53 protein-coding genes (2 of these 53 only partly in view) are annotated in these 56272 nt (G+C 70.3%); 21 read left to right on the top strand and 32 right to left on the bottom strand.

The genetic code is table 11. The annotated features are described in order from the left end of the window. From SLW56_RS07885 to SLW56_RS07875, 3 genes are all read right to left on the bottom strand, one after another. On the bottom strand, window positions 1-60 hold the beginning of the coding sequence (locus SLW56_RS07885) for an SDR family oxidoreductase (RefSeq protein WP_320694617.1). The gene continues 1929 nt to the left of window position 1, outside the view; only the first 60 of its 1989 coding nucleotides appear in the window; it begins with the start codon at window positions 58-60; its stop codon lies beyond the left edge, outside the window. Between the two features lie 276 nt (window positions 61-336). Beyond that, window positions 337-1068 (bottom strand): histidine utilization repressor, encoded by a 732-nt coding sequence (gene hutC, locus SLW56_RS07880; protein ID WP_267098490.1) that lies wholly within the window; start codon window positions 1066-1068, stop codon window positions 337-339. A gap of 49 nt (window positions 1069-1117) precedes the next feature. After that, window positions 1118-2515: a formimidoylglutamate deiminase gene (locus SLW56_RS07875; RefSeq protein ID WP_320694616.1), complete on the bottom strand. Its 1398-nt coding sequence runs from the start codon at window positions 2513-2515 to the stop codon at window positions 1118-1120. Between the two features lie 63 nt (window positions 2516-2578). Here SLW56_RS07875 and hutI point away from each other — a divergent pair, with 63 nt between their 5' ends. The 7 genes from hutI to SLW56_RS07840 all read left to right on the top strand — a co-directional run bounded on the left by hutI (window position 2579) and on the right by SLW56_RS07840 (window position 9964). Further along, complete coding sequence (hutI, locus tag SLW56_RS07870) at window positions 2579-3781, top strand: imidazolonepropionase (protein ID WP_320694720.1); 1203 nt, start codon at window positions 2579-2581, stop codon at window positions 3779-3781. Then, window positions 3778-5316 (top strand): histidine ammonia-lyase, encoded by a 1539-nt coding sequence (hutH, locus tag SLW56_RS07865; RefSeq protein WP_295941072.1) that lies wholly within the window; start codon window positions 3778-3780, stop codon window positions 5314-5316. Before hutI ends, hutH begins: the two co-directional genes overlap by 4 nt. A 124-nt stretch (window positions 5317-5440) precedes the next feature. Continuing rightward, the gene (hutG, locus tag SLW56_RS07860) at window positions 5441-6304 is read left to right on the top strand and encodes an N-formylglutamate deformylase (protein WP_320694615.1); all 864 of its coding nucleotides are present in this window, start codon (window positions 5441-5443) and stop codon (window positions 6302-6304) included. 50 nt (window positions 6305-6354) lie between these two features. Next, window positions 6355-8022, top strand: coding sequence for a urocanate hydratase (gene hutU, locus SLW56_RS07855; RefSeq protein ID WP_320694614.1), 1668 nt, complete (start codon window positions 6355-6357; stop codon window positions 8020-8022). 140 nt (window positions 8023-8162) lie between these two features. Beyond that, on the top strand, window positions 8163-8987 hold the full coding sequence (locus SLW56_RS07850) for a hypothetical protein (protein ID WP_320694613.1): 825 nt from the start codon (window positions 8163-8165) through the stop codon (window positions 8985-8987). 93 nt (window positions 8988-9080) lie between these two features. Further along, window positions 9081-9338: an acyl-CoA-binding protein gene (locus tag SLW56_RS07845; protein ID WP_017909407.1), complete on the top strand. Its 258-nt coding sequence runs from the start codon at window positions 9081-9083 to the stop codon at window positions 9336-9338. Beyond that, the gene (locus SLW56_RS07840) at window positions 9338-9964 is read left to right on the top strand and encodes a TetR/AcrR family transcriptional regulator (protein ID WP_267085804.1); all 627 of its coding nucleotides are present in this window, start codon (window positions 9338-9340) and stop codon (window positions 9962-9964) included. Before SLW56_RS07845 ends, SLW56_RS07840 begins: the two co-directional genes overlap by 1 nt. Window positions 9965-10006: 42 nt before the next feature. On the opposite strand, the gene SLW56_RS07835 is transcribed toward SLW56_RS07840, so the two are convergent. Together SLW56_RS07835 and SLW56_RS07830 are read right to left on the bottom strand one after the other, a co-directional pair. Continuing rightward, a complete protein-coding gene (locus SLW56_RS07835) occupies window positions 10007-10495 on the bottom strand; it encodes a GNAT family N-acetyltransferase (RefSeq protein WP_284467316.1) in 489 nt (162 codons plus the stop codon). A 77-nt stretch (window positions 10496-10572) separates the two neighbouring features. Further along, window positions 10573-10977, bottom strand: coding sequence for a hypothetical protein (locus SLW56_RS07830; RefSeq protein WP_043092140.1), 405 nt, complete (start codon window positions 10975-10977; stop codon window positions 10573-10575). Window positions 10978-11139: 162 nt separating this feature from the next. Between SLW56_RS07830 and SLW56_RS07825 the strand changes: the two genes are divergently transcribed. Then, on the top strand, window positions 11140-11994 hold the full coding sequence (locus tag SLW56_RS07825; RefSeq protein WP_320694612.1) for a hypothetical protein: 855 nt from the start codon (window positions 11140-11142) through the stop codon (window positions 11992-11994). 241 nt (window positions 11995-12235) lie between these two features. On the opposite strand, the gene SLW56_RS07820 is transcribed toward SLW56_RS07825, so the two are convergent. From SLW56_RS07820 to ligA, 7 genes are all read right to left on the bottom strand, one after another. Next, entirely contained in the window at window positions 12236-14665 is a 2430-nt protein-coding gene (locus tag SLW56_RS07820) for a membrane-bound PQQ-dependent dehydrogenase, glucose/quinate/shikimate family (RefSeq protein WP_320694611.1), read from the bottom strand. A gap of 359 nt (window positions 14666-15024) precedes the next feature. After that, a complete protein-coding gene (gene gyrA, locus SLW56_RS07815; RefSeq protein WP_320694610.1) occupies window positions 15025-17841 on the bottom strand; it encodes a DNA gyrase subunit A in 2817 nt (938 codons plus the stop codon). A 211-nt stretch (window positions 17842-18052) separates the two neighbouring features. Continuing rightward, window positions 18053-19117: an S-methyl-5-thioribose-1-phosphate isomerase gene (gene mtnA, locus SLW56_RS07810; RefSeq protein ID WP_295963045.1), complete on the bottom strand. Its 1065-nt coding sequence runs from the start codon at window positions 19115-19117 to the stop codon at window positions 18053-18055. A 69-nt stretch (window positions 19118-19186) separates the two neighbouring features. Continuing rightward, a complete protein-coding gene (locus SLW56_RS07805) occupies window positions 19187-19831 on the bottom strand; it encodes a DUF3011 domain-containing protein (protein WP_267094186.1) in 645 nt (214 codons plus the stop codon). Window positions 19832-20030: 199 nt separating this feature from the next. After that, entirely contained in the window at window positions 20031-20981 is a 951-nt protein-coding gene (gene epmA, locus SLW56_RS07800; RefSeq protein ID WP_320694609.1) for an EF-P lysine aminoacylase EpmA, read from the bottom strand. After that, the gene (locus SLW56_RS07795) at window positions 20981-21466 is read right to left on the bottom strand and encodes a GNAT family N-acetyltransferase (protein ID WP_295941059.1); all 486 of its coding nucleotides are present in this window, start codon (window positions 21464-21466) and stop codon (window positions 20981-20983) included. The genes epmA and SLW56_RS07795 overlap by 1 nt, the downstream gene beginning before the upstream one ends. Further along, window positions 21463-23979: an NAD-dependent DNA ligase LigA gene (ligA, locus tag SLW56_RS07790; RefSeq protein ID WP_320694608.1), complete on the bottom strand. Its 2517-nt coding sequence runs from the start codon at window positions 23977-23979 to the stop codon at window positions 21463-21465. The genes SLW56_RS07795 and ligA overlap by 4 nt, the downstream gene beginning before the upstream one ends. A 425-nt stretch (window positions 23980-24404) precedes the next feature. Here ligA and SLW56_RS07785 point away from each other — a divergent pair, with 425 nt between their 5' ends. Next, entirely contained in the window at window positions 24405-25535 is a 1131-nt protein-coding gene (locus SLW56_RS07785; RefSeq protein WP_320694607.1) for a pyridoxal phosphate-dependent aminotransferase, read from the top strand. A gap of 349 nt (window positions 25536-25884) precedes the next feature. On the opposite strand, the gene zipA is transcribed toward SLW56_RS07785, so the two are convergent. From zipA to SLW56_RS07755, 6 genes are all read right to left on the bottom strand, one after another. After that, on the bottom strand, window positions 25885-26622 hold the full coding sequence (zipA, locus tag SLW56_RS07780; RefSeq protein WP_148828584.1) for a cell division protein ZipA: 738 nt from the start codon (window positions 26620-26622) through the stop codon (window positions 25885-25887). 114 nt (window positions 26623-26736) lie between these two features. Next, on the bottom strand, window positions 26737-30240 hold the full coding sequence (smc, locus tag SLW56_RS07775; RefSeq protein WP_320694606.1) for a chromosome segregation protein SMC: 3504 nt from the start codon (window positions 30238-30240) through the stop codon (window positions 26737-26739). A gap of 331 nt (window positions 30241-30571) precedes the next feature. Beyond that, on the bottom strand, window positions 30572-31021 hold the full coding sequence (rplI, locus tag SLW56_RS07770; protein ID WP_010342531.1) for a 50S ribosomal protein L9: 450 nt from the start codon (window positions 31019-31021) through the stop codon (window positions 30572-30574). Between the two features lie 191 nt (window positions 31022-31212). After that, complete coding sequence (gene rpsR / locus SLW56_RS07765) at window positions 31213-31443, bottom strand: 30S ribosomal protein S18 (RefSeq protein WP_002804494.1); 231 nt, start codon at window positions 31441-31443, stop codon at window positions 31213-31215. A gap of 11 nt (window positions 31444-31454) precedes the next feature. Beyond that, window positions 31455-31889 (bottom strand): 30S ribosomal protein S6, encoded by a 435-nt coding sequence (gene rpsF / locus SLW56_RS07760; RefSeq protein WP_010342529.1) that lies wholly within the window; start codon window positions 31887-31889, stop codon window positions 31455-31457. A gap of 493 nt (window positions 31890-32382) precedes the next feature. Then, window positions 32383-32730, bottom strand: a complete 348-nt coding sequence (locus SLW56_RS07755; RefSeq protein ID WP_017907178.1) for an iron-sulfur cluster assembly accessory protein — start codon at window positions 32728-32730, stop codon at window positions 32383-32385. A gap of 137 nt (window positions 32731-32867) precedes the next feature. Here SLW56_RS07755 and asnS point away from each other — a divergent pair, with 137 nt between their 5' ends. The 4 genes from asnS to SLW56_RS07735 are packed head-to-tail and all read left to right on the top strand — an operon-like array spanning window position 32868 to window position 35529. Then, the gene (asnS, locus tag SLW56_RS07750) at window positions 32868-34262 is read left to right on the top strand and encodes an asparagine--tRNA ligase (protein WP_017907179.1); all 1395 of its coding nucleotides are present in this window, start codon (window positions 32868-32870) and stop codon (window positions 34260-34262) included. Between the two features lie 22 nt (window positions 34263-34284). Further along, window positions 34285-34590: a hypothetical protein gene (locus tag SLW56_RS07745; protein WP_017907180.1), complete on the top strand. Its 306-nt coding sequence runs from the start codon at window positions 34285-34287 to the stop codon at window positions 34588-34590. Further along, the gene (locus SLW56_RS07740) at window positions 34587-34901 is read left to right on the top strand and encodes a hypothetical protein (protein WP_019800125.1); all 315 of its coding nucleotides are present in this window, start codon (window positions 34587-34589) and stop codon (window positions 34899-34901) included. The genes SLW56_RS07745 and SLW56_RS07740 overlap by 4 nt, the downstream gene beginning before the upstream one ends. Window positions 34902-34908: 7 nt before the next feature. Next, window positions 34909-35529: an FMN-binding negative transcriptional regulator gene (locus tag SLW56_RS07735; RefSeq protein ID WP_017907182.1), complete on the top strand. Its 621-nt coding sequence runs from the start codon at window positions 34909-34911 to the stop codon at window positions 35527-35529. A 75-nt stretch (window positions 35530-35604) separates the two neighbouring features. Here the strand turns inward: SLW56_RS07735 and SLW56_RS07730 are convergent, their stop codons facing one another. From SLW56_RS07730 to SLW56_RS07690, 9 genes are all read right to left on the bottom strand, one after another. Next, complete coding sequence (locus tag SLW56_RS07730) at window positions 35605-36315, bottom strand: response regulator transcription factor (RefSeq protein ID WP_017912470.1); 711 nt, start codon at window positions 36313-36315, stop codon at window positions 35605-35607. A 335-nt stretch (window positions 36316-36650) separates the two neighbouring features. Continuing rightward, a complete protein-coding gene (locus SLW56_RS07725; protein WP_150409256.1) occupies window positions 36651-37697 on the bottom strand; it encodes a hypothetical protein in 1047 nt (348 codons plus the stop codon). 48 nt (window positions 37698-37745) lie between these two features. Next, a complete protein-coding gene (locus SLW56_RS07720; RefSeq protein WP_295963034.1) occupies window positions 37746-38528 on the bottom strand; it encodes a hypothetical protein in 783 nt (260 codons plus the stop codon). 41 nt (window positions 38529-38569) lie between these two features. Then, window positions 38570-38758 carry a hypothetical protein gene (locus SLW56_RS07715; RefSeq protein ID WP_017910929.1) on the bottom strand — a complete coding sequence of 63 codons (189 nt, stop codon included), beginning with the start codon at window positions 38756-38758 and terminating at the stop codon, window positions 38570-38572. Then, window positions 38751-39209, bottom strand: a complete 459-nt coding sequence (locus SLW56_RS07710; protein WP_148828591.1) for a hypothetical protein — start codon at window positions 39207-39209, stop codon at window positions 38751-38753. The genes SLW56_RS07715 and SLW56_RS07710 overlap by 8 nt, the downstream gene beginning before the upstream one ends. Then, on the bottom strand, window positions 39209-39469 hold the full coding sequence (locus SLW56_RS07705; protein WP_017910927.1) for a hypothetical protein: 261 nt from the start codon (window positions 39467-39469) through the stop codon (window positions 39209-39211). Before SLW56_RS07705 ends, SLW56_RS07710 begins: the two co-directional genes overlap by 1 nt. 46 nt (window positions 39470-39515) lie before the next feature. Beyond that, window positions 39516-40148: a DUF2589 domain-containing protein gene (locus tag SLW56_RS07700; RefSeq protein WP_026143450.1), complete on the bottom strand. Its 633-nt coding sequence runs from the start codon at window positions 40146-40148 to the stop codon at window positions 39516-39518. Between the two features lie 13 nt (window positions 40149-40161). Further along, window positions 40162-40740 (bottom strand): DUF2589 domain-containing protein, encoded by a 579-nt coding sequence (locus SLW56_RS07695; RefSeq protein ID WP_173003349.1) that lies wholly within the window; start codon window positions 40738-40740, stop codon window positions 40162-40164. 70 nt (window positions 40741-40810) lie between these two features. Continuing rightward, window positions 40811-41350, bottom strand: a complete 540-nt coding sequence (locus SLW56_RS07690) for a glycosyl hydrolase 108 family protein (RefSeq protein ID WP_295963032.1) — start codon at window positions 41348-41350, stop codon at window positions 40811-40813. Between the two features lie 194 nt (window positions 41351-41544). On the opposite strand from SLW56_RS07690, the gene can reads away from it, so the two are divergent. From can to SLW56_RS07650, 8 genes are all read left to right on the top strand, one after another. Continuing rightward, entirely contained in the window at window positions 41545-42207 is a 663-nt protein-coding gene (can, locus tag SLW56_RS07685) for a carbonate dehydratase (protein WP_017910923.1), read from the top strand. A gap of 37 nt (window positions 42208-42244) precedes the next feature. After that, on the top strand, window positions 42245-42766 hold the full coding sequence (locus SLW56_RS07680; protein WP_152236454.1) for a 3-hydroxyanthranilate 3,4-dioxygenase: 522 nt from the start codon (window positions 42245-42247) through the stop codon (window positions 42764-42766). 31 nt (window positions 42767-42797) lie between these two features. Continuing rightward, window positions 42798-44942: an FUSC family protein gene (locus tag SLW56_RS07675; protein ID WP_152182601.1), complete on the top strand. Its 2145-nt coding sequence runs from the start codon at window positions 42798-42800 to the stop codon at window positions 44940-44942. A 139-nt stretch (window positions 44943-45081) separates the two neighbouring features. After that, window positions 45082-46353 carry a kynureninase gene (kynU, locus tag SLW56_RS07670; RefSeq protein ID WP_267103687.1) on the top strand — a complete coding sequence of 424 codons (1272 nt, stop codon included), beginning with the start codon at window positions 45082-45084 and terminating at the stop codon, window positions 46351-46353. A 46-nt stretch (window positions 46354-46399) separates the two neighbouring features. Continuing rightward, window positions 46400-47764: an NAD(P)/FAD-dependent oxidoreductase gene (locus SLW56_RS07665; RefSeq protein ID WP_320694605.1), complete on the top strand. Its 1365-nt coding sequence runs from the start codon at window positions 46400-46402 to the stop codon at window positions 47762-47764. A gap of 83 nt (window positions 47765-47847) precedes the next feature. Then, window positions 47848-49287, top strand: a complete 1440-nt coding sequence (gene sbcB / locus SLW56_RS07660; protein WP_267111941.1) for an exodeoxyribonuclease I — start codon at window positions 47848-47850, stop codon at window positions 49285-49287. Beyond that, a complete protein-coding gene (locus SLW56_RS07655; RefSeq protein WP_017908451.1) occupies window positions 49284-49970 on the top strand; it encodes a DUF2461 domain-containing protein in 687 nt (228 codons plus the stop codon). Before sbcB ends, SLW56_RS07655 begins: the two co-directional genes overlap by 4 nt. A 108-nt stretch (window positions 49971-50078) precedes the next feature. Continuing rightward, window positions 50079-50615 carry a DUF2939 domain-containing protein gene (locus tag SLW56_RS07650; RefSeq protein WP_267100414.1) on the top strand — a complete coding sequence of 179 codons (537 nt, stop codon included), beginning with the start codon at window positions 50079-50081 and terminating at the stop codon, window positions 50613-50615. 141 nt (window positions 50616-50756) lie between these two features. On the opposite strand, the gene SLW56_RS07645 is transcribed toward SLW56_RS07650, so the two are convergent. The 5 genes from SLW56_RS07645 to SLW56_RS07625 all read right to left on the bottom strand — a co-directional run. Further along, window positions 50757-51569, bottom strand: coding sequence for a fused MFS/spermidine synthase (locus SLW56_RS07645; protein WP_320694604.1), 813 nt, complete (start codon window positions 51567-51569; stop codon window positions 50757-50759). Beyond that, entirely contained in the window at window positions 51566-52531 is a 966-nt protein-coding gene (locus SLW56_RS07640) for a 5'-nucleotidase (protein WP_017907609.1), read from the bottom strand. The genes SLW56_RS07645 and SLW56_RS07640 overlap by 4 nt, the downstream gene beginning before the upstream one ends. Window positions 52532-52666: 135 nt before the next feature. Next, window positions 52667-53437, bottom strand: coding sequence for an NAD kinase (locus SLW56_RS07635; protein ID WP_026143327.1), 771 nt, complete (start codon window positions 53435-53437; stop codon window positions 52667-52669). A 201-nt stretch (window positions 53438-53638) separates the two neighbouring features. Then, window positions 53639-54265: a hypothetical protein gene (locus SLW56_RS07630; protein ID WP_267100416.1), complete on the bottom strand. Its 627-nt coding sequence runs from the start codon at window positions 54263-54265 to the stop codon at window positions 53639-53641. A gap of 278 nt (window positions 54266-54543) precedes the next feature. Continuing rightward, on the bottom strand, window positions 54544-56272 hold the 3' portion of the coding sequence (locus tag SLW56_RS07625) for an NAD-glutamate dehydrogenase domain-containing protein (protein WP_320694603.1). 3389 nt of this gene lie beyond the right edge of the window; only the last 1729 of its 5118 coding nucleotides appear in the window; its start codon lies beyond the right edge, outside the window; it ends in the stop codon at window positions 54544-54546.

Here is a 56272-nt window from a genome sequence, read left to right as displayed (position 1 = left end):
CAGCTTGGCCATCAGGTAGCGGCCGATGAAACCGGTGGCGCCTGTCACGAAATACGTCATGCCGAACCATCCCTCGTTCCGCGGCCACGGCCCCTCGCCCGGCCCCGGCGCTAACTTGCCAGAGTGCGGCGGGCAGGACAAACGCACGCCGGCGTATGGCGAACGTGCGGCATCGCAGCATCGCGCACCGGAGAGGCGACTGCGCGTGCCTCATCATCCGTGCTCGTCGCGCGTCGTGTCGCGTCCTGGAAGAGCGGCGTCAGCCGCGACGGCCTTCCACGGACACCTTCGTCGCGCCGGCGTACGTGAGTTGCCTGCAGTCGCCGCGCGCCAAGCTCAGCGCGCGCCGGGCGAGAACCGCGCGACCAGGTCGTAGGTGTCGCCGAGGAACACCTGGCGCACGAAGGTCACCGCCTGCTCGCCGCGCCAGGTGCGTCGGTCGATCAGTAGACACGCGGTGCCGGCCGGCACCTGCAAGCGCGCCGCCTGCGCGGCGCTGGCGCCGACCGCGCTGATGCGGTGTTCGGCGCGGGTCCAGGGCACGTGCTGCAGCAGCCAGCTGCCGGGCACGGTCACCGCGAAGTCCATCTGCAAGGCCTCCGGCACCGCCACCGGATTGATCACCCGCTCTTCCAGCGCGAACGGACGGCCGTCGGCGTAGTGCAGGCATTGCAGCGCCAGCAGGCTGCCGCCCGCGGCGACCTCGGCCTCCTGCGGCAACGCCGCGCGCGGCGCGCGCTGCTGCCGCTCCAGCAGTTCGAAACGGTAGGCATGGCCACGCGCGGCGACCTCGACCGGGATATCCGGGATCTCCAGCGCCACCTGCTCCATGTGCGGATGCGGCCGCGCCACGAACGAACCGGCGCGGCGTCGGCGCTCGATCATGCCGGCGTCGGCGAGCAGCGCCAGCACCTTGTTGACGGTCATCCGCGAGCAGCCGTACTGCGCCATCAGTTCGTGTTCGAACGGAATGCGATGGCCGGGCGGCCACGCGCCGCTGCGGATGTGCGCCTCGATGTCGCGGCGGATGCGCTGGCTGAGCGGCAGCGTCGGCGCGGCCTGCGTCATCGGCAGTTCGTACCGCTGCAGGCAGCGCACAGCGCGCGCGGGTCGCGGCTCATGCGTCCAGCAACCGGGTCAGCGCACGCGCGTAGCGGGCGGCCACGCCCTCGCGCTGCAGGTGGCGGCCCTCGCGGACCAGCGCACGCCCGTGGCGCCAGACCGAACGCACCGCACCGCCGCGCGCGGCGAACAGCCAACTGTCGAGCCAGGCGTCGCCGTCGCGCGCCTGCAAGGCCGGATGCGTAGCGTCCAGTTCGACCAGATCGGCCGGGGCGCCCTCGCACAGGCCCTGGGCGACGCCGAGCGCCTGCGCCGCGCCCTGTGCGGCGGACTGGAACAGCAGGCGGCCGCTGGACAGCGCGGTGTCGCCGGTGAGCACATTGCGCCCGCGCAGGCTCAGGCGCTGGCCGTACTCGAGCAGGCGCAGTTCCTCGGCCGCATCGATCAGCACATTGGAGTCGGAGCCCACGCCGAAGCGGCCGCCGGCGCGCAGGAAGTCCTGCATCGGGAACAGGCCGTCGCCGAGGTTGGCCTCGGTGATCGGGCACAGCCCGACCACCGCGCCACTGGCGGCGATGCCCTGCACTTCCGCGGCGTCGACATGGGTGGCGTGCACCAGGCACCAGCGCGCATCCACCGGCGCGTGCGCCAGCAGCCATTGCACCGGGCGCTGCCCGCTCCAGGCCAGGCAGGCGTCGACTTCGCGGGTCTGCTCGGCGATATGGATGTGCACCGGGCCGTCGCACAACGGCAGCAGCGCCGCCAGTTCGTCCGGGGTGACCGCGCGCAGGCTGTGCGGGGCCAGGCCCAGCACCGCGTCGTCCAGTCCCTGCAGGGCGCGGCGGCTGCCGTCCAGCAGCGCGGCGAAGCCGTCGACGTCGTGCAGCAGGCGCTGTTGCGCCGGGTTCGGCGCGGCGCCGCCGAAATCGGCATGCGCATAGAACACCGGCAGCAAGGTCATGCCGATACCGCTGATCTGCGCCGCGGCAGCCAGGCGCTGCGCCATCTCGGCGCGGTCGGCGTAGGGCCGGCCGTCGGCGGCGTGATGCACGTAATGGAACTCGCCGACCCGGGTGAAGCCGGCCTCGAGCATCTCCACGTAGGCCTGCTCGGCGATGGCCTGCAGATCGTCGGGGCTCAGCCGCTGCAGGAAGCGGTACATCAGTTCGCGCCAGCTCCAGAAGCTGTCGCCGCTGCGCCCGCCGATCTCGGTCAGGCCGGCCATGCCGCGCTGGAAGGCGTGGCTGTGCAGATTGCCCAACCCGGGCACCACGATGTCCAGGCGCTGATCGCCAAGGGCTGCGGCCACGTCGCGCTCCACCGTGGCGATGCGGCCGCCGCGCACGCCGATACGCACGTCGCGCGCCCAGCCCTGTGGCAGCAGCGCGTGCGCGCACCAGAATTCGCCCGATCCCGCGTTGCCGTTGGCCTGCTGCTGCGCCTGGGTCTGCACTGGACACCCTCCATCGACCACAATATTGTATATACAAAATAACCGACGAGCCTGCCCGTGACCATGCCCTGCGACACGCTCTGGCACAACGCGCACCTGATGACGCTCGACGCCGAGGACGGCGGCCTGGGGCTGGTCCACGACGGCGTGGTGGCCTGCCGCGACGGCCGCATCGTCTATGCCGGCGCCGCCGCGCAGTTGCCTGGTCCGCTGTCGGCGCAACGCAGCATCGACTGCGGCGGACGCTGGATCGGCCCCGGCCTGATCGATTGCCACACCCACCTGGTCTATGCCGGCAACCGCGCCGGCGAGTTCGAGCAGCGCCTGCTCGGCGCCAGCTACGCCGACATCGCCCGCGCCGGCGGCGGCATCGTCTCCACGGTGCGCGCCACCCGCGCCGCCGACGAGGACGCCCTGCTCGCCGCCAGCCTGCCGCGGCTGGACGCGCTGCTGGCCGAGGGCGTGACCACGGTGGAGATCAAGTCCGGCTACGGCCTGACCCTGGACGACGAACTGCGCCTGCTGCGCGTGGCGCGGCGCCTGGGCGAGCTGCGCCCGGTGGACGTGTCGCCGACCTTCCTCGGCGCGCACGCGGTGCCGCCCGGCGCCGAGGCCCAGGCCTATATCGACGAGGTCTGCGAGCGCATGATCCCGGCGGTCGCCGCGCAGGGCCTGGCCGAGGCGGTGGACGTGTTCTGCGAGCACCTCGCGTTCACCCCGGCGCAGACCGAGCAGGTGTTCCAGGCCGCGCAACGCCATGGCCTGGCGCTGAAGATCCACGCCGAACAGCTGTCCCACCAGGGCGGCGCGGCGCTGGCCGCGCGTTACGGCGCGCGCTCGGCCGACCATGTCGAATACCTGGACGACGCCGGCGTCGCCGCCATGGCCGCGGCCGGCACCGTCGCGGTGCTGCTGCCGGGCGCGTTCTATTTCACCCGCGACACCCAGCTGCCGCCGATCGCCGCAATGCGCGCCGCCGGCGTGCCGCGTGCGCTGGCCACCGACTGCAACCCCGGCACCTCGCCGCTGACCAGCCCGCTGCTGGCGATGAACCTGGCGGCGACGCTGTTCCGGCTGACCGTGGCCGAATGCATCGCCGGCTTCACCCGCGAGGCGGCGCACGCGCTCGGGCGCCAGGACCAGGTCGGCCGGCTGCGCGCCGGGCTGGCCTGCGACCTGGCGATCTGGGACATCGCCGAACCGGCCGAATTGGTCTATCGCATGGGCTTCAACCCGCTGCATGCGCGTATCTGGAGAGGACAATGAGCGACGATGAGATCCTGCTGCGCCCCGGCGCGGTGAGCCTGGCGCAGTGGCGCGCCGTGTACCGCGGCGCCAGCGTGCGCCTGGACCCGGCCTGCTCCGACGCGGTGCTGCGCAGCGCGCGCACCGTGGAGGCGATCGTCGCCACCGGCGCGCCGGTGTACGGCATCAACACCGGCTTCGGCAAGCTGGCCAGCGTGCGCATCGAGCGCGAGGACCTGGAGGCCCTGCAGCGCAACATCGTGCTGTCGCACGCGGCCGGGGTCGGCGCGCCGATGCCGGTGCCGGTGGTGCGACTGATGATGGCGTTGAAGCTGGCCAGCCTGGCCCAGGGCGCCTCCGGCGTGCAGCCGCAGACGCTGGCGCTGCTGGAAGCGCTGCTGCGCCACGAGGTGATCCCGGTGGTGCCGTGCCAGGGCTCGGTCGGTGCCTCCGGCGATCTGGCGCCGCTGGCGCACCTGGCCACGGCGATGCTCGGCGTCGGCGAGGCCTTCGTCGGCGACGCACGCCTGCCGGCGGCGCAGGCGCTGGCGCAGGCCGGGCTGCAGCCGCTGACGCTGGGCGCCAAGGAGGGCCTGGCCCTGCTCAACGGCACCCAGTTCTCCACCGCCTACGCGCTGGCCGGTCTGTTCGAGATCGAGCGCGTGTTCCATGCCGCGCTGGTCGCCGGCGCACTGTCCACCGAGGCCGCGAAAGGCTCGGACACCCCGTTCGATCCGCGCATCCACGCGCTGCGCGGCCAGCCCGGGCAGATCGCCACCGCCGCGGCGCTGCGCGATTTGATGCACGCCTCGGCGATCCGCGATTCGCACCGCGACAACGACGTGCGCGTGCAGGACCCGTACTGCCTGCGCTGCCAGCCGCAGGTGATGGGCGCGGCGCTGGACGTGATGCGCCAGGCCGCCACCACCCTGGCCACCGAAGCCAACGGCGTGTCGGACAACCCGCTGGTGTTCAGCGACACCGGCGAGGCACTGTCCGGCGGCAACTTCCACGCCGAGCCAGTGGCCTTCGCCGCCGACATGCTGGCGCTGGCGGTATGCGAGATCGGCTCGATCAGCGAGCGCCGCGTCGCCATGCTGGTGGATCCGGCGCTGTCCGGATTGCCGGCGTTCCTGACCCCCAAGCCCGGCCTCAACTCCGGCTTCATGATCCCGCAGGTCACCGCCGCGGCGCTGGTGTCGGAGAACAAACAGCGCGCCTACCCGGCCAGCGTCGATTCGATCCCGACCTCGGCCAACCAGGAAGACCACGTGTCGATGGCCGCGCACGGCGCGCGCCGCCTGCTGGCGATGGCCGAGAACGCGGCCAACGTGGTCGGCATCGAACTGCTGGCGGCCGCGCAGGGCTGCGACTTCCACGCGCCGCTGCGCTCCAGCGCCGCCCTGGAAGCGGCGCGCGCGCTGCTGCGCGTCCGCGTCCCGGCGCTGCAGGACGATCGCTATTTCCATCCGGACATGCTGGCCGCCACCGCGCTGGTGCGCGACGGCGCGCTGGCCGCGGCGGTGGGGATGCGGCTGCCCGAGGTTAGCGTCTGATCTGAAGACCCCGCCGTAGGAGCAGCTCTGCCCCTTTTTGGGATCAGCCGCAACCGGGCTTTACCGGGTAATGCCCCGTTCGCGGCTGAAGCCGCTTCCACAGAACAGCACAACGCGAGGCCGTATGACATCCCTGCCCGAGTGGCTCACTGTGCACCGCGGCGATGCGCCGCTGATCCTCAGCTTCCCGCACACCGGCACCGACCTGCCGGAAGCGCTGGCCGACCGTTTCGTCTCGCCATGGCTGGCGCAGCGCGATGCCGACTGGTGGGTGCACCTGCTGTACGACGTCGCCAACGCGCTGGGCGCGACCACCGTGCGCACCACGATCTCGCGCTCGGTGATCGACGTCAACCGCGACCCGGCCGGGGTGTCGCTGTATCCCGGGCAGAACACCACAGGGCTGTGCCCACTGACCACATTCGACGCGCAGCCGCTGTACCGACCCGGGGCCGAGCCGGATGCGGCCGAGATCGACGCGCGCCGCGCGCAGTGGTTCGCGCCCTACCACGCCGCACTGGACGCGGAGATCGCGCGCCTGCGCGCCCTGCACCCGGCCATCGTGGTGTACGACGCGCATTCGATCCGCTCGCGCATTCCGCACCTGTTCGACGGCGAGCTGCCGCAGTTCAACATCGGCAGCGCCGGCGCCTCCGGCGCGGTGGACAGCAGTTGCGCTGCGGCACTGACCGATGCGGTGGAGCGCGTCTGCGCCGGCAGCGGCTTCAGCCACGTGCGCAACGGCCGCTTCAAGGGCGGCTGGAGCACCCGCCACCACGGCGCGCCGGCCGACGGCGTGCACGCGATCCAGATGGAACTGGCCTGCCGCGGCTACATGCACGAGCCGGACACGGTCGACCCCAGCAACTGGCCCTCGCCGTGGCAACCCGAATACGCCGCGCCATTGCGCGCGGTGCTGCAGCAGGTGCTGCAGGCCTGCCTCGACTTCGCCCGCAGCCCCGCCGCATCCGCCCGCGCCGCCAACTGACGCGCGCGCAGCGCGTTCCGCCTTCCGCGCATCCACCTGAGGATTCCCGCATGACCCGCCTCGACGCCACCCGCACCATCCAAGCGCCCACCGGCAGCACCCTCACCTGCAAGAGCTGGCTGACCGAAGCGCCGCTGCGCATGCTGATGAACAACCTGCACCCGGACGTGGCCGAGCGGCCGCAGGAACTGGTGGTGTACGGCGGCATCGGCCGCGCCGCGCGCGATTGGGAGAGCTTCGACGCCATCGTCGAGACGCTCAAGCGCCTGGACGACGACCAGACCCTGCTGGTGCAGTCGGGCAAGCCGGTCGGCGTGTTCCGCACCCATGCCGACGCGCCGCGGGTGCTGATCGCCAATTCCAACCTGGTGCCGCGCTGGGCCAACTGGGACCACTTCAACGAACTCGATAAGAAAGGCCTGGCCATGTACGGCCAGATGACCGCCGGCAGCTGGATCTACATCGGCGCGCAGGGCATCGTCCAGGGCACCTACGAGACCTTCGTCGAAATGGGCCGGCAGCACTACGGCGGAGACCTGTCCGGCAAGTGGCTGTTCACCGGCGGCCTCGGCGGCATGGGCGGCGCGCAGCCGCTGGCCGCGGTGATGGCCGGCGCCTCGTGCCTGGCGGTGGAGTGCCGCAAGAGCAGCATCGACATGCGCCTGCGCACCGGCTACCTGGATACCTGGACCGACTCGCTGGACGAGGCGCTGCGCCTGATCGCCGAGGCCTGCGCGGCGAAGACGCCGCGCTCGGTCGGCCTGCTCGGCAACGTCGCCGACGTGCTGTCCGAGCTACTGGCGCGCGGGATCAAGCCGGACCTGCTGACCGACCAGACCTCCGCGCACGACCCGGTCAACGGCTACCTGCCGCAGGGCTGGACGGTCGAGCAGTGGGACGCCAAGCGCGTCTCCGCGCCGAAGGAGGTGGAACAGGCCGCGCGCGCCTCGATGGCCAACCACATCCGCGCCATGCTCGGTTTCCACGCCCTGGGCGTGCCGACCGTGGACTACGGCAACAACCTGCGGCAGATGGCGCTGGAGGAAGGCGTGGCCAATGCCTTCGACTTCCCGGGCTTCGTCCCCGCCTACATCCGCCCGCTGTTCTGCCGCGGCGTCGGCCCGTTTCGCTGGGCGGCGCTGAGCGGCGACCCGGAGGACATCGCCAGGACCGATGCCAAGGTCAAGGAACTGATTCCCGACAACCCGCACCTGCACCGCTGGCTGGACATGGCCGCCGAGAAGATCCGGTTCCAGGGCCTGCCCGCGCGCATCTGCTGGGTCGGCCTGGGCGACCGCGACCGCCTGGGGCTGGCGTTCAACGAAATGGTGGCCAAGGGCGAACTGAAGGCGCCGGTGGTGATCGGCCGCGACCACCTGGACAGCGGCAGCGTCGCCTCGCCGAACCGCGAGACCGAGGCCATGGCCGACGGCTCCGACGCCGTCTCCGACTGGCCGCTGCTCAATGCCCTGCTCAACACCGCCAGCGGTGCCACCTGGGTCTCGCTGCATCACGGCGGCGGCGTCGGCATGGGCTTCTCGCAACACGCCGGCATGGTCATCGTCTGCGACGGCACCGAGGCGGCGGCCAAGCGCATCGCCCGGGTGCTGTGGAACGACCCCGCGACCGGCGTCATGCGTCATGCCGATGCGGGGTATGCCATCGCCCTCGACTGCGCCCGCGACAAGCACCTGGACCTGCCCGGCATCCTGCGCTGAGGCCGGCGCCCGTCCGCCGCCTGCGCGCGGCGGGCGGGCGCACGACGCGGCAAAGCGGAACTGCGTCACCCCTCGCACGATGCAGCCTCAAGTTCGGCCGAGCTGCGCCGACAAGGGATGCATCGTTTCAAGGAGCCTGCATGGGCATCCTGATCTACCTCACTCCTGCCGTGGCGCTGTGGGCTGCCGTTGCCACAGCGTTCGCGCATGGCTTGTTCCAGCGTCTGGGGCATGCCTATCGGCGCGACGCGACTGCGAAGGAGACGATCGCGCGGTATCAGGCGGCGCTGAGCCAACTGAAGGCGCAGGCCGCCGCCAGCGCGCAGGAACTGGAAACGCTGCGCCAGGACCACGAGCGCCTGCGCGCGACCTACGAATACGAGGCAGCGCCCGCAGCGGCGGCGTCCGCCAACGCCGCACCGGCCGCGGCGCCTTCGCCCGCCCCCCCGAAGCCGGGGCCGGCACCGGCGGTTCCCCCGGCCGCGCCGCCATCGACCATAGCCCTGGCGCAGATCGACATCGCCGACGAAGTCGGCACCCTGCTCGCCCACGTCGCCCGCGTGGCGCGCAGCATTCGCCGCTACAGCGCCTACAGCCGCGGCCACAACGGCCCGGAGCCGGCCAGCGCGCGCTACGACCTGCACTGGCTCTCCGACTGCCTGCACAACCTGGACCAGGTCGGCCATGCGCTGGCGCGCAACAACATGGAAACCCTCACCGCCGCCTGCACCGAACTGCTGACCATGTACGAGCAGTACCTGCGCGACGGTTCCGGCTACAACAGCCGCGACACCTTCCAGCGGCTCAGCACGCAGGTGCCGCTGGCCGAAGTCACCGATGCAATCCGTTCCATCGCGGCCAAGGCCTCGCTGGCGCGACAGGCGCAGGCCGCCCACGAAGAGGCCGCGCATGCGCACGAACGCGTCGCCGACAGCCGCCAGGCCGACGCCCTGTCGATACTGTAACCGCGGCGTCCTCGCCGGCCACCGGCCGCGGCCCGCGTTGACCCGGCCTCCCGCCCGTGCTGTGATGCCTGCCGGTCAGGGCGGAGCGGGATCATGGCAGACAGCAAGGCGGCCTTCGAGAAAGCGGTCCAGGACATCAAGCAGCGGGCCGAGCGCCCCGACAACGACACCCTGTTGCGGCTGTACGCGCTGTACAAGCAAGGCTCGGAGGGCGACGTCAGCGGCGCCAAGCCGGGCTTCTTCGACTTCGTAGGCACCGCCAAGTACGAGGCCTGGGCCAAGCTCAAGGGCGTGCCGCAGGCGGAAGCGCAGAAGAAATACGTGGACCTGGTGAAGAAGCTGCTGGCCTGATGGCCCGCGACACCCGGCGGCGCATCCTCGAGACCGCCCTGGCGATGTTCAACGCGCAGGGCGAGCCGCACGTCACCACCAACCACATCGCCGACGAGCTGGAGATCAGCCCCGGCAACCTGTACTACCACTTCCGCAACAAGGACGACATCATCGAGCACCTGTTCGCGCGCTACGAGGAGCGCATGGACACGGCGCTGGCGCTGCCGAGCGCGCGCCTGCCGGGGCTGGAGGATATCTGGCTGCAGTTGCACCTGGTGTTCGAGTGCATCTGGGACTACCGCTTCCTGTACCGCGACCTGGTCGAGATCCTCAGCCGCAGCCGGCGCCTGCGCCTGCGCTTCGCGCGCATCCTGCGCCGTGCCGACGCCAGCGTGCAGGCGGTGTTCGAGGGACTGGCGCAGACCGGCGCGATGCGCGCCAGCGCCCAGGAACGCGGCGGCGTGGCCACCAACGTGCTGGTGGTGGCCACGTTCTGGCTCAACTATGCGGCCGCGCGCGGCGAAAAGGACGAGCGAGTGGCGATCCGCCACGGCATCGTGCAGGTGATGCAACTGATCGCGCCGTTCCTGCGCGACGCCGAACGCGCGCACCTGACCGCGTTGATGGACGCCTATCTGGATTGAAGCGCCCTGCCCTGCGCGCAAGCGCAGGCGGGGCGGTGCCGCTCAGTCGGCGGCAGCCTGCGCGGCTGGCCCGTCGAGCCGGTAGACCTTGCAGACCAGGCCCGGCGGAGTGCGGTAGGTGCGAAAGCCGATGGCCTCGTAGTACGCCTGCCCCAGCGCATTGTCGGCGGCGATGCTGGCGTCGATCTGCGCCAGCCCGGCGCTGCGCGCGGCCGCACAGGTGGCCCGGAACAGCGCGCTGCCGACCCCACGGCGCGCCGCGCGCGGGTCGACGTGGGTGCCGATGATGCCCCAGCCCTCGGCCACGTCGTAGGCATTGCCGGGACGCGCGATGCGCAGCGACTGGAAGCCGAGGACACGCCCATCGGCGTCCTCGGCCAGCACGCACTGGAGACGATCGGGATGCTGCAGGTAGGTCGCGCGCACCGTCGCCAGATCGGTCGGCGCCTTGCGCAGGCCGGCCGCGAAGATCGCGTCCTGCACCGCGAGCATCGCCTCGGCATCGTCAAGCGTGGCGGGCCGGATCTGCATGGTGCCGTCTCTCGTCAGGTCGTGGCCGGCGAGTATGCCCGAGCGTGGCCGGCCGCCATGCGTACGGAGGCGCCGGGTCAGGCGCCAGCGCGACGACGGCCAGTCACGCGCTTGGCCGGGCTGCGCTTGGCAGCCGCCGGCTTGGCGCCGCGCTTGCCCGTCGCGGCGCGCTTGCGCGACTGCGGACGCGCCTGCAACCCCAGCTTGACCAGCACCGGCTGCAGGCGCGCCTCGACCTCGGCGCTCAACGGCTGCACCTGACCACGCAGCGCCGCCGCGCCCTCGCGCACGCTGCTCTCGGCCTCGTCGGCCAGTTGCGTGGCCAGCGCCTTGAGCGTGGCAGCGCCCTGCGCGGCATCGGCGGCGGCGGCCAGCGCGCGCTTGCGGGTCAGCGCGACCACGCCCAGCCCGGCCAGCCACAGGTGCCGCGGGTTCAGCCGGTCCGGCCGCAGCGCGGAGGGGGAACGCTTCTTGGTCGCCATCGCAGGATCTCCAGAGGGGGCCGGCAGTGGCCCCGATGCGCACCATGCTGGCGCCGGCGGCTTGAGCAAACACACTATCGGCGCCCCACCCTTGCCACGTGCCGGCAGCGGCGCCATGCTCGGCGCGGACGCCGTGGCCCGGCGCCGCACAGGGAGATCCACATGGCAGCAAAATCGGGCGCGTGGGCGCCGTTTCCGTACGACGCCAAGGCCTACGCCTACGCCGGCGAGGCGCTGAAGAAAGCGTGGCCCAAGCTGCACGCTGGCGACCGCGAGCCCTATCCGGACCCGGCACGCGCGCAGGCGCTGCTCGACGCAGCCGGCAAGGCCGGCAAGGGCCACGACGCGCAGACCCTGTCGGCCGCGCTGATCGAGGCCTGGCGGGCGTTCCACCATGGGCAGTTCCAGCAGGCCTACGAGGCCGGCAAGGCGCTGGGCGTGTTCGGCGCCTCCGTCGCGGTCAAGGCGATCGGCATCCACGCCGGCTATCTGGTCGAGGACGAAAAAGAGCAGTTGCAGCGGCTGCAGCAGGCCGCGACGCTGGCCGAGGCGGCGATCGCCGCGCTGCCGGACGAGGCCAACAGCCACTACCGCCACGCCTTCGCGCTTGGCCGCTACAGCCAGGGATTGAGCATCGTCAAGGCGCTCAAGCAGGGCATCGCCAGCAAGGTGCGCGCCTCGCTGGAAGCGGCCCTGGAGCTGGAGCCCAAGCATGCCGAGGCGCACATGGCGCTGGCCCTGTACCACGCCGAGATCATCGGCAAGGTCGGCGCGATGATCGGCGGCCTGACCTACGGGGCCAAGGCCGCCACCGCCGAACAGCATATCCAGCAGGCGCTGAAGCTGGTGCCGGACGCGCCGATCGCCCACGTCGAACACGCCAACGTGCTGCTGTTGCTGCATGGGGACAAGCGCGAGGACGCCGCCGCCGCGGCGTTCGAGAAGGCCGCCAAGCTCAAGCCGCGCGATGCGATGGAAGCGCTGGACGCGGCGTTTGCCCGCGACCAGTTGGAGTAGACGCCGGCACAAGTTGAGCGTATCGCGATGTTTTCTCGTAGGGGCGGCTTCAGCCGCGACAGGCCTTCCGGTGAACGCCTGTCGCGGCTGAAGCCGCTCCGTCGACAAATCACACATGCGTAAACGCACGCACCGCGACGGGATCGGCGTGTTCGCGGCACAAGGCCAATCACACCCTTCCCGCATCCACCCCGTCCCGTCGCCGCGACGCCGCATCGCGACCTCGCAGCGACGGCCCGCATCAGCCTGCCGGCGGTAGCGCATAGGCGATCACGTAGTCGCCGCGCTTGGTCTCCATGAAGTGATGGCCGGCGGCGACGATGACCAGGTACTCGCGCCCGTCGACCGCGTACACCATCGGCGTGGCCTGGCCGCCGGCCGGCAGCTTGGCCTGCCACAGGGTCTTGCCGGTGGCCAGGTCGATCGCGCGGATCAGGTCGTCGGTGGCCGCGGCGATGAAGATCAGGCCGCTGGCGCTGACCACGGCGCCGCCGTTGTTGGGCGTGCCGATCTCGATCGGCAAGCCGGAGTGGATGCCGAACGGGCCATTGCCGCGCGCGCTGCCGAACGGACGGTCCCACAGGGTCTTGCCGCTGGCCAGGTCGATCGCACGGATGCCGCCGTAGGGCGGCTGCTTGCACAGCAGCCCGGTGAACGGCAGGCGCCAGCCGGCGTTGACGTTGATCGCGTACGGCGTGCCGGCCTGCGGATCGCCGGCGCCCTCGGCGCCGCCGCTGTCGCCGCGCACCTGGTCGCGCGGCGCCCAGCCCATCTTGTCGGCCTTGGCCCGCGGCACCAGCAGGTTGTAGTTGGGCATGTCGTTGTAGTTGGCGACGATCACACCCCGCCGCGGATCCACCGCCACGCTGCCCCAGTCCGAGCCGCCGTTGTAGCCGGGGTACTCGATCGAATGGCGGTCGGCTTCCGGCGGCGTGTAGATGCCCTTGTAGCTGGCGCTGCGGAACTGGATGCGGCACACCAGTTGGTCGATCGGGGTCATGCCCCACATGTCGCGCTCGGTCAGGTCGCGCTTGCGCAGCGAGTGGTACAGCGAGAACGGCTGGGTCTTGGCGCGGCGCTGCGGCTCCACACCGCCGCCCGGCACCGCGCGTTCCTCGACCCCGACCAGCGGCTTGCCGGTGCGCCGGTCGAGCACGTACAGCTCGCCCTGCTTGCTCGGCAGCAGCACCGCCGGCACGGTGGTGCCGTCGTGCGGGAAATCCAGCAACGTCGGTTGCGAACCCAGGTCGTAGTCCCACACGTCGATATGGGTGGTCTGGAAATTCCACACCGGCTTGCCGGTGGTGACGTCCAGCGCGACCAGCGAGGTCGCATAGCGGTCTTCCTGCGGGGTGCGCGAACTGCTCCAGTAGTCGGCCGAGGAATTGCCCATCGGCAGGTACACGTAGCCGAGCTGTTCGTCGCCGGCGGCGCTGGTCCACATGTTGGGCGTACCACGGGTCCAGGTCTGCCCCGGCGGCGGCGCGCCGGTCCAGTCCGGATGGGTCATGTCCCAGGCCCAGCGCAGCGCGCCGGTCACCGCATCGAAGCCCTGGATCACGCCGGACGGCTCGTAGCGCTTCTGTCCGTCCAGCACTTGGTGGCCGGTGACGACGACCCCGCGCACGATGGTCGGCGGCGAATTGATCGACACATAGCCGGGCGGCGTGGAACCCATGCCGACGGTGATGTCGACCTGGCCGTGCTGGCCGAAGTCCTCGCAGGGCTTGCCGTCGGCCGCATCGACCGCGATCAGGCGTCCGTCCAGGGTGCCTTCGATGATGCGCTGGCGGCAGGCCGTGGATGCCGTGGCTTGGGCGTCGGGCACCGCGTAGTAGCTGACGCCGCGGCAGGCGGCGGTATACGGGATCGCTTTGTCCGCCACCTTGGGGTCGTAGCGCCAGCGTTCGCGGCCGCTGCGCGCATCCAGCGCGATCAGCTGATTGCGTGCGCTGCACAGGTACACGCTGTCGCCGATCTTCAGCGGCGTGGTTTCCGCGCCCCAGCGCTTGTCCGGCAGGTCGCCGGTGCGGAAGGTCCAGGCGGTACGCAACTGCGCCACGTTGTCCGGGGCGATCTGCCGCAGCGGCGTGTAGCGGCTGCCGGCGTTGTCGCGGCCGTAGGAGGCCCAGTCGGCATCGGCGGGCGCGTCGGCCGGCTGCGCGCCGGTGCGCGGGGTCGCCAGCGCCGCGGCCATGCCGGCCGCATGCGCCAGCGTGCCGTCGGCCTCGGTCACGCCGTACGGCAGGAACGCCAGCGCGAACGCACCGACGAACACCAGCGCCAGCACCGCGGCGAGCGAGCGCGACAACCTGCGCGAGAACGGCCGGTCCAGCCGCGGCAGCAGCAACGCCAGCAGCAGCGCCAGGAACACCATCAGGCCCATGCGCGGCACCCAGCGCCAGTAATCGGTGCCCGACTCCCATGCCGCCCACAGCAGCGACAGCAGGAAGGTCGCCGCAAACCACAGCGCACCATTGCGCCGCGCGCGCCACAGTTGCACGCCGGAGATCGTCAGGCCGAGGCCGGCGACCAGGTAGTACCAGGAGCCGCCTATCGCCAGCAGCCAGGCGCCACCGATCGCCAGCACCACGCCGATCAGCGCGCAGGCGCCGCCGAGCAGGCGCAGCGGCCAGCCGCCGCGACGCTGCGTTCGTTCGAATTCGTTCATTGCCACTCCTTGCAGGACACGGCCACGCGGAACATCCGCCGTGGCAGCGGCGCATGCGCGCCGCGCATCCTTATCCCAGGCAGCCGGTGAATGCCGCGCGTTTCCTGCTGACACACGCTGACACGCAACCTTGTCGTCCTCGTGATCCAGCATCGACCTGGGCATCACGCGGCCTGGGTCGTCGAGAGCGACGACGACCCGACGATATGTGCAGTCGGTGTGGCGCAGCGGCCGTACAAATGGCTGCCTTGGCGCCGCGTGCATACGCTCGCAGCAGATCATCCGCCTCGCCGCGGTGGCCAGCCCCGAAAACGACGACGCCGGCACGAGGCCGGCGTCGTCGTTCGCTCAGCAGCGGATCACGCCTGGGGCGGTGCAGCCTCGCCAGTGCCTTCGGCGGCGCCCTCCTCGCCCGGCAGCACGTCCTCCTCGACCAGCGAGCCGTCCAGGCGTTCCACCGCCTGCAGCTTCTCGCCCTTGGACAGGCGGATCAGGGTCACGCCCTGGGTGTTGCGGCCGACGCGGGAGATTTCCGAGGCGCGGGTCCGCACCAGGGTGCCGCCGTCGGAGATCAGCAGCACTTCGTCGCGGGTGCTCAGCAGCACCGCACCGACCAGCTTGCCGTTGCGCTCGCTGGTCTGGATGCCGATGACGCCCTGGGTGCCGCGGCCCTTGCGCGGATACTCGCCCAGCGGGGTGCGCTTGCCGTAGCCGTTCTCGGTCGCGGTGAGGATGTAGGCATCGGCCTCGTCGCCGTTGCGCGCCTCGGCATCGGCCTCGGTGTCCGCCGCGGCGTCGACGTCCTCGGCATCCTCGTCCTGGCCCACGGCCGGCTCGGCCACGATCAGGCTGACCACGTACTCGCTCTTGGCCAGGCGGATACCGCGTACGCCGCGGCTGCTGCGCCCGGTCGGCTTGACCCCGCCGCGGCTCTTGCGCCGCGCGCCGCGGGCGTCGTCGCCCTCCTCGCCCGCGGCCTCGTCGTCGGCCACGGCGCCGTCGTCGGCACCGGCCTCGTCGATGGCCGCATCATCGGCCTCGTCGTCCTTGGGCCGCTCGGAGAAGCGCACGGTCTTGCCGTTGGAGGCGAACAGCAGCACGTCGCGCTCGCCGTCGGTGAGCGCCACGCCGACCAGGGCGTCGCCCTCGTCGAGGTTGATCGCGATCTTGCCGATCTTGCGCTGGAACGCGAACTCGCTCAGCGGGGTCTTCTTGACCATGCCGTTGCGGGTGGCGAAGAACACGTAGCGGCCCTCGGCGTACTCACGCACCGGCAGCACCGCCTGCACGCGCTCGCCGTTCTCCAGCGGAATCCAGTTGACGATCGGGCGGCCGCGCGCGTTCGGCCCTGCCTCGGGCAACTGGTGCACGGGCAGCCAGAACACCTTGCCGCTGCTGGTGAAGGTCAGCAGGGTGTCGTGGGTGTTGACCAGCCACAGCTGGTCGATGAAATCCTCTTCCTTGGTCGCCGCCGCGCTGCGGCCACGGCCGCCGCGACGCTGCGCGCGGTAGGCACTGACCGGCTGGCGCTTGGCGTAGCCGGCATGCGACAGGGTCACCACCACGTCTTCCGGCGCGATCAGGTCGAGGATGTCCAGATCCTCTTCGCTGTGGCGGATTTCGGTGCGGCGCGCATCGCCGTATTCCTCGCGGATGTTGACCAGCTCTTCGCGGATCACCTGCAGCAGCACGTCCGGGTTTTCCAGGATGCGGATCAGTCCGGCGATCGCCTCCAGCAGCTGCTTGTATTCCTCGGTCAGACGCTCCTGCTCCAGGCCGGTCAGGCGGTGCAGGCGCATTTCCAGGATCTGCGTGGCCTGCACCTCGGTCAGCTGGTAGCCGCCGCCGACCAGGCCGACGCCGCTGGGCAGGTCTTCCGGGCGCGAGGCCTCGGCGCCGGCCGCGTTGAGCAGCGCGCCGACCAGGCCCGGTTGCCAGGTCTTGGCCAGCATGCGCTCGCGCGCTTCGTTCGGGTTCGCCGAGGTCTTGATCAGCTCGATCATCTCGTCGATGTTGGCGAGCGCGACGGTCAGGCCTTCGAGGATATGCGCGCGGGCGCGCGCCTTGCGCAGTTCGAAGATGGTGCGGCGGGTGACCACTTCGCGGCGGTGGCGGACGAACGCCTCCAGCATCTGCTTGAGGTTCATCAGCTGCGGGCGGCCGTCGACCAGCGCCACCATGTTGATGCCGAACACCGACTCCATCTGGGTCTGCTGGTACAGGTTGTTCAGCACCACGTCGGCGGCTTCGCCGCGCTTGACCTCGATGTAGATGCGCATGCCGTCCTTGTCGGACTCGTCGCGCAGCTCGCTGATGCCTTCGAGCTTCTTTTCCTTGACCAGCTCGGCGATCTTCTCGATCAGCCGCGCCTTGTTGACCTGGTACGGGATCTCGGTGACCACGATCGCTTCGCGGCCGTTGTCCTGGATCTCGATCTCGGCCTTGGCGCGCATGCGCACGCGGCCGCGGCCGGTGCGATAGCCGGCGACGATGCCGGTGGTGCCGTTGATGATGCCGGCAGTCGGGAAATCCGGGCCGGGGATGTGCTCCATCAACCCGTCGACGTCGATCTGCGGATTGTCGATCAGCGCCAGGCAGGCGTTGATCGACTCGGTCAGGTTGTGCGGCGGGATGTTGGTGGCCATGCCCACCGCGATGCCGGCCGAGCCGTTGACCAGCAGGCTCGGGAAGCGCGTCGGCATCACCGACGGTTCCTGTTCCTTTTCGTCGTAGTTGGGCTGGAAATCGACGGTTTCCTTGTCGATGTCGGCCATCATCTCGTGCGCGAGCCGCGACATGCGCGCCTCGGTGTAACGCATCGCCGCCGCGGAATCGCCGTCGACCGAACCGAAGTTACCCTGCCCGTCCACCATCAGGTAACGCAGCGAGAACGGCTGCGCCATGCGCACCAGGGTGTCGTACACCGACTGGTCGCCGTGCGGATGGTACTTACCGATGACGTCGCCGACGATACGCGCCGACTTGTAGTAGGGCTTGTTGCTGTGCGCGCCCAACTCGTTCATCGCGAACAACACGCGGCGATGCACCGGCTTGAGGCCGTCGCGCGCATCCGGGAGGGCACGCCCCACGATCACGCTCATGGCGTAATCGAGGTAGCTCTTGCGCATCTCGTCTTCCAGGTTGACCTGGATGATTTCCTTGGCGGATTCTGCCATTCGGGTTCCGTAAGTCTGGTGGCGGATCGACCACCACGCCGGCCCGCGACAGGCGGGCCCGCCGCGGCCGCACGCCTAGGGCGCACGGCGGTCGATCGAACCGCCGGATTCTATCATGACGGGCGCCCGATTGCCCGGTTTTTGCCGGCGCGAACAAGCACTTGCGCGCCATCGGCCGCCTCTGCCGGGCGCGGCAGCGCTCCCCTGGAACTCAGCCGCCGAAGGCGGCGCGCATGCGCGCCGGGTCCGGGCGCTCGATGACCCCGCGCTCGGTGACGATGGCATCGATCAGGTCCGCAGGGGTCACGTCGAACACCGGGTTCCAGGCGGCGATGCCGTCGGCCACGGTGCGCGTGCCGCCGACGCCGAACAGCTCGCCCGGATCGCGTTGCTCGATCTCGATCTGCGCGCCGTCGACGGTGTCCATGTCCACCGTGGACGACGGCGCCACCACCATGAATTTGACGCCATGGTGGCGCGCGGCGATCGCCAGCTGGTAGGTGCCGATCTTGTTGGCGGTGTCGCCGTTGGCGCAGATGCGGTCGGCGCCGACGATCACCCACTGCACCGCACCGGTCTTCATCAGGTGCGAGGCGGCCGAATCGGCGATCAGGGTGGCGTCGATGCCGTCCTGCTGCAGTTCCCACACGGTCAGCCGCGCGCCCTGCAGCCACGGCCGGGTCTCGCCGGCGAACACCTTGGCGATGCGCTGCTTGGCGACGCCGGCGCGGATCACGCCCAGCGCGGTACCGAAGCCGGCGGTGGCCAGCGAGCCGGTGTTGCAATGGGTCAGCACGCCGCTGCCCGGCACGATCAGGCCGGCACCGAGCGCGCCCATGTGCCGGTTGGCGGCCAGATCCTCTTCGGCGATCGCCTGCGCCTCGCGCTCCAGCACGGACGGCCAGTCGCTGCCTGCCGCGCCCAGCGCGCCGCGCATGCGCGCCAGCGCCCAGGCCAGGTTGACCGCGGTCGGGCGCGCGGCATTGAGCCGTTGCAGGGCCGGCTCCAGCTTCAGCAACGCCTCGGCGCCGTTCTCGGCCTGCACCTGGCGCGCGGCCAGCACCGTGCCCCAGCCTGCAGCGATGCCGATCGCCGGCGCGCCGCGCACGGCCAGGGCGTGGATCGCCGCGGCGACCTGGTCGCTGTCGGTGCAGCGCACGTGTTCGACCGCGAAGGGCAGCTTGCGCTGGTCCAGCAGTTCCAGCGCGTCGCCGGTCCACAGGATCGGGCGGATATGGTCGTAGCGGGCGTAATCGATATCGAGGGCGGCGTTCATCGCGCCATTGTAAACGCCGGCGATTGCGGATTGAGGACGCCGCGCGGTGTCGCGACGCCGCGCCAGCGATCAGTTGACGCTGAACTCGGCGCGGCAGCCCTTGTCCACCCAGATACCGTCGCGGTCCCAGCCCCAGCTGTCGTCCTGCACGCAGGGCGCGCCGGACAATTGCCGGCGCAGTTCGACACGATCCTGCACGCTGACGCCGCAGCGGCGCCGCGCCTTGCCCTTGGATTCGCACAGCACCGGCCGCGGGCCGGCGGGGAAGCCGGAGCCGTCGGCGGCGCCGATCTCGAACTCGCCGCGGCAGCCGCGCGCGACCCAGATCTCGTTGCGGCGCACGCCCCAGCTGCGCTCCTCGCGGCACGGCACCGACGACAACTGCCGCATCAGCCGCACCGGCGCCCCGCGCAGCATCACCGGGCAGCTTTCCAAGCGCCCGTCGGACTCGCAGCGCAACACGCGGCGCATCGCGCTGCGCGGCGCTTCCACCGGATTGGGACGGAATTCGGCGCGACAACCGAGGGTGACCCACACGCCGGTGGCGTCAGACCCCCACTCGCTGCCGCGGATGCAGTCGTTGTCGGAGAGTTGCCGCACCAGTTGCACCCCCTGGTCGGTGGGCATCGGGCAATGCACCCAGGTCATGTCGCGCGACTCGCAGCGGACCACCGCGGCATCGTACGCATCGGCGTCCTGCGCCGGCGACGGCATCGGCCACACGCTTGCCGCCAACCCCAGCCAACACCAGCCACCGAGCCCGTACGCCCACTTCATGCTTGGCTCTGCCCCTATGCCTAGAACCTGAACAACGAAGACCTGCTGGCGCGCGGCGTGCGCATGCCGTGCCCGATCAAACCATCATCGGTGTGGACAACGCAACAACGCGCCGCGAAAACACGTGACGGCCGGTTCAGGCATGCGCGAAATCGTAGGCGAGCACCTCGCCGATCTGCGCGGTGCCGCGCATCGCCATCAGCAGCCGGTCCACGCCGACCGCGACGCCGGCGCAGTCGGGCAAGGCCGGCAGCGCCTGCAGCAGTCGCTCGTCCAGCGGCGGCAGCACCGCGCCGCGCGCCTGGCGCAGCGCATGGTCGCGCAGGAAGCGCCGGCGCTGCTCGGCGGCATCGTTGAGCTCGTGGTAGCCGTTGGCCAGTTCGTAGCCGCCCAGGTACAGCTCGAAGCGCTCGGCCACCGGCGGGTCGCCGTCGCGCACGCGCGCCAGCGCGCACTGGCTGGCCGGCCAGTCGTGGACCACGGTGAGGCGGTCGGCCGGGAACGCCGGCTGCAGGCGGTGGGTCATCAGCAGGTCCAGCCAGTCGTCGCGGCCCAGGCCGTCGGCATCGATGCGGATCTCGCGTAGCGGCTGCTGCAGCGCCTCCAACGGCGCAGCGAATGGATCCAGGCCCAGCCCCTGCAGGAACAACTCGCGATAGCTGAGCACCTGCAGCGTGGCGCTGCGCCCGACCAGGGCCAGCGCCGTGCGGACCAGCTCCACGGTTTCCTCGATCAGTTGCCGGTGATCCCAGCCGACCCGGTACCACTCGAGCATGGTGAACTCGGGATTGTGGCGGCCGCCGGCCTCGCCGTTGCGGAACACCCGCCCCAGTTCGTAGCAATCGCCGATGCCGGCGGCGAGCAGCCGCTTCAGCGGGTACTCGGGCGAGGTGCGCAGCCAGCGCAGCGCCGGACCGGCGTCGACGTGGCCGCTGAAGCGGGTCTGGAAGCTGTCGATGTTCGGCTCGGTGTTGCCGGCCGCCGACAGCATCGGGGTTTCCACTTCCAGCACGCCGCGCGCGGCGAAGAAGCCGCGGATGGCGGCATTGAGCCGGGCGCGCAATTGCAGGACAGATAGCAGCTCCATCACGGCGCCGTGTCGAGCCGGCGGCTCAGTTGGTCGCGGGCGTCGTCGCGATAGCCCAGGCCCAGGTACAGGCGCTTGGCGGCGGCGTTGTGGTGATTGACCTCCATCCGCAGCACGTCCACGCCCAGCGCGCGGGCGCGCGCCTCGACCAGCGCCACCGCCCGCCGCCCCCAGCCGCGGCCGCGTGCGGCCGGGCCCAGGTACAACTCGTCGAGCAGCAGATAGCGCCCGCCCAGTTCGACGCTGAAGCAGGCGGTGATCAGCGCATAGCCGACCACCGCGCCGTCCGGCGCCAGCCACAACAGCGCCTCGCCCAGCGCCGGCTGCGCCAGCAGCGCCTGCAGGCCGCGCGTCACCCGCTCGGCGTCGAACGCGATGCCGTCCTCGGCGTAGAACGCCTGCAGCATCGCCAGCAGGGCCGGCTGATCGGCCGCGCCGGCAGTACGCCAGCGCAACTCTTCCTGCTTCATGCCGAGCGCGCTCATGCGCCCTGCCGCTGCGACTGCAGGAACGCCAGCAACTGCGCCTCGTCCCACACCGCCACGCCCAGCTCCTGCGCCTTGTCGAGCTTGGAACCGGCAGCCTCGCCGGCGACCACGAACGCGGTCTTCTTCGACACGCTGCCGGCGACCTTGGCACCAAGCGCCTCAAGTTGCGCCTTGGCCTCGTCGCGGGTCAGCGCGGTCAGGGTGCCGGTCAGCACCACGGTCTGCCCATCCAGCGGGCCGGCGCGGCGCTGCGTCTGCGCAGGGGCGGCATCGAGCAGGCGTTGCATTGCCGCCTCGGCATCCAGGAGCGCCTGCTTCTGTGCCGGATCGGCCAGGTATGCGGCCAGGTTGGCGGCGCCGGCCGTGGACAGCCCCGCCCCGGTCCAGCCACTTTCGTTGGCGCGCAGCAAGGCGTCCAACGTGCCGTAGGTGGCGGCCAGGCGCTGCGCGCTCTTCCCGCCGAGCTTGTCCACCGGCAGCGTGCCCAGCAGGTGCGCCAGGTCCAGGCGCTCGCGCAATTCCGCCGGCGGCGTGCCCTCGTCGGAAAAGCAAATGCCGGCGGCGATCAGCGCATCGACCACCGCGGCGTTGCCGGGTTGCTCGAAGAACGTGGCGATCGAGCGCGCCACCTCGCCGCCGATGTCCGGCAAGGCCTGCAGCAGCACCGCCGGGGTGCTACGCACGAACGCCAGCGAGCCCAGCCAGTAGGCCAGCGCCTTGGCCGTGGTCTCGCCCAGGTGCGGAATGCCCAGCGCGAACAGGAAACGCGGCAGCGTGGTGGCGCGGCTGGCGTCGATGCCGGCGACCAGATTCTCGGCCCACTTGGTCGCGAGCTTGCCGCCCAGGTCCACTGTCAGGTGCGCGCGCAGGAAGTCGGCGTGCCGCCACTGGGCGGCCTCGTCCTCCAACGCGGCGCGGCCGCCCGCGTCCAGCGCAAGCGCTCCCTTGCTGTCCTCCACCGCCTGCAGCAGGTCGGCGGCGGTGGCCGCGTCCAGCGCGGCCTTCATCCGTACCAGGTCCTCCACGCTCAAGGCGTACAGGTCGGCCAGCGACTGCACGAAGCCGAACTCGACCAGGGCATCGGCCTGGCGCTCGCCCAGGCCTTCGATGTCCATGGCGCGGCGCGAGGCGAAGTGCCGCACCGCCTCCTTGCGCTGCGCGGCGCAGGCCAGGCCGCCGCTGCAACGCCAGGCCACCGCGTCTTCTTCCTTGACCAGCTCGGAGCCACACACCGGGCAGGTCGCCGGCATCGTCCACGGCGCGGTGCCCGGCGGACGCCGTTCCTCGATCACCCGCACCACTTCCGGGATCACGTCGCCGGCGCGGCGCACGATCACGGTGTCGCCTTCGCGCACGTCCAGCCGCGCGATTTGGTCGGCATTGTGCAAGGTGGCGTTGGTGACGGTGACGCCGGCGACCTGCACCGGCTCAAGCCGCGCCACCGGGGTGACCGCACCGGTGCGGCCGATCTGCACCTCGATCGCGCGCAGCACGGTGGATTGTTCCTGCGCCGGGAACTTGTGCGCCAGCGCCCAGCGCGGCGCGCGCGAGACGAAGCCCATCGCCTCCTGCTGGTCGTAATCGTCGAGCTTGTAGACCACGCCGTCGATGTCGTAAGGCAGGCTGTCGCGAGCGGCGCCGATGCGGCGGAAATAGGCGATCAGGCCGTCGAATCCGGTGGCGGTGTCCGCCTCCGGGGCGACGGGGAAGCCGTAGTCGCGCAGCAGTTGCAGCGTCTGCGAATGGGTTTCGGGCAGTTCCAGGCCGCGGACCTCGCCCACCGAGTAGGCGAAGAACGCCAGCGGCCGGCGCCGGGTCACCGCCGGATCGAGCTGGCGCAGCGAGCCGGCGGCGCCATTGCGCGGATTGGCCAGCAGCTTTTCGTTGCGCTCCAGCGCCTGCGCGTTCCACGCGGCGAAGGCGGCGCGCGGCATGTAGATTTCGCCGCGCACCTCCAGCACCGCCGGAGGCGGCACGCCGAGGTCGCGCAGCTTCAACGGCACCGAACGCACCTGGCGCAGGTTGGCGGTGACGTCCTCGCCGGTGCTGCCGTCGCCGCGGGTGGCGCCCTGCACGAACACGCCATCCTCGTAGCGCAGGCTGATCGCCAGGCCATCCAGCTTCGGCTCGACCGAGAACACCGGCGCGGCCAGTTCGAGTTCGCGCTCGATGCGGCGCTCGAAATCAGCGACCTCGGCAAAGCGCGTGCGGTCGTCGGCGTCCTCGGCCACGCCCAGGGTTTCGAAAGCATTGGCGAGCGAGAGCATCGGGATCGCGTGGCGCACTTCGGGAAAGCCGCCGTCCGGGCGCGCGCCGACCTTGCGCGTCGGCGAATCCGCGCTGGCCAGCTCCGGGTGCGCGGCTTCCAGGGCCTCCAACTCGCGCATCAGCGCGTCGTACTCGGCATCGGGAATCGACGCGTCGTCGAGCACGTAGTAGCGATGGTTGGCGTCGTCGATGCGCTGACGCAACTCGGCGACACGCTGCTGGGGATCGGGAATTGCGGTCATGCGCAGCGGAAATGGGGGTAACGGAGAGGGGGCGATAGTAGCTTGAAGGCTGGGATTGGGGGGTCGGGATTGGGGTTGGCTTGAAGGCTAGGATTGGCGAGTTGGGAGTGGGGATTCGCAAGAGCCCAAGCTCGGACTTCTCGCGTCGGCGGCGGTCGTACCCTCATCCGCCCCTGCGGGGCACCTTCTCCCGAGGGGAGAAGGGAGAAGCCAAGGCCCCTCTCCCACCGGGAGAGGGGTTGGGGTGAGGGTACGGAGCGCGCAGCGCCATCAACCTCACCACCTGGCTTTTGCCAATCCCCAATCCCAATCCCAGCCTCAAGCCCATCCCGAAATCCCAAATCCCGAATCCCGGCCCCTCACTCCCTTGCCCCACCATTAACACCTCGTTAACGTGACCTCCCCCACCCGCTCTGGAGAGCCACGTGTCGCTACCGGTCTCGCGCCGTTCCTTCCTGTCCCTGGCTACCTCCGGTTTGGCGCTGGGCGCCGTGGTCCTGGCGCCCAGCGCCGAGGCGGCGCGGCGCAAGGTCGCCGACACTGCGGCGGCAACACCTGGCGTAGTGCCAGCAACCGGCACGGTGTACCTGAACTTCAACGAATGCCCGCTGGGGCCCTCGCCCGCGGCGCTGGCGGCGGCCCAGGCGATCCTGCCGCGCAGCGGGCGCTATCTGTTCGAGCTGTCGGACGAACTGATCGCCGCTTTCGTCGGCCAGCAGCGCCTGCCGGCCGACCATGTGGCGGTGTATCCCGGTTCCAGCGAGCCGCTCGCCCGCGCCGCGCGCGCCTTCACCACGCCGCGCGCCGGCGTGGTGGTGGCCGATCCGACCTTCGAGGCGGTGGCCGATGTGGCTGCCGCGCATGGCGCACCGGTGCGGCGGGTGCCGCTGCGCGCCGACGGCGCCCACGACGTCAAGGCCATGGCCAGCGCCGATCCGAACGCCGGACTGATCTACCTGTGCAATCCCAACAACCCGACCGGGTCGGTGACCAAGCGCGCCGACATCGAATGGCTGCTGGCCAACAAGCCTGCGTCCAGCGTGCTGCTGGTCGACGAGGCCTACCTGCACTACAGCGACGAGCCGTCGGTGATCGACCTGATCGGCCAGCGCCAGGACCTGCTGGTGCTGCGCACCTTCTCCAAGCTGTATGGCATGGCCGGGCTGCGTCTGGGCCTGGCAGTGGCCGCGCCGGGGCTGCAGACCAGGCTGGCCGCGTTCGGCCAGAATCCGGTGTCGGTGCCCGCGCTGGCCGCCGGCATCGCCAGCCTGCAGGACCTGCAACTGGTGCCGACCCGCCGCGCCGAGAACGCGCGCATTCGCGACGCCACCATCGCCTGGCTGCAGAGCAAGGGCTACAAGTGCCTGCCGTCGCAGGCCAATTGCTTCATGGTCGACGTCAAGCGCGACGGCGCCGCCTTCGCCGCGGCGATGGCCAAGCAAGGCGTGATCCTCGGCCGCAGCTGGCCGATCTGGCCGAAGCTGGTGCGCGTCACCGTGGGCACCGAAGCGGAGATGCTGCGGTTTCGGGAGGCGTTTGTTAAGGCGCGCAAGTAGCTTGGGGGCCGGGAATCGGGAATGGAGAATCGGGCATCGTAAAAGCGGGTTGTCGTGCGGCTGAGACGTGGATGGTCTTGCCCTGGCATTCCCGTTCTCGGTTCACGATTCGCTAGGTCTGGCGTAGCGCGCCAAGAGTGGTGAGTCGGTACTTGGTGCTATCAAGAGAAAAGCCAGCGCTGTCAGTGGCATCGGCGGCGGTCGTACCCTCATCCTCCCCTTCGGGGCACCTTCCCCCAAGAAGGGGGCCATGGTCCCGGAGGGAGAAGGGAAAAACTCTCATGGCAATCAGCACCAGGGAATCGCTTTTACGATTCCCCATTCCCGTTTCCCCATTCCCGGCACCAAGCTACCAGCGCGGCGCCTTCGTCAATGGCGGTGCCTGGTGCTGGCGGTCGTAGGCGCGCAGGTCGTCGCGGATGTGGGCGATGCGCTGGCGTCCGAGGGCGTTGCGGCTGTCGTCCAGGACCACGCCGTCGAGCAGTTCGCCCATGCGCTGCACGGTCGGCAGCATCTTCTCCCAGGCGTCGAGCGCGGTCAGCGGCGCCGGCAGGGTCAGGAAGAAGGCGATCGCCGGGGTCTCCATCTCGCGGATGTGCGCCATGTCGAAGCTGCCGGGCTTCATGATGCTGGCCATGCTGAAGATCGGGCCGCGCTCGGGATGCCCTTCCACCAGGCGGTGGAACACGTTCATGTGGCCGAAGGTCAGGCCGGTCTTCTCCGCGGCCACCACGATGTCCTCGCCGCGCAACACCTGCCCGGCACGGGCGGCGACATACAGCGAGACGATCTTGTCGAAATCCTGGCTCGGCCGCTTGCCGAGGTCGGCGCCGGGCGCCTCCGCCGCTGGCAGGCCCAGGTCGGGCTGGTGCGCTTCGCCGTCCGCGCCGGGCGCGGCCAGCGCGTCGTCGCCGGCGGCCGGGGCGGCGTCGCCCAGCGAGGGTTCGCGGCGCGGCGCGGCCGGATCGGCCGGCTCCACGCGCCTGCCCTGGCTCGGTTTCTTCGGGCGGCCGAACAGGAAGATCGCCGCAATCAACAGCAAGCCGGCGGCGAGGATGCCGATGCGTAGCATTGCCATGTCGGACATTCAGGGGTTACTCCGGCAAGGGTACACAGGGGGAAAATAACTGGCGGGTGCGCATCGGGTCCGCCAACGCGGGAACCAAGCCTCGACGCGCATCACGTCCTTTAGCATGTCACGTCAGGCCGCGCCCGCCAAACGCGCGGCCTCCTCGAGGTCCACGCTGACCAGGCGGCTGACGCCGGGCTCGCGCATGGTGACGCCGCTGAGCTGATGCGCCGCCTCCATCGTCGCCTTGTTGTGGCTGACGAACAGGAACTGCACTTTCTCGCTCATTTCCTTGACCATCGCCGCCAGGCGGCCGACGTTGGCCTCGTCCAGCGGCGCGTCCACCTCGTCGAGCAGGCAGAACGGCGCCGGGTTGAGCTGGAAGATCGCGAACACCAGGGCAACCGCAGTCATCGCCTTCTCGCCGCCGGACAGCAGCGAGATGCTGGACACACGCTTGCCCGGGGGCCGCGCCATGATCGCCACGCCGGTGTCCAGCAGGTCCTCGCCGGTCAGCTCCAGGTAGGCGTGGCCGCCGCCGAACAGGCGCGGATACAGCGCCTGCACGCCGGAGTTGACCCGGTCGAAGGTGTCCTTGAAGCGGCCGCGGGTCTCGCGGTCGATCTTGCGGATGGCGTCTTCCAGGGTCTCCAGCGCGGTATTCAGGTCGACGTCCTGCGCTTCCAGGTACTCGGCGCGCTGCGCGGCCTCGCCGTACTCGCTGATCGCCGCCAGGTTGACCGGTTCCAACCGGCGCATGCGTCCATCGATCTGCTGCACCGCCTGCTCCCACTCGACGGGGTCGGCATGTTCGGGCAGGCCGTTGATCACGTCCTCGAGCACGAAGCCGGCCTTGACCACCGCCGCCGACAGCTGCTCGGCGCTGAGCACCAGCGCCTGCTGGTCGAGCCGGCGCTGGGCGATGCGTTCGCGCTGCGCCAGCGCCTGTTCGTCGCGCTGCTGGCGGGTCTGCTCCAGCGCGCGCAGTTCGTTGTCGATGCCGTCCAGCAGCGCGCGCGCCTCGCCGAGCGCGCGGTCGGTGCGCACGCGCTCGCTCAGCGCGGCCTGGTGTTCGGCCTCCAGCGCCAGCACCGGCGAGTCGCCCTCGTTCAACTGCGCGCTGAGTTCGCCCAGGCGCGCGTCCAGTTGCCCGCGCTGGTTGCCCATCCGCTCCAGCGCCTGGCTCAGCGAGGCGATTTGGGTGCGCTGCGACTCCAGGGTCAGGGCCAGCGCGTGCGAGGCCTCGCGCACCCGCCGCGCAGCGTCGCGGGCCAGGTCGCGCGCCTCGGTGAGTTGGCGACGCTCGCTTTCCAGCGCGTGCCGCACCGATTCCAGGTCGCCCATGCTGGTGACCGCGTCCTCCAGCTTGGAGCGTGCCTCGCGCGCCTGCTCGCGGCTGCTGTCCAGGGTTTCCAGCAGCTGCGCGACCTCCAGCTCGATGCGTTCGATGCGGGTGCGCGCGGCGTCGACCTTGCCTTGCTGGCTCTGCAACTGTCCGGCCAGTTCGGAGGCGCTGCGGTGCGCCTGGTACAGCTGGCGCTGCGCGTCCTCGCGCTGCTGCTCGCCGGCCAGCAACTGCGTGCGCATCTCGCCGAGGCGGTGCTCGAGGTCGGCCTCGCGCTCCTGCAGCGTCTCGATCTGCCCGCGCAGGCTCTGGATCTCGCGCTCGCGCAGCAGCGCGCCCTGCTTGGCCGCGCCGGAACGCGACACGCGCAGCCAGCCCTGGCCCAGGCGCGCGCCGTCGCGGGTGACGATGGAATCGCCCTCGCCCAGTTGCGGCAGCAGCGCCCGCGCCGCACTCAAATCCTCGGCCGCGTGCAGCCGTGCCAGCAGCCGGCGGATCGCGATCGGTCCCTGCACCTTGGCCGCCAGCGAAGTCGGCGCGAAGGTCTCGGCCGCCTCCGCGCCGCTGACCAGGGCGATGCGGCCTTCGCCGAGTTCGCCCAGCGCGTCGACCAGTTGTTCCGGCGCCTCGACCAACACGCCTTCGATCAACTGCCCGAGCGCGCCTTCGACCGCGTTCTCCCAGCCGCTCTCGACGTTGAGCCGTTCGCCGACGCGCGCCGCCGAATCCAGCCCGCGCGCCTGCAGCCAGGCCACCGCCGCGCCCTGCTCCTGGCCGAGTGCGGCCTGCTGCAGGGTTTCCAACGACGACAGCCGGCCGCGCGCGGCCTGCGCCTGCTTGCGCACGTCGGCCAGTTCGGCCTGCGCGGTGCGCTGCTGGTCCTGCAGCGTCGCCACCGCCTGCTTGCGCGCCTCGACCTGCTCGGTCAGGCCGTCCAGCGCGGCGCGCTGGGTCTCGTGCTGCAGTTCCAGTTGCGCGAACGCCTCGGCCAGCGCGTCCAGGTCCAGCCCGGCGCGCTCGGCCAGCAGCGCCTCGCGGCGGCGCTCGGCCTCCAGCGACTGCCGGTCCAGGTAATCGACGCGGGTGCGCTCCACTTCGCCGGCACGCGAGGCTTCGGCGGTGTTGCGCTGATGCGATTCCCAGCGCTGCTGCCAGTCGGCCAGGCGCGCCTCGGCCTCGCGCAGCGCTTCCTGCTTGTATTCGTTGTCTTCCTGCAGCTGCTCCAGCTGCGGGCCGGCCACGTCCACCGATTCGCGCAACAGGGCCAGCTTGGCCTCGTCGGTGCCGATGTGCTGGCCGAGCTCGGCCAGCGCCAGCTGCGCCTCGTCGCGCGCCTTGTGCAGGCGCTGCGACAGATCGCGCTGGTGCTGGATCTGCTGCTCGATCCGGGCCAGGGTGCTGCCGACCTTGTAGACCTCGGCCTGCGCGGTGCTCAGCGCCTCGGCGGCCTCCTCGCGGCGCACGCGGCCGGTCTCGATGCGCGCCTCGGCATCGCGCTGCTCGGCGATCAGCTGCTGCAGGCGGGTCTCTTCCTGGCCCAGCGCCTCGCGCAGGCCCTGCAGGCGTCCGTCCAGGCCGCGGTACTCCAGCGCCTTCCACTGCGCGTCCTTGATCCGCCGCTCTTCCTGCAGCGCCTGGTACTGCTCGGCCTGGCGCGCCTGCCGCTTGAGGTGCTCGAGCTGCTTGCCGATCTCCTCGCGCAGGTCGCCCAGGCGCTCCAGGTTCTCGCGGGTGTGGCGGATGCGGGTCTCGGTCTCCTTGCGCCGCTCCTTGTACTTGGAGATGCCGGCGGCCTCCTCCAGGTACACGCGCAGGTCCTCCGGACGCGCCTCGATGATCTGGCTGATCATGCCCTGCTCGATGATCGAGTAGCTGCGCGGGCCCAGGCCGGTGCCCAGGAACAGATCGGTGATGTCGCGGCGCCGGCACTTGGTGCCGTTGAGGTAGTAGCTGCTGCTGCCGTCGCGGCTGACCTGGCGCTTGACCGAGATCTCGTTGAACGAGGCGTACTCGCCGGCGATGGTGTGGTCGGTGTTGTCGAAGATCAGTTCCACCGTGGCCTGCGACACCGGCTTGCGCGCCGAGGAACCGGAGAAGATCACGTCCGTCAGCGAATCGCCGCGCAGCCGGCTGGCCGAGCTTTCGCCCATCACCCAGCGCACCGCGTCGATGATGTTCGACTTGCCGCAACCGTTCGGACCGACGATGCCGGTCATGTTGGTCGGCAGGTGCAGCGTGGTCGGATCGACGAAGGACTTGAAGCCGGACAGCTTGATGGTCGACAGGCGCATGGTGCGGGCAATCCATGGCAGACGCCGCCGGCATTCCGAGCTGCGCTGCCGCTAATGAAGATCCAGGTGAGGTCCTGCTTCCAACCCATTGATGCGGCTACACCGCCGGGCCGACATCGGACACGAGTCGCTGAGTATAGCGGCCCCCGCGCGAGGCTGGGGCGGCCTGCGCCGGGCGGCGGTGATGCGACGGCGGTCGCACTCGCAGCCGGCGGGTCTTGCGCCGGCCGCGCCCGGCCAGGGCCGCATGGCCCGCCGAGGGCGGCGCCGGTCGGCAAAAACGACACGGGCACCTTGCGGTGCCCGTGTCGGTACAGCGATGACGCAAGGATCAGGCGTCGGCTTCGACCACGACCTTGACCGTGGTTTCCACGTCGGCGTGGAGGCGCACCAGCACCTCGTACTCGCCGATGTTGCGGAACGCGCCTTCGCCCAGCACCACTTCGCCCTTCTCCAGCGGCATGCCGGCGGCGGTGAAGGCCTCGGCGATGTCGCGCGGGCCGACCGAGCCGTACAGCTTGCCTTCGGTCGACGCGTTGGCCTTGACGGTCACGCTGGCGCCTTCCAGCTTGGCGGCGCGGGCTTCGGCGTCGTCGTGGATCGACTTGGCCTTGGCTTCGTACTCGGCGCGCTTGGCTTCGAACTCGGCGATGTTGGCGGCGGTGGCCGGCACGGCCTTGCCCTGCGGCACCAGGTAGTTGCGGCCGTAGCCCGGCTTGACGTCGACCTTGTCGCCGAGGCCGCCCAGGTTGGTCACTTTCTGCAGAAGAATCAGTTGCATGGTCTTGCTCCGTTATTCGTTAGCGTCGGCACGCGGCCGGCGCAACGGGTGCTGTCCGAATAGGAGAAGCCGGGATTGGGGATTGGGGAGTCGGGATTGCGCCCGACGGCACCGCACTTTTCTAATCGCCAGACTTCGCTTGAATGCCCGCACCGGAGGGTGCGGGCCGTATCGCTCCGGGAAACCCGGAATTAAACGTCGTGGTTGTCCGTGTACGGGATCAGCGCCAGGAAACGCGCGCGCTTGACCGCCGTGGCCAGCTGACGCTGGTACTTGGACTTGGTGCCGGTCACGCGGCTCGGCACGATCTTGCCGTTCTCGGTGAGGTACTGGCGCAGGGTGTTGAGATCCTTGTAGTCGATCTCCTTGACGCCCTCGGCGGTGAACTTGCAGAACTTGCGACGACGGAAGAACTTGGACATGAGCGTGCTCCTTAGGCGGCTTCGGCGGCGTCGCCGTCGGTTTCGGTGGCGGCGGCGGGCGCATCGCCCTCTTCGTCGTCGCGACGACGGCGCTCACCGCGCTCGGGCTTGTCGGCCTTCTCGTCCTTGCTCTTCATGATCAGCGACTGCTCGGTGTCGGCGCCGTCGCGCTTGATCACCAGGTGGCGCAGCACGGCGTCGTTGAAGCGGAAGCTCTCGACCAGCTCGCTCAGCACGGCCTGGTCCACTTCGATGTTCAGCATGACGTAGTGGGCCTTCACCAGGTTCTGGATCGGGTACGCCAGCTGGCGGCGGCCCCAGTCTTCCAGACGGTGGATGGTGCCCTTGCCGTTCTCGACCAGCGACTTGTAGCGCTCGATCATGGCCGGGACCTGCTCGCTCTGATCCGGGTGGACCAGGAACACGATTTCGTAATGACGACTCATGGTGTGTACCTTTCGGATGTGGCCTTGCGGCCGGACAGCCCCCCGCGGTGCGACGGCGGTGGGGCAAGGACTCCTGCCGGGAAGGCAGGAAGCCGCACATTATGACCGAGATGCCCGGTCACCGACAAGCCAGCCGTCCGCGGCGCCGGACAGGGACGCCACCGCAGCGCACGAAACCAATCGAATCAACGACTTGGATCAACCCATAGCCACATGCAGGCGATGCTGGCCGCACTGCAGGCAACGGAACACGCACGCGACCGTCGCAATACACCAGGGACACAGAGACTGCGGGGCGTCGCCGGCGCAGTAGAACGCCCCCTTGTAGCGCCATGCGCGGGTTTCGCCGCAGCCGTCGCAGACGCCGTGTTCCTGCGCGAAGCACAGCGCTTATGCGTTGGGGTGATGGAGGAACTCAGGCACTTACTGCGACAACCGGGCCGCCCTGCCCCGCGTCCTCCACAAGGAGGCCGCGCCGCCGCAGCGGCGACGCTCAGGCCGCGCCGGCGTGCGCGGCGTCGGTGGTGAAGCTCTCGCCGCAACCGCACTCGGCGGTGGCATTCGGATTGCGGAACACGAAGGTCTCGCCCAGGCCCTGCTTGGCGAAGTCGATCTCGGTGCCGTCCACCAGCGGCAGGCTGGTGGCATCGACATAGATGCGCACGCCGTCCTGCTCGAACACCGCGTCGTCCGCACGCGCCTCGCGCGCCAGGTCGGTGACGTGGCCCCACCCCGAACAGCCGGTGCGCTCCACGCCAAAACGCAAGCCCAGCGCGCCAGGCGTCTGCGCGACGAAGCGCTGCACGCGGGCATGGGCGACGGGGGTGAGACGGATGGCCATGACGAACGACTCCGGCGACTGCGAGCGGACATTATAGGAAGGTTGGCGGCCAATCGCCGCCACGCCTCGCAAGCGTTGCGCTCCAGCCAGTACACTTGCCCCTTCCATATCGAGTCGCTGCGGCGAGGATTCAAGTCATGACGGTGGTGAGCGTTGCACATGCGCTGGCCGGGAAGATCCCGGAAGGCGGCGAAGTCACGGTGCGGGGATGGGTGCGCACGCTGCGCGGATCTGCCGGACTGGCTTTCATCAACGTGTCCGACGGCTCCTGCTTCGCCCCGATCCAGGTGGTGGCGACCGACGCCCTGCCCAACTTCGACGAGGTCAAGCGGCTCACCGGCAGTTGCTCGCTGATCGCCAAGGGCGTGCTGGTCAAGTCGCAGGGCAAGGGCCAGTCGTACGAGATCCAGGCCAGCGCGGTCGAGGTGGTGGGCTGGGTCGAGGACCCGCTGACCTACCCGATCCAGCCCAAGCCGATGTCGCCGGAGTTCCTGCGCGAGGTCGCGCACCTGCGCCCGCGCACCAACCTGTTCGGCGCGGTGACGCGCATCCGCAACTGCCTGGCGCAGGCGGTGCACCGCTATTTCCACCAGAACGGCTACAACTGGATCAGCACGCCGATCATCACCACCTCCGACGCCGAAGGCGCCGGGCAGATGTTCCGCGTCTCCACCCTGGACATGGCCAACCTGCCGCGCGACGCGCAGGGCCAGGTCGACTTCGGCCGCGACTTCTTCGGCAAGGAGACCTTCCTGACCGTGTCCGGCCAGCTCAACGTCGAGGCCTACTGCCTGGCGCTGAGCAAGGTCTACACCTTCGGCCCGACCTTCCGCGCCGAGAACAGCCACACCACCCGCCACCTGGCCGAGTTCTGGATGATCGAGCCGGAGATCGCCTTCGCCGACCTGGCCGAGGACGCGCGCGTGGCCGAGGACTTCCTCAAGTACCTGTTCCGCGCGGTGCTGGACGAGCGCGCCGACGACCTGGCGTTCATCGCCGAGCGCGTGGACAAGACCGCGATCAGCAAGCTGGAGACCTTCATCAACTCGCCGTTCGAGCGCATCGAGTACGGCGACGCGATCGGCCTGCTGCAGAAGTCCGGGCAGAAGTTCGAGTTCCCGGTGGAATGGGGCCTGGACCTGCAGACCGAGCACGAGCGCTGGCTGACCGAGCAGCACGTCGGTCGCCCGGTGGTGGTGACCAACTATCCCGAGCACATCAAGGCCTTCTACATGCGCCTGAACGACGACGGCAAGACCGTCGCGGCGATGGACGTGCTGGCGCCCGGCATCGGCGAGATCATCGGCGGCAGCCAGCGCGAGGAGCGCCTGGACGTGCTCGACGCGCGCATGCTGCAGTTCGGCCTGGATCCGCAGCACTACGGCTGGTACCGCGACTTCCGCCGCTACGGCACGGTGCCGCATGCCGGCTTCGGCCTGGGCTTCGAGCGCCTGGTGGTGTACGTGTGCGGGCTGAGCAACATCCGCGACGCCATCCCCTACCCGCGCGCGCCGGGCAGCGCCGAGTTCTGAGCCGGCACGGGGAGCGCGCGCCATGATCCTGTTCTTCGCGCTGTGCTTCGTCGGCGTGGCGATCGCCGGGGCCAGCGCGTTCCTGATCTTCTGGCCGCTGACCCTGGTGCACATCCGCGACCGCCATCCGCCGCTGGTGGCGGCGTTCGGGCCGGGTGCCTTCCTCAAGCCGGTCGCGCTCGGCTGGCTGCTGGCGCGGCGCTACCGTCCGCTCGGCGACCGCGGATTGTCCGGGCTGGCCACGCCGGCCTGGCTGTCGCTGATGACCATCTTCTTCGGCCTCGGCATGGCCGCCCTGCTCTGGCTGCTTTCCCTGGTGATTCCATGACCTCAGATTCTCCCGCCCACGATCAGTGGTACCTGGCCAGCCTCGGCCGCCTGCTGGTGTGGGCACGCCTGCGCGTGCGCGACGCCGGCACCGCCGAGGTGCTGGACAGCGACGGCAACACCCTCAGCTACGACAGCGAGGACACCGCCCGCGCGGCGTTGTTCGATGCCGAATTCGTCGCCTTCGATGGCCTGGACGAGGACGATGCGCGGGCGCGCGGCTTCTCACTGGGCGAGGTGTCGCCGCCGCAGGCCGACGACGACGCCGGCCTGCGCGGGCGCATGACCCAGACCCTGGGCGCGCGCGCCTGATCCGGGGATGCACGTTGCACCCGCCTTCGCCGAACACGACCTGGGCGCGCTCGATGCGCTGATCGCGGACCACCCGTTCGCCACCCTGGTCACCGTCGCCGACGGCCTGCCCTGCGCCACGCCGTTGCCGGTGCTGTACCGGCGCGACGGCGAACGCATCCTGGTCGAAGGCCATTGGTCGCGGGCCAACCCGCAGGCGCGGCACGCCGGGCCGGCCTTGCTGATCGTGCACGGCCCGCATGCCTACGTCTCCCCGGGCTGGTATCCGGACAAGGAGGCGATGGCGCGGGTGCCGACCTGGAACTACGCCACCGCGCACCTGCACGGGCAGCTGCACCCCAGCGACGACGAAGCACTGCTGGCCGATGTGGTGGCGCGGCTGAGCGAACGCCACGAACGCGCGCTGGGCAGCGACTGGCGCTACGAGCCGGACAACGACACGCACCGGCGCCAGTTGCGCGGCATCGTCGGCTTCCGCCTGGAGGTCGAGCGGGTCGAGTTGAAGTTCAAGCTCAGCCAGAACCATCCGCCAGCGAACCAGGCCGCGGTACGCGAGGCGCTGCAGGGCCAGGCCGATCCCGGCGCGCAGGCCGTCGCGGCGCTGATGCACGCGCGACGTCCGGACTGAACCACGCCGCCACGCAGCGCGGCCGACCATGCAGTTGTGCGCACCGCCACGGGACGCGCGGCGGCGCGCGCCGCCTCACCCACAACGGCTGGCCGGTCCCTGCCGGTCGTGCCCGGCATGGCGCGCACTGGCCCTGCCTCCCTCCAGCGGCGACAGACCTTCGCGGATCGCGTAGCGCGTCAGTTGCGCGATGCTCTGCATGCCCAGCTTGAGCATGATGTGCTCGCGGTGGGTGCCGATGGTCTTGACGCTGATGTGCAGGCGCGCGGCGATCTCCTTGGTCGACAGCCCCTCGGACAGCAACTGCACGATCTCGCGTTCGCGCGAGGTCAGCAGCGTGTAGGCGGAGACGGCATCGCCGGGCGGACAGCGATACTCGCTGACCAGCGACTGCGACAGTTGCGGGCTGATGTACAGCTGATCGTTGCCGACCTGCTGGATCGCGCGCAGCAATTCGTGGAAGGTGCTGTTGCGCGCCAGGTAGCCCTTGGCGCCGGCGTCGATGGCGGCGCGCACGTTGGCCGCGGCATCGGAGGCGGCGATGCAGATCGCCTTGCTGCGTGGGCTGCGCTGCAGCAGCCGGCGGGTGGCCTCGATGCCGTTGAGGCCCGGCAGCATCACGTCCATCAGCACGATATCCGGCTGCCGTCGGGTCACCAGTTGCACGCACTCCAGTCCGTCGACCGCGTGGCCGACCACGTCGATGTCCGGCGTGTTGTTGAGCAGGGCCACCATGCCCTCCAGCACAATGCTGCGTTCGGCGGCAATCACGATACGTGTGTTCATTCTCTACCTGTGTTGGCAATGGAACTCCCAACGCGCGACCGCGCGGCAATCCGCGTCCCCCTGCAGCGCGACGCGCCCCTTTTTTCACTCGATGCGACAGCGCTGAACCTGCGCTTGCGTTACGTTCTCAGCTTGTCACGCTGCGTCATGGCGGCCATCGGTTTCAGGCTGATATGGATGGCGACGACGGCTGAACTTGTGCGGATTGCCGCATTCGTCTCGGTTCGTAGACAGAATCCCGTGCTACCGCGCACGCGCTGTGACGCAGAACGAAATCCTGCGCCGACGAACGATGATGGGAACACCGGCGATACGCCGGTGCCGCGCCGGCGGGTTCATTCCGCTGCCGGCGATGGCGATGGCGGCGGCGGCAGACGCGCGGCTTCCACCTGCAGCATCCCGCGGGCGAACTCGGCGAGCCGCTGCTGGATCGCCGCCGGCGGTGTGCCGGCCTCGATCGACTGCTGCAGGGCCATCAACTGCGCGGCCAACTCGCCCTGCCAGCGCATGCGCTCGGTGTCGTTGCTGGCGCGCTGCACTTCCAGCGACGCCTGCGCCTGCGCCGAGGTATCGCCGCGCACCAGCGTCTCCATCAGATCGACCAGACGCTGCAGCAGGCGGTACACCGCGGTCGCGGAGAAGCCGCCCAGCATCGCCAGAGTCGGCTTGCCGAAACTGCGCATGCTGCCGCTTTCGAACAGATCCGGCGGCAACACTTCGACCAGGATCAGCCCGGCGATCAGGCCCAGGATCATGCGCGCGCCGTAGGAGGCGTCGTACTTGGGGTCGTAGCTGGCGTCGGCGACGTAGCGGTGCACCTGGAACAGCGAGGAGAACGAGGCGCCCAGGCCGGCGCAGAACAGCAGGAACAGCGCATTCCAGAGCAGCACGCTGCCCGAGGAATCCAGGAAGCCCAGGCGCACGTTGTCCGCGCTGACCTTGCTGGACAGGGCCGTCGCCACCACCGCGAACAGGAACAGCAGCGAGGTCGTGGTCAGCGCGCGCACCAGCGGCAGCGGGCCGAGCAGGGTCGCCCAGTGCGGGCGGCGACGCTCGGCATCGAGCAGGAACACCGCCTGCGGTGTGGCCGGGCGGATCAGCTGCGCCAGTCGCCGGTGGGTGACCGCCAGTTCGTGCGCGTGCACCTCGATGTCGCCGCCATCGGCGTCCGGCGTGCCGGCGCCCAGCAGCGCCGACAGGCGGGCGATCAGCTCCGGCGGCACCGCCATGCCGTGCTCCAGCGCATAGCGCGCCATCGCTTCGCATTCGGCGCGCAGTTGCGGCAGGATGCCAGGCGGCGGCAGCCGCGGTCCGGCACGGCGGGCCGCGGTGAGCCGGCGCCACGCGGCGCCGGCCAGCGTCTTGATCCAGACGAGGTTCATCGCACGACTCCTGGACGGAAACGACGGCCGGCGCGTCTGCGCGACGGATTACGGGTTGGCGGGGACGCGTTCCAGCAGCGCGCTTTCCCGACCCTTCCCGCCGCCGTCAACGGTCTGCAGTTCGAGCTCGCCGTCCGGCCTTGCGCGCAGGGTCAGCTGGCCGTCGCTCAAACGCGTGCAGACACCCTGATTGTCCATGTCCAACGTGTACAGCGCGTCTCCTTCGCGCATGCCGAGGTAGCGGCCCTGCACCCTGCACTCGCGCGGCGCGCCGTAGCGCAGCTGCACCGTGGCGCTACCGGGGGCCTGAGGCGTCGCAGCGACACTCAGTTGCACAGCGACGCCCCGATTGCTGTAGTCGGGACGCGTCACCCCGCGCCACGTGCCCTGCAGCGGGCTGGGCTGGCCCGGATCGCCATGCAGCACCACCGGCAGGTCCTTGCCGTCGACGTTCAAGCGCAGGTCGTCGCCGCTGCGCTGCACGCGCAGCGGCTTGCCCATCAGCTTGTCGCAGTAGGCGCCGCCATTGATCGATTCCAGTGCGAAACCGGCACCCGGTTGCGGCTTGACCAGCAAGGCGCAGTTCAACGGCGAGCCGAACATCAGCCTGGCCTTGCCGTCGCGCTGGGCCAGGCGCACGGCGGCCAGGCGCTGCGCATCCAGCGCCAGGGTGCCGCTCCATTCGCCGGGCGGCAGCGCGTCTGCGTTGGCCGGCGCAGCAGGCGTCGGCGCCTGCGGTGCGGCACCGGCGGCACCGGCGGCGAACGGCATGGCCAGGCACAGCGCCAGCCAGAGCGGGAAACGCGCAACACCACGCGAACGGATACGCATGCGACTCTCCTGTTGGATACGAAAGGAAACGATGGGCACGGTCAGGACAGACCGAACCAGAGCAGCGCCACCACGGCCGCCACCAGGCACAGTACGGCAAGCAGCCACAGCGCCCGGCGTCGACGCCGGCGCAGCCGCTGCGCGCGGGCCAGCGAGCGCAGGTCGATGTGCAGTTCTCGGCACCACAGGTCGGTGTCGTGCCGGGACAGGATGAAGCCGTGTCTACGCATGTGCGGTCTCCTGGGCGGGATCGTGCGGGGCGGGCGCATCGGACAGCTGCCACAGCTTCAGCCGCTGACCGTCGAACAGCACCTCGCCGACCGGGGTGTGGGTGCCGCGGAACAGGATCTGCAGGCGGTGCCCGGGCCGCCGCGGCCGGCGCGGCAACACCTGCAGCAGCAGGCGCGGCGCCTCGTCCGGCACCTCCTCCACGTCCAGTTCGACGTCGAAGGCCAGGGCCAGTTCGCCGATCTGCGGCAATTGCCAGGCGCGCAGCTCCCACAACGGGATCTGCAGCGACGGCGGCTCGGCCGCGTCCGTCGCCACCGGCAGGGTCTCGCCAGCGCCGAAGCAGGCGCGCAAGGCCTGTGCGTGACGCGCGCGGCAGCGCCGCTGCGCATCCAGCAGGGCCGCCGACAGCCCCTGCAGCAGCAGGTCGAACTCGCAGCGCAGGCTGGCCATCAGTCGTCCTTCATCCAGCCAGGCTTGCGCGGGAAGCCGACGTGGTAGCACAGCCACTGCATCACCACCTGGTGCTCGCCGATCTGCAGCACGGCGAAATTCTTCTCGGTGCCGATGATCGCGCCCTTCGGCGAATCGCTCAGGCAGCGGTTGAGCAAGGCCCGCGCGGCTTCGATCTGCTCGGGCGATTGCATCTGCGTCGGGTTGTCGCTGCCGACCACGACCCGCTTGACGAACTTGACTTCAGTAAGGTCGAACATCGTTGACGAGTCCCCCGACGAGATGGTTCAACGGACCGCTATGGACTTACGCGGGAACCGGCTCGGGCTTGCCGATCTTGCGCGGCGCCACCGAGGTCTGCAGGATGTCCAGCACCCGCGCCAGACCTTCCGGCGGTCCCTTGTCCGCGGCATGCACCGAGACGTGGTACTTGGCCGAGTTGTCCGAGCTGCGCGTGTTCTCCTTGCTGGTGGAGACCGAGCCCTGGATATGCACCTTGGCCTTGAACAGGCCGAAGCCGTATTCCACGTCCGCCGACATCGACGCCGAGGCATCGGTCTTCTCCTTCGAGGAGAAGGACGACTTCACTTCCATGTCGAAGGTGATGTCCACGGTCTGGATGCTCAGGCTGGGCACGTTGACGATGGCCAGCAGCGGCACTTCCAGCTCGACCTCCTCCTCGGCGATGCCGCCGGCCTTGTCCGGGTCGTCGACCGGCCGCTTGAAGCGGAAGCTGGCGGTACGGGTGGCGCCGGTTGCCTGCGGATTCTTCGGGTCGGGGTTGTCCGGCGGCAGGAAGCCGATGACGCGGATGAAATCGGCGGTGGCGCGGGCCAGCTTGACCTGCGCGTCGCAGGCCGCATCGAGCGGGCCGCCGATCAGGTCGCCCATCGGCAGACCCTTGAATTGACTTGACATATTGACGAGTTCGTCAGCCATTGCAGTGACTCCTTCAGTTGGTGGGATTGGTTACATCGTCCGTGCCCGCGACGTCCGGCTTGTCGGCCATGACCGTCTTGAACACGCCCTGCGTCTGCGCCAGATGGTTCAGCAATCTGGCCGCTCCGTCAGTCGGTTCGGTCCCCTCCACGCGCAACACGACGTGGACGGCACTCTGGCGCTGGCTCCGCGCGCTGGCGCTGGTATCCACGCGCACGCTGGAACGGGTGGCGGTGCGCTTGGCCTGCCAGGCACCGCGCGGGCCGGGCGACTCCGGCGCGAAGAAGCCGTCGGCCGACTGCAGGCCGCCGAGGTCGCCGAGCTGCGCATCGAAGCTGATCTCCACGTCCTTGATCCGCAGCACGTTGGTCGAGACCAGCGGCAGCAGCGGCGCGCGGTAGTAGTCCTCGTCGCCTTCGGCGGCCTGCGGGTGCTGCGACGGCAGGCGGATGATCACGCTCTTGGGCCGGTGGAACTCGTCGAAGTAATCGCCGAGGTTGGCCATCTGGTGCTGCTCGATGCGGTCCTGCGCCTCGATCACGGCGCCGGCCAGCGCTTCGATCAGGTCGTTCAATGCGGTCGGTCCAGCCATGGTCGCTCCTGGAGAAAGAAGGCCGCCGTCGGCGACGGCAGCGGATCGGCGGCGCTTGCCGCGCGCGCGCTCAGCTCAGGTCGGGAAAGGAGTCGGTGCGCGCCAGCCAGCCCTTGAGGAACTTGCCCAGCGGCGGCCTGGCCGCGACCAGGCGCTGGTAGTAGTCGCGCCGGCCCTGCTTGTAGCGTGCGTACAGATCGCGCTGATCGGCGGCCTTCAGCGCCGCCAGGGTGGCCGGGCCGAACTTGCCGTCCTCCGGCAGCTGCAGCGCCGGCGCCTGCGCGTTGAGCACGCGCTGCAGCAGCTTGATGGCGTTGTTGCCGGCGTTGACCTGGAAGTCGAACAGGATGTTGGCCAGCGGCTGCAGCGCGATCTCGTCGCCGTGCACCGCATTCCAGTAGCAGGTCTTGTAGATCACCCCGGCCTGCGCATCGGTGAGCGCGCGCAGGTTGTCCAGGGTCGGTTCCAGTTGCAGCAGGCTCTTGGCGTACAAGCGAAACGTCGCCAGGGTGATGCCCTTGTTGGTGGCGCCGCCCGGATCCACCGGATCGTTGACGAAGCCGCCCTCGTGCTTGAGCAGGGTCGGAAAGAACGCGTTGAAGTCGGCCATGGGATCCTCCGCTGATGCCCGGTGTGGGCGTGGAGGAAGTCTGCGCAGCGCGCCGCATCGGCGGGATCGGCAAAAGCCCGATCCGGCGGCGGCTGCGCACTGAGACGCCGTGTGCATGCGGATCCCCGCGATCCGGGCAGCGGCGTCGGCGCGCGCCGCGCACCGGCCGCGGGCTTCTGGAATAATGCCGGGCTATGAGCAAAATCGAACAACTGCTGGACAACAACCGCTCCTGGTCCGAACGCATCAACCGCGAGGATCCGGAGTTCTTCAGCCGCCTGTCCAAGCAGCAGACCCCGGAGTACCTGTGGATCGGCTGCTCCGACTCGCGGGTGCCGGCGAACCAGATCATCGACATGGCGCCGGGCGAGGTGTTCGTCCACCGCAACATCGCCAACGTGGTCGTGCACACCGACCTGAACTGCCTGTCGGTGATCCAGTTCGCGGTCGAGGTGCTGAAGGTGCGGCACATCCTGGTGGTCGGCCACTACGGCTGCGGCGGCGTGCACGCGGGCCTGACCCGTGCGCGGCTGGGCCTGGTCGACAACTGGATCCGCCACGTCACCGACGTGGCCGAGAAGCACGAGCACTGCCTGCAGCAGGCCGGCGACCTCAACGTGCAGCATGCGCGCCTGTGCGAGCTCAACGTGCTCGAGCAGGTGGTCAACGTCAGCCGCACTTCGATCGTGCTCGACGCCTGGGCGCGCGGCCAGGAACTGACCGTGCACGGCTGGGTCTACAGCCTGCGCGACGGCCGCGTGCACGACCTGGGCATGGAACTTGACCGCATCGACGACCTGGCGCCGCGCTACGATGCCGCCCTGGCGCGCATCAGCCAGGACCGCGAGGACCGCTGAGCGGCGCGCCGCTCCGCCATCTCGATCAAGGATCCGCATGCTCCCCGGCCCGCTCAACCTGCACGCCTGGATCGACGCCCACCGGCACCTGCTGAAGCCGCCGGTGGGCAACAAGTGCATCCACGCCGGCGACTTCATCGTGATGGTGGTCGGCGGGCCGAACGCGCGCAGCGACTACCACTACGACGAAGGCCCGGAGTGGTTCTACCAGCTCGAAGGCGAGATGGTGCTGAAGATCCAGGAAGACGGCGCGGTGCGCGAGATCCCGATCCGCGCCGGCGAGACCTTCCTGCTGCCGCCGAAGGTGCCGCACTCGCCGCAGCGCGGCGCGAACTCGGTGGGCCTGGTGATCGAGCGGCGGCGCCTGCCGCACGAGCAGGACGGCCTGCTGTGGTTCTGCGAGCGCTGCAACCACCTGCTGTACGAAGCCTACTTCCCGCTGCAGGACATCGAGACCGACTTCCCGCCGGTGTTCGCGCGCTTCTACGCCTCCGAATCGCTGCGCACCTGCGCCCGCTGCGGCCACGTGCATCCGCGGCCGGCGGCCGACGCGCCGTGACCGCCCTGCCCCCGCGCCGTTCCGGCTCGCGATGCTGCGCAGCCTGATCGCGCTCAAGCCGCGCGACGTGCCGGTGCGCGTGGCCCTGCGCAACACCGCGGCGGTGGTCGCGCCGCTGGCGCTGGGCGTGGCCGCCGGCCATGCCGAGCTGGGCCTGGCGGTGTCCACCGGCGCGCTCAACACCATGTTCTCCGACCAGCCCGGCCCGTACCGGGCGCGGATGCAGCGCATGCTGATGGCCGCGCTGGCGGCAGGCGTGGCCGCGCTGCTGGGCATGCTGATCGGCGCGCACACCGTGGCGCTGGCGCTGAGCGCGCTGCTGCTCGGCCTCGGCGGCGGCCTGCTGGTGGCGCTGGGCCCGGTGGCGGCGCGGGTCGGGCTGACCAGCATGATCCTGCTGGTGGTCAGCGCCGACGTGCGCCTGCCGCCACTGCAGAGCGTCGGCGTGGCCACGCTGATCTTCGCCGGCGGCGTGCTGCAGATGCTGATGGCGCTGGCCGCCTGGCCGCTACAGCGCTACCGCCCGGAACGCTTCGCCCTGGCCGACCTGATGCGGCAACTGGCCGGCATCGCCCGCCAGCGACCCGGCGCGACCGCCGCACCGCCGGCCACCGAGGCGGTGCTCGAGGCGATGGTGATGCTGCACGGCGAGCACCGCTCGCGCGGACGTGCGGTGCAGGCGTTCCGGGTCATCGCCGAGCTGTGCGAACGCGCGCGGCTGGAGCTGCTGACCCTGGCCGACCTGCACGGACGCCTGGACGCAGGATCGCCCGCGCGGCTGCCGATCGAACGCGTGCTCGAACGCAGCGCGGTGGTGCTGGACCAGCTCGCGCACGCGCTGGACAGCGCCGAGGACCCAGACGCGGCCACCGCCTCGATGACCGGATTCGACGATCTGGTGGATGCGCTGGCGCAAGTGCAGTCGCAGACCGAAGACACCCGCGAACGCCGCCTGCTGCGCATCGCCGTGGCCCGTGCGCAGGGCCTGGGCGGCCAGCTGCGCGCGCTGGCGCGCAATGGCCGCTGGGCCAGCAGCCGCGGCGAGATCCAGGCCGAACTGGCCGAGGCGCAGTTGCCGGCGGCGCTGCGTCCGCTGGCGCCGCTGCAGACCTTGCGGGCGAATCTGAAGCTGTCCTCGGTGGCGTTCCGCCACGCGCTGCGCTGCGGCGTGTGCCTGGCGCTGGCGGTGCTGTTCGCCCGCTGGCAGGCGATCCCGCACGGCTACTGGATCCCGATGACCACGGCGATCGTGCTGAAGCCGGATTTCGGCGGCACCCTCAGCTTCGGCGCGCTGCGCGTGGCCGGCACCTTCGGCGGGCTGCTGCTGGCCACCGTGCTGGCGCACTTCGTGATGGACGGGGCGGTGGTGCGGCTGCTGTTGCTGACCGTGTTCTGCCTGGGGTTCCGCCTGCTGACCCAGGTCAACTACGGGCTCGGCGTGGCCTGCCTGACCGGCATGCTGGTGCTGCTGCTGTCGTTCGAGGGCATGGCCCCGGGCGAGGCGATCGGCGAGCGCATCCAGGCCACCGTGCTCGGCAGCGCGCTGGCGCTGGCGGCCTACGCGCTGTGGCCGACCTGGGAACGCAAGCACATCCGCGCGATCCTGGCGCAGTTGCTGCTCGCCTACCGCGACCATCTCGATGCGGTGCTGGAAGGCCGCCTGCAGGCGCTGCCGGACACCCGCGCGGCCTCGCGCACCGCGCGCACCAACGCGCAGGCCTCGATCGAACGCCTGCGCGGCGAGCCGCGGCGCAAGCGCAACCTGCGCGAACTGACCCTGGCCGAATCGGTGCTGGCCAACGGCAACCGGCTGATCCGCGCCTCGCTGGCGCTGGAGGCGGTGCTGCGCGATGCGCCGCCGCTGCCGCCGTTGCCGGAACTGCAGCAGTTCCGGCAACAGGCGCATGCCGCACTGACCGAACTGGCCGAAAGCCTGCGCAGCGGCACGCCGCCGGCGCAGGCCAGCCTGCGCGCGGACGAGCGGCGCCTGGCCGAGGCGCTGGCCGCGCAGCCGCAGGACGGCAGCGACGGCGGCGCGCTGCCCGCGCTGGCCGACACCAGCGACCGCGTCGCCGACAGCGTCGGCACCCTGACCCACCTGGTCCGCAGCGCCTTGTTGCCGGCTGCCGCGGCCGCCAAGGAACAACCGCAGGTGACCGCGCGCCGCAGCGGATGAACGCGCCGTCGCCTCGCGCCGGCCGCGCATTCGCTGTTGCAGAGGTCCACGCGGCCGTGCCCCGCGCCATGCCATGCACTCACCTCCCGTCGTCCCACACGCTCTAGACTCTCGCCCTGCTTCCCGGAATCCAATGCCGATGAACGAGATCCTGTCCCGCCAGCACGCCATCGCCCTCGACGCCGCCGATCCGCTGCGGGCCCTGCGCCAGGAGTTCCTGTTCCCGCAGCACCAGGGCGCCGACCAGGCCTATTTCGTCGGCAACTCGCTGGGCCTGCAGCCGCGCGGCGCGCGCGCCGCGGTGCAGGAGGTGCTGGACAAGTGGTCGTCGCTGGCGGTGGAAGGCCATTTCAACGGCGACACCCAGTGGATGACCTACCACGAACTGCTGGCCGCGCCGCTGGCGCGCCTGGTCGGCGCGCACCCGCACGAAGTGGTGGCGATGAACACGCTGACGGTGAACCTGCACCTGCTCATGGTCAGCTTCTACCGGCCCACCCGCGAGCGCCCGGCGATCCTGATCGAGGCCGGCGCGTTCCCCTCCGATCAGCATGCGGTGGCCTCGCAGATCCGTTTCCACGGCTTCGACCCGACCACCGACCTGATCGAAGTGCAGCCCGACGGCGTTGATGGCACCGTGTCGCTGGCGGCGATCGAGCGCGCCATCGCCGAGCACGGCCCGCGCCTGGCGCTGGTGCTGTGGCCGGGCGTGCAGTACCGCACCGGCCAGGCCTTCGACCTGGCCGCGGTGGTGCGGCTGGCGCGCGCGGCCGGCGCCGCGGTCGGCTTCGACCTGGCCCACGCCATCGGCAACGTGCCGCTGCACCTGCACGATGCCGCGCCGGACTTCGCGGTGTGGTGCCACTACAAATATCTCAACGCCGGCCCCGGCGCGGTCGCCGGCGCCTTCGTGCACGAACGCCACGGCCACGGCGACACCCCGCGCTTCGCCGGGTGGTGGGGCCACGACAAGCGCACCCGTTTCCGCATGGCGCCCGAATTCGTCGCCGCGCCCGGTGCCGACGGCTGGCAGCTGAGCAATCCGCCGATCCTGAGCATGGCCCCGCTGCGCGCCTCGCTGGACCTGTTCGAGCGTGCCGGGCTGGACGCGCTGCGGCAGAAATCGCAGCAACTGACCGGCTACCTGGAGACGCTGATCCGCGCCCGCCTGGCCGACACCCTGCAGATCATCACCCCGTCCGACCCGGCGCAACGCGGCTGCCAGTTGTCGCTGCGCGTGGCCGGCGGGCGGGAGCGCGGTCGCGCCCTGTTCGAGTACCTGCAATCGGTCGGCGTGCTCGGCGACTGGCGCGAGCCGGACGTGATCCGGATCAGCCCGGTGCCGCTGTACAACCGCTACCGCGACGTCTACCGCTTCGTCGAGGAAGTGGAAACCTGGGCCGGCGTCTGAGCCGCCTTCTTCGCGCGGCGGCCTGCCGCGCCTTCCGGACACCGCATTGAACGCATCCCCCCGCAGCATCACCCTGATCGGCGCCGGCCTGGCCGGCTCCCTGCTCGCCATCCTGCTCTCGCGCCAGGGCTGGCAGGTCACCGTCTACGAGCGTCGTGGCGACCCGCGCGTGCACGATTACGAGCGCGGCCGCTCGATCAACCTGGCCCTGGCCGAACGCGGCCTGCACGTGCTGCGCCAGGCCGGCGCCGATGCCGCGGTGATGGCCAAGGCGGTGATGATGCGCGGGCGCATGGTGCATTTCGCCGACGGCCACCAGCAGCTGCAGCGCTATGGCCGCGACGACAGCGAGGTGATCTGGTCGGTCCACCGCAACGATCTCAACATCACCCTGTTGCAGCTGGCCGAGCAGGCCGGTGCGCGCATCCACTTCTACCGGCGCCTGCACACGGTGGATTTCGATGCCGGCCATGCGCGTTTCATCGACGACCGCGACGACCAGCCGCACGACATCCGCTTCGACAGCATGATCGGCGCCGACGGCGCCGGCTCGGCGCTGCGCGCGGCGATGCAGCGCAAGGCGCCGATGGCCGAGCACATCGAGTTCCTCGACCACTCGTACAAGGAACTGGAGATCCCGCCCGGCGCCGACGGCGGCTTCCGCATCGAAGCCAACGCCCTGCATATCTGGCCGCGCGGGCACTACATGTGCATCGCCCTGCCCAACCACGAAGGCACTTTCACCGTCACCCTGTTCCTGCCCAACAAGGGCGAGCCCAGCTTCGCCACCGTGCGCAACGGCGAGGAGGCGCTGGCGCTGTTCGCGCGCGATTTCGCCGATGCGCTGCCGCTGATGCCGCAACTGGCCGAGCACTGGGAGCAGCACCCGCCGGGCCTGCTCGGCACGCTGCGCCTGGAGCGCTGGCACCTGGGCGGCCGCGCGGTGCTGCTGGGCGACGCCGCGCACGCGATGGTGCCGTTCCACGGGCAAGGCATGAACTGCGCGTTCGAGGATTGCGCCGCGCTGGCCGCGCACCTGCAGCGCGAGCCGGACCTGGCGCGCGCGTATGCCGCCTTCGAGGCCGAGCGCAAGCCCAATGCCGGCGCGATCCAGCAGATGGCGCTGGAGAACTACGTGGAAATGCGCGACCGCGTCGGCGACGCCGGCTTCCTGCTGCAGCGCGAACTCGGCCAGGCCCTGCAGGCGCGGCATCCGACCCGCTTCGTGCCGCACTACACCATGGTCACCTTCCTGCGCACGCCGTACGCGCAGGCGCTGGAACGCAGCGAAGTGCAGCGCGACATCCTGGTCCAGGCCACGCAGGGCCACAGCGATCTGTCGCGGATCGACTGGAGCTGGCTGGAGCGCATCGTGCACGCACGGCTGGCACCGCTGGAGGGGGCGCATTGAACCGGCGTAGCCTATCCGGACACCCGCTCCTACAAGCATCCCCACGCTCCTAGACTCGCCTGCCTCGCACCATTCGATTCGTTATGCCCGACAGCTTCCTCTTCTACGACCTGGAAACCTTCGGCGCCGATCCGCGGCGCACGCGCATCGCGCAGTTCGCCGCGGTGCGCACCGATGCCGAACTCAACGTGATCGAGGAGCCGATCAGTTTCTTCGTCAAACCGGCCGACGACCTGCTGCCCTCGCCGGTCGCCACCCTCATCACCGGCATCGCCCCGCAGCAGGCCTTGCGCGAGGGCGTGAGCGAAGCCGAGGCGTTCGCGCGCATCGCCGAGCAGATGGCGCGGCCGCAGACCTGCACGCTGGGCTACAACTCGCTGCGTTTCGACGACGAGTTCGTGCGCCACGGCCTGTTCCGCAACTTCTACGATCCCTACGAACGCGAATGGCGCAACGGCAACTCGCGCTGGGACCTGCTGGACATGCTGCGGCTGATGCACGCGCTGCGCCCGGAGGGCATCGTCTGGCCGCAGCGCGAGGACGGCGCCACCTCGTTCAAGCTGGAGCAACTGGCATTGGCCAACGGCGTGCGCGATGGCGATGCGCACGAGGCGCTGTCCGACGTCTATGCCACCATCGGCATGGCCCGGCACTTTCGCCGCAGCCAGCCGCGGCTGTGGGAGTACGCGCTGAAGCTGCGCGACAAGCGCTTCTGCGGCAGCCTGCTCGACGCGGTGGCGATGCAACCGGTGCTGCACGTGTCGATGCGCTATCCGGCCGCGCGCCTGTGCGCGGCGCCGGTGCTGCCGCTGGCGCGGCATCCGCGCATCGACAGCCGGGTGCTGGTGTTCGACCTGGAAGGCGACATCGAGCCGCTGCTGCGCTATACGCCGGAACAGATCGCCGACCGCCTGTACACCCCGCAGGCCGACCTGCCCGAGGGCGAACAGCGTATCCCGCTCAAGGAAGTGCATCTGAACAAGGCGCCCGCACTGGTCGCCTGGGCGCACCTGCGCGAAGCGGATTTCGCCCGGCTGCGGCTGGACCCCGCGCAACTGCTGGCCAAGGCAGAGCGCCTGCGCGAGGCCGGCCCGGCGCTGGCGGAGAAGGTGCGGCGGGTGTTCGCCAGCGAGCGCGCCGCGGTGCCGGCCGATGTCGACGCCTCGTTGTACGACGGCTTCCTGGCCGATGGCGACAAGCGCACGATGGCCCAGGTCCGCGCCACCCCGCCGGCGCAACTGGCCGCGCTGGAAGGCCAGTTCCGCGATCCGCGCCTGCCCGAGCTGCTGTTCCGCTACCGCGCGCGCAACTGGCCGCAGAGCCTGTCCATCGCCGAACAGGCGCGCTGGGACGACTACCGGCGACAGCGCCTGCAGCAGGACAGCGGCCTGTCCGAACTGAGCTTCGACGCCTTCTACGCGGAACTGGCCGGTTTACGCCTGGCTCACCCGCAGGATGCTACCAAGCAAGCCCTGCTCGACCAGTTGGCCGCCTGGGGCCACGACCTGCAACGCAGCCTATGACCAGCTATTTCAGCGACGCCAGCTTCAAGTTCCTGCGTGCCCTGGCGCGGCACAACGACAAGGCCTGGTTCAACGACAACCGGCACAAGTACGAAGAACACGTGCGCCAGCCGTTCCTGCGCCTGATCACCGACCTGCAGCCGGACCTGGCCCAGGTCAGCGAGCATTTCCGCGCCGACCCGCGCGGCGTCGGCGGCTCGCTGTTCCGCATCCACCGCGACGCGCGCTTCTCCCACGACAAGTCGCCGTACAAGACCTGGCAGGGTGCGCGCCTGTTCCACGAGCGGCGCAAGCAGGTGCCGGCGCCGTCGTTCTACATCCACCTGCAGCCGGGCGAGAGCTTCGTCGGCGCCGGGCTGTGGCATCCGGAACCGGACACGCAGCGCAAGGTGCGCCAGTTCATCTTCGACAACCCCGGCAGCTGGAAGGCCGCCGCGCATGCGCCGGCGCTGCGCCGCCGCTTCGATTTCGAGGAAAGCGAGATGCTGGTGCGCCCGCCGCGCGGCTTCCCGGCCGACTTCGAGTGCATCGACGACCTCAAGCACAAGAACTGGGTGTTCTGGCGCCAGCTCGACGACGCGACCATGACCGGCCCGCGGCTGCGCACGCAGGTCGCCGCCGACCTGCAGACGCTGGGCCCGTTCGTGGACTATCTGTGCGCGGCGCTGGACCTGGAGTTCTAGAACGGCAGTGCTTCCCCGTCGGAGCTGCTTCAGCGGCGACAGGCATTCCCGGTCACGCGTCGCGGCTAATCCGGTCCTGCAGAATGCCCACACGCAAGGAGACATGCGATGAAGAAATGGCTGGCCTTGCTGTTCCTCGCCCTGCTCGCCCTCGGCGGCTACGTCGTCGCTGGGCCGTACCTGGCCATCCGCGGCATCGACCAGGCGTTGCGCGAGCGCGATGCGGCGGCACTGGAGCGCTACGTCGACTTTCCCACGCTGCGGGTCAACCTCAAGGCCCAGGTGGACGATGCGCTGGTGCGCCGCGCCGGCCCCGACCTGCAGTCCAGCCTGTTCGGCGGGGCGCTGCTGTCGCTGGCCGGCGGCCTCGGCGGCATGAGCGTGGATGCGATGGTCACCCCGACCGGCATCGGCGCGCTGATGCAGGGCGACGCGCTGTGGAAACGCGCCAGCGGCGACACCGTTGGCGGCGATACCTACGCCGCGCCGCGCCCGCCACAACCGCTGCGCCAAGCCGAGCACCGCTTCGAATCGACCACGCGCTTCGTCGCCACCGTGCATACCGCCGACGGCACCGCCGTGCCGTTCGTGTTCACTCGCGAGGGCCTGCACTGGAAGCTCAGCAACATCCTGTTGCCGTTGTAGGGCGACTTGCCATCGTCCTGGCGCGTGGTGTCGCCCGGGACCGCATGCATTGTCTCCCCCGGTCGTGCTTGCACCGGCGGCGGCATGGCGTGGACTGAACCGTCTGGCCGACGCAGCCATCCCCCGACAGCGCAGCCCCGGCTAACGCACCCCGTCCGGCCCCGTCCTGCCCGCCAGCGCCTGCTGCACGCGCCGCAACGGCGTGCGCAGTTGCCAACGCGCCGACCACGGCAGGCGTGCCAGGGCCGCGTGCGCGTCCAGCGCCGGCAGCGCACCGGTCCAGGCGAGCACCACATGGTTGTCCATCTGTGGCTCGTCCAGGCGCAGCACGCGGCCGCCGAACAGCGCGCGCAGATGCGCCAGGTGGCGGCGGGTGTCGGTGTCGTACAGGTTCACCGCCAGCACCCCGCCCGGCGCCAGCGCCGCGTGGCAGTCTTCGTAGAAGCCGCGGCTGAGCAGCGCGGCCGGGATGCCGTCGGCGTCGTAGGCGTCGAGCAGCAGCAGGTCGTAGCGATCGCGCCGTTGCCGCAGCAACCGCGCGCCGTCGCCGTGCACGGCCTCGAAGCGCGCATCGTCGTCCGGGATGCGGAAGGCCGCGCGCAGGGCCAGCACGTCGGCGTCGGCCTCGATCGCCTCGATCCGCGCCTGCGGCAGGTGCCGATAGCAGAACTTGGCCTGCGAACCGCCGCCGAGGCCGACGATGCCGATCCGCCGCGGGTCCGGGCGCAGCAACAGTGCGCCGAGCATGCTGCGGGTGTAGCCCACCTGCAGCACGTCCGGCCACCAGGTGTACATGCGGCTCTGGGTCACCTCGCCCTTGAACTGCAGGCTGGTGTAGCGCCAGCCGTGGCGCACGTAAGGCCGCCCGGGACGCAGGTCGGCGGGCACGCCCGCTCCCTGCCGCAGCAGGCGGCGCAGCGCGGCCCAGCGGCCGCCGCCGGGCGCCGCGCTCACGGCTTGGCGATGTCGTTGGCGACCCCGTGCGGCACATGCCCGGCGGCGACGCGCTCGCGGGCGGCGCTGTCGATGTTGTGCTGCGAATCGTCGAAGAAGATGTCCGCGCCGAAGGCCTGCAGGAACGGCCCCTTGTGGCGGCCGCCGAGGAACAGCGCCTCGTCCAGGCGCACGCCCCATTCGCGCAGGGTGCGGATCACCCGCTCGTGCGCCGGTGCCGAGCGCGCAGTGACCAGCGCGGTGCGGATCGGCGATGCCTCGCCGGCCGGGAACGCGGACTGCAGCGCGTGCAGCGCCGACAGGAAATTACGGAACGGCCCGCCAGTCAGCGGCTCGCGCGCGTTCTCGCGTTCGTAGCGACCGAACGCCTCCACGCCCTGCTCGCGCGAGAAGCGCTCGCCCTCGTCGCCGAAGATCACCGCATCGCCGTCGAAGGCGATGCGCAGCTGGGTGGACAGGCGGTCGGCATCGATCGCGCCGGCGGCGGCGGCGGCTTCCTGCGCATGCTCGCCGGGCGGCTTGGGCAGGATGGTCGCCGCGGCGATGCCGTGGCTGAGCGCGCGCCGCACCGACTCCGGGTTGGCCGAGAGGAACAGATCGGTGCCGAACGGCTTGACGTAGGGCCAGGTCGCCTCGCCGGAGGTGAAGGTGGCGCGGACGATGCCCAGCCCGTAGTGCTGGATCGAGTTGAAGATGCGCAACCCGGTATCGGCGGAATTGCGCGACAGCAGGATCACCTCCACCGGCGGCGTCTCCGGCGGCGTGCCCTGGTTCAGCGCCAACAGCTTGCGCACCACCGGAAACGCCACCCCGGGCGCCAGCACATCGTCCTCGCGCTCGCGCTGATACGCGCTGTACGCCTCCACCCCCTCCCGCTCGAACAGGGCATGGCCCTCTTCCAGATCGAACAGGGCGCGCGAGGTGACCGCGACGGTGAGCAGACGGGGGGAGTTGTCGGACATTTTGGGCTGTGAGTGGGGAATCGGGAATGGGGAATAGGGAAAAGCGGTTTGCGGGCGTGGAAGTTATCCAGGGAAAGGGAATTGTCAGGAAACCGCTCTTGCGATTCCCCATTCCCGATTCCCCACTCCCCGCCCCTACACCATAAATTGCTCGCTCAAGATCCGCTCCTCCAGATTGTGCTCCGGATCGAACAGCAGGGTGACCAGGCGGTCGCGGGATTCGCGGATGGTGACTTCGACCACGTCGCGGGTCTCGTGCGAGTCGGCGGTGACGCTGACCGGGCGCTTGTACGGGTCCAGCACGCGGAAGCGCACCTCGATGTCGGCCTTGAGGATCGCGCCGCGCCAGCGCCGCGGCCGGTACGGCGCGATCGGGGTCAGCGCCAGGGTGTGCGAGCCCAGCGGCAGGATCGGTCCGTGCGCGGAGGAGTTGTAGGCGGTGCTGCCGGCCGGGGTCGACACCAGCACGCCATCGCAGATCAGTTCATCGACCCGGGTCTGGCCGTTGAGATCGATGCTCACGTGCGCGGCCTGACGGGTCTGCCGCAGCAGCGAGACCTCGTTGTAGGCCAGCGAGCCGGTGGTGGCGCCGGATTCGGTCTGCGCCAGCATTTCCAGCGGGCGCAGCTTGGCCGGCTCGGCCAGGGCCAGGCGCGCGACCAGGTCGTCGTCGCGGAACTGGTTCATCAGGAAGCCGACCGTGCCCAGCTTCATGCCGAACACCGGCTTGCCCAGGCTGCCGTGGCGATGCAGGGTCTGCAGCATGAAGCCGTCGCCGCCGAGCGCGCACAGCACATCGGCGTCGGCCGGCTCGCAATCGCCGTAGCGCCCGACCAGTTGAGTGCGCGCGTGCTGCGCCTCCGGCGCGACGCTGGCGAGGAAACAGATGCGGGGCGAGGACGGCAGGACGGAAGCATTCATGGCCCCGATCATACCCGGGGCGCCATGACCGGCGCGCGGCGGCGAACCGGCGGCACGCGCTTGCAGCCGAGGCAGCGGCCAATCCGCGGCAGTTGCATGCCGCGTCCGCACCGCGCTGTGATGGGACCTGCCGCGACAGCCATTGCAGGCCGGTGCCCGGTACCGGGCCGAGTCGCTCCGCCCGCCTTATCTGCCGGACACGAAGTCGCGGCACGCAGTCTCCGTCGCCTGCTCCTGCATCGCCTGGCGCACCGATGCCGGCACCAACGGGCCCAGATGCTCCCGCACCTGCTGCGCCAGTTCCACGGACCGGATCTCGCCCATCCCCTCCTGCGTGCGCGCATCGGCCAGGCACAGCCAATACCAGGCGCGCGCCAGATCCCGGCACGGCTCCGGGCCGCAGGCCTGGATCCAGGCCAGTTCGGGTTCCCAGCCGGCACCCGAGCACCAGCCGGGGTGGCTCCATTCGGCCAGCAGCGCGGCATGGTCCGGGATGGTGCCCACGCCCAGGAAGCGACGGCGGCCGTACGCGCGCATGGCCACGCTGCAGCCACGGATGTCCAGCCAGGTGCGGGCATAGACCGCACGCTTCAGTGCCGCCAGTGCCGCGGCCTGCTCGCCGTTGGCGTCCAGCTGCAGAAACAGCGCATAGGCGGCATCGCCCACCGATTTCCTGGCAAGTGCACGCAAGCGTCGCAGGTCGCCCTGCCCTGCCTGCTGCAGCGCACGCTGCAGCCGCAGCTCCAGCGGAGGCTGCAGTGCCAGGAAGACGATCAACAACAGGAGTACTGCGGGGATGGCCAGGTACAGCATGTACGCCTCGAAATGCGGCGCTGCAGCCGTGTGCTCGCCCGATGGCGCGGATCGTATCAGCGCGGGCTGTCAGAATCCCGCGGCCTTGCATGACGCGGTCGGTCGCCGCAGCGGTGCGCCGCCGGCCTGGCTCCAACGAAGAACGTGGGGCGAGCGCGGATCCCCGCCAAGGACGCGCGACAGCAATCGCCTGCCACGCGCCATGCGTCGCCATCGGGCGACGCGGTACCGCAGTGGGCCAGACCCGCGCGCGCGGGCCTGGCCATCGGCGCGATCGGTCAGACGCCGTGCGCCGCCAGCTGGCCGAGTCGCTGCACCGCCACCGACACCGTCGGGTAGTCCAGCGTCTTCTGCGCAGCCAGTTCCTGCAGCATGCTCAGGGTGAAGCGCAGGCTGCTGTCGTCGCGCTGCAGCCAGTGCTGCACCTTGGCCTCGGCGGTGCCGCCCGGCAGGCTCAGCGCCTGGCCGGCCAGCGCACTGTGGTGCTTGGCCAGTTCGTCGCGCAGCACGCCGCGGGCCACCGCATGCCAGCGGCCGTTGACCTCCAGCGCGTCGATCTGCTCGAACAGCCACGGCAACTGCAGCGCCTCGCCAAGGCGGAAGTGCACCTTCGACACCTCCACCGGCTTGAGCTTGCGGTTGCGCGCCATCTCGATGATGTCGAACGCCGGCTCCAGGAAGCGCAGTTCCGACAGCTGCTGGGCGAGCGCCGGCGGCAGGCCCTTGTCCTGCCACTCCTGCACCAGCGCCTCGTAGCGCGGACGCTGCGAATCGGGCAGCACGCCGGAGGCGACGCGGATATCGTTGAACGGCTCGTAGTAGCGCTCCACCGCGGCGGTGATGCCCGGCATCGGGCCCGGACGGAACAGCAGCCAGCGCACGAAGGCGCGCTGCAGCGTCCAGATCACCTCCAGCGCGTCGATCTGCACCGACTCGGGCACCTTGCCGTCCAGCGCGTCGATCTGCGTCCACAGCGCGCGTGCATCCAGCGTCTCGCGGCTGATGGTGTAGGCCTTGGCGACCTCGGCGATGCTGCGGCCGGTGTCTTCCTGCATGCGCATCAGGAAGGTGGCGCCCATCCGGTTGATGGTGGTGTTGGTCACCGCGGTGGCGATGATCTCGCGCTTGAGGCGGTGCCGCTCCATCGCATCGGCGTACTTCTTCTGAAGCGGCTGCGGGAAGTAGCGCTGCAGTTCCTTGGACAGGTACGGGTCCTCGGGGATGTCCGATTCCAGCAGCTGCTGGAACGCCACCAGCTTGGAGTAGGACAGCAGCACCGCCAGTTCCGGCCGGGTCAGGCCCTGGCCACGCGCCTTGCGCGCAGAGATCTCCGCGTCCGAGGGCAGGTATTCGATCTGCCGGTCGAGCAGGCCCTGCGCCTCCAGGGTGCGGATGAAGTGCTGCTTGGAGCCCAGGCGGGTGACGCTCATCCGCTCCATCAGGCTCAGCGCCTGGTTCTGGCGGATGTTATCCCACAGCACCAGCTCGGCCACTTCGTCGGTCATCGACGCCAGCAGCTTGTTGCGCGCGTCCAGGGTCAGCTTCTTGGCCTGCACCACGTCGTTGAGCAGGATCTTGATGTTGACCTCGTGGTCGGACGTATCCACGCCGGCCGAGTTGTCGATGAAGTCGGTGTTGAGCAGCACCCCGACCTGCGCGGCCTCGATGCGGCCGAGCTGGGTCAGGCCGAGGTTGCCGCCCTCGCCCACCACCTTGCAGCGCAGCTCGCCGCCGTTGACGCGCAGGCCGTTGTTGGCGCGGTCGCCGACGTCGCCGTGGGTCTCGCTGGCGGCCTTGACGTAGGTGCCGATGCCGCCGTTCCAGAACAGGTCCACCGGCGCCTTGAGGATGGCGTTCATCAGGTCGTTCGGCGAGAGCTGCTTGACGCCCGGCTCCAGGCCCAGCGCCTCGCGCACCGGCGCGCTGATCTCGATCGACTTGAGCGTGCGCGGGTAGATGCCGCCGCCGGCGCTGATCAGCTTGGCATCGTAGTCGGCCCAGCTGGAG

This window comes from Xanthomonas sp. LF07-6 (assembly GCF_034105445.1).
Lineage (GTDB): Bacteria > Pseudomonadota > Gammaproteobacteria > Xanthomonadales > Xanthomonadaceae > Xanthomonas_A > Xanthomonas_A sontii.
The sequence above is the reverse complement of the archived record's forward strand: the minus strand, read 5'-3'. Positions and strand labels throughout refer to the sequence as shown.

What these genes read in the sequence shown, in the direction of transcription:
- kynU (WP_267103687.1), top strand. Translation starts at nt 45,082, where the DNA reads ATGAACGAGATCCTGTCCCGCCAGCACGCCATCGCCCTCGACGCCGCC.
- SLW56_RS07700 (WP_026143450.1), bottom strand. Translation starts at nt 40,148, where the DNA reads ATGGCTGACGAACTCGTCAATATGTCAAGTCAATTCAAGGGTCTGCCG.
- SLW56_RS07850 (WP_320694613.1), top strand. Translation starts at nt 8,163, where the DNA reads ATGGGCATCCTGATCTACCTCACTCCTGCCGTGGCGCTGTGGGCTGCC.
- SLW56_RS07655 (WP_017908451.1), top strand. Translation starts at nt 49,284, where the DNA reads ATGACCAGCTATTTCAGCGACGCCAGCTTCAAGTTCCTGCGTGCCCTG.
- rpsF (WP_010342529.1), bottom strand. Translation starts at nt 31,889, where the DNA reads ATGAGTCGTCATTACGAAATCGTGTTCCTGGTCCACCCGGATCAGAGC.
- zipA (WP_148828584.1), bottom strand. Translation starts at nt 26,622, where the DNA reads ATGTCCGACATGGCAATGCTACGCATCGGCATCCTCGCCGCCGGCTTG.
- ligA (WP_320694608.1), bottom strand. Translation starts at nt 23,979, where the DNA reads ATGACCGCAATTCCCGATCCCCAGCAGCGTGTCGCCGAGTTGCGTCAG.
- SLW56_RS07630 (WP_267100416.1), bottom strand. Translation starts at nt 54,265, where the DNA reads ATGCTGTACCTGGCCATCCCCGCAGTACTCCTGTTGTTGATCGTCTTC.
- rpsR (WP_002804494.1), bottom strand. Translation starts at nt 31,443, where the DNA reads ATGTCCAAGTTCTTCCGTCGTCGCAAGTTCTGCAAGTTCACCGCCGAG.
- SLW56_RS07695 (WP_173003349.1), bottom strand. Translation starts at nt 40,740, where the DNA reads ATGGCTGGACCGACCGCATTGAACGACCTGATCGAAGCGCTGGCCGGC.
- SLW56_RS07830 (WP_043092140.1), bottom strand. Translation starts at nt 10,977, where the DNA reads ATGGCGACCAAGAAGCGTTCCCCCTCCGCGCTGCGGCCGGACCGGCTG.
- SLW56_RS07735 (WP_017907182.1), top strand. Translation starts at nt 34,909, where the DNA reads ATGCACGTTGCACCCGCCTTCGCCGAACACGACCTGGGCGCGCTCGAT.
- SLW56_RS07835 (WP_284467316.1), bottom strand. Translation starts at nt 10,495, where the DNA reads ATGCAGATCCGGCCCGCCACGCTTGACGATGCCGAGGCGATGCTCGCG.
- SLW56_RS07840 (WP_267085804.1), top strand. Translation starts at nt 9,338, where the DNA reads ATGGCCCGCGACACCCGGCGGCGCATCCTCGAGACCGCCCTGGCGATG.
- mtnA (WP_295963045.1), bottom strand. Translation starts at nt 19,117, where the DNA reads ATGAACGCCGCCCTCGATATCGATTACGCCCGCTACGACCATATCCGC.
- hutC (WP_267098490.1), bottom strand. Translation starts at nt 1,068, where the DNA reads ATGACGCAGGCCGCGCCGACGCTGCCGCTCAGCCAGCGCATCCGCCGC.
- SLW56_RS07725 (WP_150409256.1), bottom strand. Translation starts at nt 37,697, where the DNA reads ATGAACCTCGTCTGGATCAAGACGCTGGCCGGCGCCGCGTGGCGCCGG.
- SLW56_RS07640 (WP_017907609.1), bottom strand. Translation starts at nt 52,531, where the DNA reads ATGTCCGACAACTCCCCCCGTCTGCTCACCGTCGCGGTCACCTCGCGC.
- smc (WP_320694606.1), bottom strand. Translation starts at nt 30,240, where the DNA reads ATGCGCCTGTCGACCATCAAGCTGTCCGGCTTCAAGTCCTTCGTCGAT.
- epmA (WP_320694609.1), bottom strand. Translation starts at nt 20,981, where the DNA reads ATGGAGCTGCTATCTGTCCTGCAATTGCGCGCCCGGCTCAATGCCGCC.
- gyrA (WP_320694610.1), bottom strand. Translation starts at nt 17,841, where the DNA reads ATGGCAGAATCCGCCAAGGAAATCATCCAGGTCAACCTGGAAGACGAG.
- SLW56_RS07675 (WP_152182601.1), top strand. Translation starts at nt 42,798, where the DNA reads ATGCTGCGCAGCCTGATCGCGCTCAAGCCGCGCGACGTGCCGGTGCGC.
- asnS (WP_017907179.1), top strand. Translation starts at nt 32,868, where the DNA reads ATGACGGTGGTGAGCGTTGCACATGCGCTGGCCGGGAAGATCCCGGAA.
- SLW56_RS07730 (WP_017912470.1), bottom strand. Translation starts at nt 36,315, where the DNA reads ATGAACACACGTATCGTGATTGCCGCCGAACGCAGCATTGTGCTGGAG.
- SLW56_RS07845 (WP_017909407.1), top strand. Translation starts at nt 9,081, where the DNA reads ATGGCAGACAGCAAGGCGGCCTTCGAGAAAGCGGTCCAGGACATCAAG.
- SLW56_RS07755 (WP_017907178.1), bottom strand. Translation starts at nt 32,730, where the DNA reads ATGGCCATCCGTCTCACCCCCGTCGCCCATGCCCGCGTGCAGCGCTTC.
- SLW56_RS07745 (WP_017907180.1), top strand. Translation starts at nt 34,285, where the DNA reads ATGATCCTGTTCTTCGCGCTGTGCTTCGTCGGCGTGGCGATCGCCGGG.
- sbcB (WP_267111941.1), top strand. Translation starts at nt 47,848, where the DNA reads ATGCCCGACAGCTTCCTCTTCTACGACCTGGAAACCTTCGGCGCCGAT.
- SLW56_RS07710 (WP_148828591.1), bottom strand. Translation starts at nt 39,209, where the DNA reads ATGGCCAGCCTGCGCTGCGAGTTCGACCTGCTGCTGCAGGGGCTGTCG.
- SLW56_RS07720 (WP_295963034.1), bottom strand. Translation starts at nt 38,528, where the DNA reads ATGCGTATCCGTTCGCGTGGTGTTGCGCGTTTCCCGCTCTGGCTGGCG.
- SLW56_RS07820 (WP_320694611.1), bottom strand. Translation starts at nt 14,665, where the DNA reads ATGAACGAATTCGAACGAACGCAGCGTCGCGGCGGCTGGCCGCTGCGC.
- hutH (WP_295941072.1), top strand. Translation starts at nt 3,778, where the DNA reads ATGAGCGACGATGAGATCCTGCTGCGCCCCGGCGCGGTGAGCCTGGCG.
- hutI (WP_320694720.1), top strand. Translation starts at nt 2,579, where the DNA reads ATGCCCTGCGACACGCTCTGGCACAACGCGCACCTGATGACGCTCGAC.
- SLW56_RS07715 (WP_017910929.1), bottom strand. Translation starts at nt 38,758, where the DNA reads ATGCGTAGACACGGCTTCATCCTGTCCCGGCACGACACCGACCTGTGG.
- SLW56_RS07805 (WP_267094186.1), bottom strand. Translation starts at nt 19,831, where the DNA reads ATGCCGTCGCCGGCGCAGGACGCCGATGCGTACGATGCCGCGGTGGTC.
- can (WP_017910923.1), top strand. Translation starts at nt 41,545, where the DNA reads ATGAGCAAAATCGAACAACTGCTGGACAACAACCGCTCCTGGTCCGAA.
- SLW56_RS07825 (WP_320694612.1), top strand. Translation starts at nt 11,140, where the DNA reads ATGGCAGCAAAATCGGGCGCGTGGGCGCCGTTTCCGTACGACGCCAAG.
- hutU (WP_320694614.1), top strand. Translation starts at nt 6,355, where the DNA reads ATGACCCGCCTCGACGCCACCCGCACCATCCAAGCGCCCACCGGCAGC.
- SLW56_RS07705 (WP_017910927.1), bottom strand. Translation starts at nt 39,469, where the DNA reads ATGTTCGACCTTACTGAAGTCAAGTTCGTCAAGCGGGTCGTGGTCGGC.
- rplI (WP_010342531.1), bottom strand. Translation starts at nt 31,021, where the DNA reads ATGCAACTGATTCTTCTGCAGAAAGTGACCAACCTGGGCGGCCTCGGC.
- SLW56_RS07690 (WP_295963032.1), bottom strand. Translation starts at nt 41,350, where the DNA reads ATGGCCGACTTCAACGCGTTCTTTCCGACCCTGCTCAAGCACGAGGGC.
- SLW56_RS07650 (WP_267100414.1), top strand. Translation starts at nt 50,079, where the DNA reads ATGAAGAAATGGCTGGCCTTGCTGTTCCTCGCCCTGCTCGCCCTCGGC.
- SLW56_RS07680 (WP_152236454.1), top strand. Translation starts at nt 42,245, where the DNA reads ATGCTCCCCGGCCCGCTCAACCTGCACGCCTGGATCGACGCCCACCGG.
- SLW56_RS07795 (WP_295941059.1), bottom strand. Translation starts at nt 21,466, where the DNA reads ATGAGCGCGCTCGGCATGAAGCAGGAAGAGTTGCGCTGGCGTACTGCC.
- hutG (WP_320694615.1), top strand. Translation starts at nt 5,441, where the DNA reads ATGACATCCCTGCCCGAGTGGCTCACTGTGCACCGCGGCGATGCGCCG.
- SLW56_RS07740 (WP_019800125.1), top strand. Translation starts at nt 34,587, where the DNA reads ATGACCTCAGATTCTCCCGCCCACGATCAGTGGTACCTGGCCAGCCTC.